The sequence below is a fragment of the Anabaena sp. EIM26 genome (genome assembly GCF_057568715.1).
In genome coordinates this window covers 1-57671 of record NZ_JBWNLG010000002.1, presented here as the reverse complement: position 1 = coordinate 57671, position 57671 = coordinate 1, and the positions used below count along the sequence as shown (strand labels likewise).

General features: G+C 39.4%; 39 protein-coding genes and 8 pseudogenes (1 of these 47 running past the window's edge). 27 read left to right on the top strand and 20 right to left on the bottom strand.

What is annotated here, in order from left to right; genetic code table 11:
• A protein-coding gene (locus tag AC012T_RS26265; protein WP_487059515.1) for an ISL3 family transposase crosses the window boundary here: on the bottom strand, window positions 1-498 show its 5' end (the start). 750 nt of this gene lie to the left of the window's left edge; the window shows 498 of its 1248 coding nt (coding positions 1-498); it begins with the start codon at window positions 496-498; its stop codon lies beyond the left edge, outside the window.
• Window positions 499-686: 188 nt separating this feature from the next.
• Here AC012T_RS26265 and AC012T_RS26260 point away from each other — a divergent pair, with 188 nt between their 5' ends.
• From AC012T_RS26260 to AC012T_RS26245, 4 genes and pseudogenes are all read left to right on the top strand, one after another.
• The gene (locus AC012T_RS26260; RefSeq protein WP_487067078.1) at window positions 687-1475 is read left to right on the top strand and encodes a GNAT family N-acetyltransferase; all 789 of its coding nucleotides are present in this window, start codon (window positions 687-689) and stop codon (window positions 1473-1475) included.
• Between the two features lie 82 nt (window positions 1476-1557).
• Window positions 1558-3093 (top strand): phytoene desaturase family protein, encoded by a 1536-nt coding sequence (locus AC012T_RS26255; protein WP_487067076.1) that lies wholly within the window; start codon window positions 1558-1560, stop codon window positions 3091-3093.
• A 264-nt stretch (window positions 3094-3357) separates the two neighbouring features.
• A complete protein-coding gene (locus tag AC012T_RS26250) occupies window positions 3358-3789 on the top strand; it encodes a tyrosine-type recombinase/integrase (protein ID WP_487067074.1) in 432 nt (143 codons plus the stop codon).
• A gap of 184 nt (window positions 3790-3973) precedes the next feature.
• Window positions 3974-4786 (top strand): annotated as a pseudogene (locus AC012T_RS26245) (ISL3 family transposase); the annotation flags it as partial.
• Window positions 4787-4898: 112 nt separating this feature from the next.
• On the opposite strand, the gene AC012T_RS26240 reads toward AC012T_RS26245, so the two are convergent.
• Both AC012T_RS26240 and AC012T_RS26235 read right to left on the bottom strand, forming a co-directional pair.
• The gene (locus tag AC012T_RS26240) at window positions 4899-5714 is read right to left on the bottom strand and encodes a TIGR02391 family protein (RefSeq protein WP_487067072.1); all 816 of its coding nucleotides are present in this window, start codon (window positions 5712-5714) and stop codon (window positions 4899-4901) included.
• A gap of 159 nt (window positions 5715-5873) precedes the next feature.
• Window positions 5874-6650 carry a sulfite exporter TauE/SafE family protein gene (locus AC012T_RS26235; protein ID WP_487067070.1) on the bottom strand — a complete coding sequence of 259 codons (777 nt, stop codon included), beginning with the start codon at window positions 6648-6650 and terminating at the stop codon, window positions 5874-5876.
• A 252-nt stretch (window positions 6651-6902) separates the two neighbouring features.
• On the opposite strand from AC012T_RS26235, the pseudogene AC012T_RS26230 reads away from it, so the two are divergent.
• A pseudogene (locus AC012T_RS26230) lies at window positions 6903-7334 on the top strand (glutathione S-transferase family protein); the annotation flags it as partial.
• Between the two features lie 79 nt (window positions 7335-7413).
• The gene (locus tag AC012T_RS26225; RefSeq protein WP_487059111.1) at window positions 7414-8439 is read left to right on the top strand and encodes an IS630 family transposase; all 1026 of its coding nucleotides are present in this window, start codon (window positions 7414-7416) and stop codon (window positions 8437-8439) included.
• 741 nt (window positions 8440-9180) lie between these two features.
• Here AC012T_RS26225 and AC012T_RS26220 read toward each other — a convergent pair.
• A complete protein-coding gene (locus AC012T_RS26220; RefSeq protein WP_487067068.1) occupies window positions 9181-9621 on the bottom strand; it encodes a helix-turn-helix domain-containing protein in 441 nt (146 codons plus the stop codon).
• A 1200-nt stretch (window positions 9622-10821) separates the two neighbouring features.
• On the opposite strand from AC012T_RS26220, the gene AC012T_RS26215 reads away from it, so the two are divergent.
• The 6 genes and pseudogenes from AC012T_RS26215 to AC012T_RS26190 all read left to right on the top strand — a co-directional run bounded on the left by AC012T_RS26215 (window position 10822) and on the right by AC012T_RS26190 (window position 19989).
• Window positions 10822-11874, top strand: a complete 1053-nt coding sequence (locus tag AC012T_RS26215) for a hypothetical protein (protein WP_487067066.1) — start codon at window positions 10822-10824, stop codon at window positions 11872-11874.
• A 175-nt stretch (window positions 11875-12049) separates the two neighbouring features.
• Window positions 12050-12772, top strand: a complete 723-nt coding sequence (locus tag AC012T_RS26210) for a hypothetical protein (protein ID WP_487067064.1) — start codon at window positions 12050-12052, stop codon at window positions 12770-12772.
• A gap of 495 nt (window positions 12773-13267) precedes the next feature.
• The gene (locus AC012T_RS26205) at window positions 13268-17371 is read left to right on the top strand and encodes a PriCT-2 domain-containing protein (RefSeq protein WP_487067062.1); all 4104 of its coding nucleotides are present in this window, start codon (window positions 13268-13270) and stop codon (window positions 17369-17371) included.
• 189 nt (window positions 17372-17560) lie between these two features.
• Window positions 17561-18010 (top strand): annotated as a pseudogene (locus AC012T_RS26200) (FGGY family carbohydrate kinase); the annotation flags it as partial.
• An 84-nt stretch (window positions 18011-18094) separates the two neighbouring features.
• Window positions 18095-19414: an IS4 family transposase gene (locus AC012T_RS26195; protein ID WP_487066462.1), complete on the top strand. Its 1320-nt coding sequence runs from the start codon at window positions 18095-18097 to the stop codon at window positions 19412-19414.
• Between the two features lie 338 nt (window positions 19415-19752).
• Window positions 19753-19989 carry a phospholipase D-like domain-containing protein gene (locus tag AC012T_RS26190; protein ID WP_487067060.1) on the top strand — a complete coding sequence of 79 codons (237 nt, stop codon included), beginning with the start codon at window positions 19753-19755 and terminating at the stop codon, window positions 19987-19989.
• 5 nt (window positions 19990-19994) lie between these two features.
• Here AC012T_RS26190 and AC012T_RS26185 read toward each other — a convergent pair whose 3' ends face one another.
• Window positions 19995-21335: a transposase gene (locus AC012T_RS26185; RefSeq protein WP_487059178.1), complete on the bottom strand. Its 1341-nt coding sequence runs from the start codon at window positions 21333-21335 to the stop codon at window positions 19995-19997.
• A gap of 396 nt (window positions 21336-21731) precedes the next feature.
• Between AC012T_RS26185 and cutA the strand changes: the two genes are divergently transcribed.
• Entirely contained in the window at window positions 21732-22067 is a 336-nt protein-coding gene (gene cutA, locus AC012T_RS26180) for a divalent-cation tolerance protein CutA (RefSeq protein ID WP_487067058.1), read from the top strand.
• A 174-nt stretch (window positions 22068-22241) separates the two neighbouring features.
• Here the strand turns inward: cutA and AC012T_RS26175 are convergent, their stop codons facing one another.
• On the bottom strand, window positions 22242-23267 hold the full coding sequence (locus AC012T_RS26175; protein ID WP_487064478.1) for an IS630 family transposase: 1026 nt from the start codon (window positions 23265-23267) through the stop codon (window positions 22242-22244).
• Window positions 23268-23686: 419 nt separating this feature from the next.
• Here AC012T_RS26175 and AC012T_RS26170 point away from each other — a divergent pair, with 419 nt between their 5' ends.
• The 8 genes and pseudogenes from AC012T_RS26170 (at window position 23687) to AC012T_RS26135 (ending at window position 32748) form a co-directional block, all read left to right on the top strand.
• A complete protein-coding gene (locus AC012T_RS26170) occupies window positions 23687-27898 on the top strand; it encodes an SNF2-related protein (RefSeq protein ID WP_487067056.1) in 4212 nt (1403 codons plus the stop codon).
• Window positions 27899-28072: 174 nt separating this feature from the next.
• Window positions 28073-29425 carry an AAA family ATPase gene (locus AC012T_RS26165; protein WP_487067054.1) on the top strand — a complete coding sequence of 451 codons (1353 nt, stop codon included), beginning with the start codon at window positions 28073-28075 and terminating at the stop codon, window positions 29423-29425.
• Window positions 29426-29525: 100 nt separating this feature from the next.
• Window positions 29526-30014 carry a hypothetical protein gene (locus AC012T_RS26160; protein ID WP_487067052.1) on the top strand — a complete coding sequence of 163 codons (489 nt, stop codon included), beginning with the start codon at window positions 29526-29528 and terminating at the stop codon, window positions 30012-30014.
• A 65-nt stretch (window positions 30015-30079) separates the two neighbouring features.
• Window positions 30080-30394 (top strand): annotated as a pseudogene (locus AC012T_RS26155) (AAA family ATPase); the annotation flags it as partial.
• Between the two features lie 67 nt (window positions 30395-30461).
• Window positions 30462-30842, top strand: a complete 381-nt coding sequence (locus AC012T_RS26150) for a helix-turn-helix domain-containing protein (RefSeq protein WP_487067050.1) — start codon at window positions 30462-30464, stop codon at window positions 30840-30842.
• A complete protein-coding gene (locus tag AC012T_RS26145; RefSeq protein WP_487067153.1) occupies window positions 30839-31384 on the top strand; it encodes an HARBI1 family protein in 546 nt (181 codons plus the stop codon). The genes AC012T_RS26150 and AC012T_RS26145 overlap by 4 nt, the downstream gene beginning before the upstream one ends.
• 154 nt (window positions 31385-31538) lie before the next feature.
• Window positions 31539-32288 (top strand): annotated as a pseudogene (locus tag AC012T_RS26140) (MoxR family ATPase); the annotation flags it as partial.
• Complete coding sequence (locus tag AC012T_RS26135) at window positions 32278-32748, top strand: hypothetical protein (RefSeq protein ID WP_487067048.1); 471 nt, start codon at window positions 32278-32280, stop codon at window positions 32746-32748. The pseudogene AC012T_RS26140 and the gene AC012T_RS26135, both read left to right, overlap by 11 nt.
• On the opposite strand, the pseudogene AC012T_RS26130 reads toward AC012T_RS26135, so the two are convergent.
• The 7 genes and pseudogenes from AC012T_RS26130 to AC012T_RS26100 form a co-directional block, all read right to left on the bottom strand.
• A pseudogene (locus tag AC012T_RS26130) lies at window positions 32682-34817 on the bottom strand (Tn3 family transposase); the annotation flags it as partial. The gene AC012T_RS26135 and the pseudogene AC012T_RS26130 sit on opposite strands and share 67 nt — an antisense overlap.
• 15 nt (window positions 34818-34832) lie before the next feature.
• Window positions 34833-36173, bottom strand: a complete 1341-nt coding sequence (locus AC012T_RS26125; protein WP_487059178.1) for a transposase — start codon at window positions 36171-36173, stop codon at window positions 34833-34835.
• A 317-nt stretch (window positions 36174-36490) separates the two neighbouring features.
• A complete protein-coding gene (locus AC012T_RS26120; protein ID WP_487067046.1) occupies window positions 36491-36934 on the bottom strand; it encodes a tyrosine-type recombinase/integrase in 444 nt (147 codons plus the stop codon).
• Window positions 36935-37070: 136 nt separating this feature from the next.
• Window positions 37071-39371: a hypothetical protein gene (locus AC012T_RS26115; protein ID WP_487067044.1), complete on the bottom strand. Its 2301-nt coding sequence runs from the start codon at window positions 39369-39371 to the stop codon at window positions 37071-37073.
• 502 nt (window positions 39372-39873) lie between these two features.
• Window positions 39874-40251 (bottom strand): hypothetical protein, encoded by a 378-nt coding sequence (locus tag AC012T_RS26110; RefSeq protein ID WP_487067042.1) that lies wholly within the window; start codon window positions 40249-40251, stop codon window positions 39874-39876.
• 508 nt (window positions 40252-40759) lie between these two features.
• Complete coding sequence (locus AC012T_RS26105) at window positions 40760-41056, bottom strand: hypothetical protein (protein ID WP_487067040.1); 297 nt, start codon at window positions 41054-41056, stop codon at window positions 40760-40762.
• A gap of 39 nt (window positions 41057-41095) precedes the next feature.
• The gene (locus tag AC012T_RS26100) at window positions 41096-41347 is read right to left on the bottom strand and encodes an HU family DNA-binding protein (RefSeq protein ID WP_487067038.1); all 252 of its coding nucleotides are present in this window, start codon (window positions 41345-41347) and stop codon (window positions 41096-41098) included.
• Window positions 41348-41454: 107 nt separating this feature from the next.
• On the opposite strand from AC012T_RS26100, the gene AC012T_RS26095 reads away from it, so the two are divergent.
• Complete coding sequence (locus AC012T_RS26095; protein ID WP_487067036.1) at window positions 41455-42369, top strand: DUF4351 domain-containing protein; 915 nt, start codon at window positions 41455-41457, stop codon at window positions 42367-42369.
• Window positions 42370-42994: 625 nt separating this feature from the next.
• Entirely contained in the window at window positions 42995-43918 is a 924-nt protein-coding gene (locus AC012T_RS26090; RefSeq protein WP_487059527.1) for a transposase, read from the top strand.
• A gap of 143 nt (window positions 43919-44061) precedes the next feature.
• On the opposite strand, the pseudogene AC012T_RS26085 reads toward AC012T_RS26090, so the two are convergent.
• Window positions 44062-45105 (bottom strand): annotated as a pseudogene (locus tag AC012T_RS26085) (IS4 family transposase); the annotation flags it as partial.
• A gap of 240 nt (window positions 45106-45345) precedes the next feature.
• Between AC012T_RS26085 and AC012T_RS26080 the strand changes: the two are divergent.
• The 3 genes from AC012T_RS26080 to AC012T_RS26070 all read left to right on the top strand — a co-directional run bounded on the left by AC012T_RS26080 (window position 45346) and on the right by AC012T_RS26070 (window position 46972).
• Window positions 45346-45885, top strand: a complete 540-nt coding sequence (locus AC012T_RS26080) for a GNAT family N-acetyltransferase (protein WP_487067034.1) — start codon at window positions 45346-45348, stop codon at window positions 45883-45885.
• Entirely contained in the window at window positions 45882-46568 is a 687-nt protein-coding gene (locus AC012T_RS26075) for a hypothetical protein (protein WP_487067032.1), read from the top strand. The genes AC012T_RS26080 and AC012T_RS26075 overlap by 4 nt, the downstream gene beginning before the upstream one ends.
• A gap of 116 nt (window positions 46569-46684) precedes the next feature.
• Window positions 46685-46972: a hypothetical protein gene (locus AC012T_RS26070; RefSeq protein WP_487067030.1), complete on the top strand. Its 288-nt coding sequence runs from the start codon at window positions 46685-46687 to the stop codon at window positions 46970-46972.
• A 230-nt stretch (window positions 46973-47202) separates the two neighbouring features.
• Here the strand turns inward: AC012T_RS26070 and AC012T_RS26065 are convergent, their stop codons facing one another.
• The 4 genes from AC012T_RS26065 to AC012T_RS26050 form a co-directional block, all read right to left on the bottom strand.
• Window positions 47203-47844 (bottom strand): hypothetical protein, encoded by a 642-nt coding sequence (locus AC012T_RS26065; RefSeq protein WP_487067028.1) that lies wholly within the window; start codon window positions 47842-47844, stop codon window positions 47203-47205.
• Window positions 47845-48162: 318 nt separating this feature from the next.
• Window positions 48163-49890, bottom strand: a complete 1728-nt coding sequence (locus AC012T_RS26060) for a relaxase/mobilization nuclease domain-containing protein (protein ID WP_487067026.1) — start codon at window positions 49888-49890, stop codon at window positions 48163-48165.
• A gap of 154 nt (window positions 49891-50044) precedes the next feature.
• Window positions 50045-50524, bottom strand: a complete 480-nt coding sequence (locus AC012T_RS26055; protein ID WP_487067024.1) for a hypothetical protein — start codon at window positions 50522-50524, stop codon at window positions 50045-50047.
• A 780-nt stretch (window positions 50525-51304) separates the two neighbouring features.
• The gene (locus AC012T_RS26050; RefSeq protein ID WP_487067022.1) at window positions 51305-54535 is read right to left on the bottom strand and encodes a DEAD/DEAH box helicase; all 3231 of its coding nucleotides are present in this window, start codon (window positions 54533-54535) and stop codon (window positions 51305-51307) included.
• A gap of 390 nt (window positions 54536-54925) precedes the next feature.
• Here AC012T_RS26050 and AC012T_RS26045 point away from each other — a divergent pair.
• Window positions 54926-55042 (top strand): annotated as a pseudogene (locus AC012T_RS26045) (helix-turn-helix domain-containing protein); the annotation flags it as partial.
• A 251-nt stretch (window positions 55043-55293) separates the two neighbouring features.
• Here AC012T_RS26045 and AC012T_RS26040 read toward each other — a convergent pair.
• Window positions 55294-56673 (bottom strand): ParB/RepB/Spo0J family partition protein, encoded by a 1380-nt coding sequence (locus AC012T_RS26040; protein ID WP_487067020.1) that lies wholly within the window; start codon window positions 56671-56673, stop codon window positions 55294-55296.
• A 224-nt stretch (window positions 56674-56897) separates the two neighbouring features.
• Window positions 56898-57671 carry a ParA family protein gene (locus tag AC012T_RS26035; protein ID WP_487067018.1) on the bottom strand — a complete coding sequence of 258 codons (774 nt, stop codon included), beginning with the start codon at window positions 57669-57671 and terminating at the stop codon, window positions 56898-56900.

Here is a 57671-nt window from a genome sequence, read left to right as displayed (position 1 = left end):
TTTAATCAGAGCTATTTCATCAAGTCCAAGTCTTTTTAAGTTCAGAGGTTTTAAATTGGGTAATGTTTCGGATGCATCTTTTAGCATCCGTTCTATTTCTTCCGTTGTCACTATACCTTTTGACGCTACACTATGAATATCATTCTCTAAAACTTCTTGTATTGTCTTATGTGCCAGTCGCTTTGTAAAAGTCCTTTTTTTTCTGACAAAATCTAGGTCTTCGCTAAACGGTTTTTTACATACAGCACATTTGAACTGTCGTCTATTAATTTCTAAAAATACTGGCTTTTCTCCAAAAGGTAAGTCTTTAATAATGTGGTGATGGTTTTGATGTAATTTATGGCTTTTTGTGCCACAGTTGGGGCAAGTACCATATGACTTTTTTGATTCGGTTTGTAAAATCATTCCAATCCCACTATGAAGACGATGTGATATGACTTTTACATCATCTAAATCAAGAAGCTCTGTGAGAATTTTAATATCTCTTTTGCCAGTCATAACTCTAACTTTATCTAAAAATACGGTTAATTGTATTTATACTTAACAATATATATTGTTCATATGTCAATACCTGTAAGACTTTTAGTCAGTTTTTAATATGTTTTTTAATAGTATTTTATGCCTACTGCTAATAATTTGGCATAATAGGTAATGAAGAGCCAAATACTGATAGCTTTAACCAACGAGTGCGCGATTTCTTACTGCGGAATGAAGCTTTACATCATGCTATGCTATCTCAGTTTTACACAATCACTCATTCGGCACAAACATTACAGCAATACCCGGAATTAATTACTATTGAATCCAATGGAGAAATTTTAGCCGTAGCAATAAATAATGCAGGAAATCGTGTTTTTATTTCCATGCTGACTCATCTCGATGCAGTGGAGTTATTAGCACAACATTTGCAGAAGTATGGTACTTTATCAATGGTGAATGCTCCACCTAATATCGCTCAACACTTTGCCCAAGTCTGGACTCAACTTACTGGGCAAGTTCATAAATTAGAAATGACACTCTGTGCCTATCGCTTGCAACAACTTCATCCTTTTACCTGGACAAAAGGCCAACTGCGACCAGCCACCACAGCAGATATCTCTCTTGTCAACCAATGGTTTGTTGCTTTTTTTGAAGAAGCTCTCGGTAGCCTTGCACATTATAGTCAGGATTGGATAAATCAGCAGATCCATGAAGGTCATGTTTTTCTGTGGGAAGATGGTGTCCCGGTATCAATGGGATGCAAAATGGGGCAAGCTGCCAATGGATATCGAGTTTCATTTATTTTTACTCCTCCAGAATATCGGCAAAAAGGCTATGGGAAAACCTGCACAGCAGCCGTGACTAAACGGTTATTAGATGATGGTCAGCGTTACTGCTTTTTGTATGCTGATAAAAATAATACTGTAACTCAACGGATGTATGAAGCGATTGGCTATGAATTAATGGGAGAAACACAAAACTACCTGTTTCAGTAAGTAGGTAGGTGTTGAGATAGGGAACAGGGAACAGAAAAATCTGTTTAGCCACTTACGCTAATAGGATAATAGAAAATAATTTATGAGTAATACAGAAGTAATTGTAATTGGTAGCGGTATTGGCGGGTTGAGTTGTGCTGCACTGTTGGCACATTATGGAATTGATGTCACAGTAGTAGAAAGCCACTCCATCGCTGGTGGTGCTGCTCATGCTTTTGAACGCAACGGTTACAAATTTGAGTCTGGACCATCTTTATATTCTGGTTTATCTTATACCCCTTCCCCTAACCCCCTACGTCAAGTTTTAGATGTCATTGGGGAAGATTTACCTTGTGTTAATTACAATACATGGGGTTGTTATTTGCCAGAGGGAAATTTTGATACTCAAGTGGGTGCTGACCAATTTTGTCAGGTGTTACAACAACTGCGGGGAGATAAAGCTGTAAGTGAATGGCGCAAACTTCAGGCAATTATGACACCTTTGGGTAAAAGTGCGATCGCCTTACCTCCTGCTGCTTTACGCTACGATTTAGGAGCAGTGTTAACAGTGGGTAAATTTGCCCCGGCTTTACTCCAACAAGCTGCTAATGTGATTAAATTAACAGGGCCATTTTCTAACATTATTGATAGTGTCATTACAGATCCATTTATTCGTAACTGGTTAGATTTACTTTGTTTTTTGTTATCAGGATTACCCGCAAATGGGACAATAGCCGCAGAAGTGGCGTTTATGTTTGCAGACTGGTATCGTCCTGGTGTGCAGTTAGATTATCCTTTAGGTGGTAGTGGTGCGATCGTTGATGCTTTAGTCAGAGGTTTAACTAAAAATGGTGGTAAGTTAATTTTAAACGCCCATGTGGAGCAGGTTTTAGCAAAAAATAACCGTGCTGTGGGTGTGCGTCTGCGGAATGGTCAAGAAATTAAAGCCAGTAAAGCAGTTGTTTCTAATGCTTCAGTGTGGGATACCCTTAAACTTATTCCCCCTGCTGCTTTACCCAAAAGGTATGTAGAAAAGCAACAAGCAACTCCTGAATGTGATAGTTTTATGCACCTACATTTAGGAATTGATGCCACAGGATTACCAGAAAATTTAGGTATTCATTATATAGTAGTTAATGATTGGGAAAAAGGCGTAAATGCACCGCAAAATGTAGTTGTAATATCTATTCCTTCGGTTTTAGATTCATCCTTAGCACCACCAGGAAAGCACGTGATTCATGTCTATACACCAGGAAATGAACCTTATAAAATTTGGCAAGGAATAGAAAGAAATAGCGAAGAATATAAATTATTAAAACAAGAACGTGCGGAAGTAATGTGGCAAGCTTTAGAAAGAATTATTCCTGATATTCGTTCTCGTTGTGAAGTTACTTTAGTGGGTACTCCCCTCACTCATGGGCGTTTTTTACGTCGTCATCATGGTAGTTATGGACCTGCGATAGTTGCAGGGAAGGGTTTATTTCCTGGTGCAACTACTCCTTTATCGGGGTTGTTGTGTTGTGGAGATTCAACTTTTCCGGGAATAGGTTTACCTGCTGTGGCCGCAAGTGGGATGATGGCTGCAAATACTATTGTTTCGGTGCAGAAACATTTACAATTACTTAATGATATTGGGTAATTGGTAATTGGTAATTGGTAATAGGGAAAAGGCAATTATTAACCAACTATTTACATCGTAAATGATTACCCTGAAACAGGGGTAAAGACAAGATACGCGCAAAATTTAGCACGACGTAAAGTTTTGTAAAGTATTCATGTATTTATGCCTTTCAAACATTGCCTAGTTTGAGTCAATTTAGGCAATGTATGATGAAGGGAGAAACAGATCATAAAGCTTTCAGCCATTCTTACCCAACTACCCCAACTTCCCTTTTCGGCAAAGATGGTTTCTCACCCTCCTCCCCCTGTAAAAGTAGCGTCAAAGCGAGAGCGGGAATATTTGCGTCCAAAAGAAGTAGAAGCAATGATCAAAGCAGCGCATTCATTTGGAAGACACGGAGTTCGAGATGCAGCCATTATTTTACTGATGTTTCGGCATGGGCTACGCACCGCAGAGTTAGTTTCTCTAAAATGGTCACAAATTGATTTGAACGACGGCTACATAGAGATAAGAAGAGTAAAACATGGGCATGATAGCACTCATCCCCTATGCGCCCCTGAATTGAGGTCATTACGTCAGATTAAACGAGATTATCCTGAAACTCAGTATGTGTTCGTCTCCGAGCGCAAAGCCCCCCTGTCCACCCGAACTATCCGTCACATTAGGCTAGACTGTGCCAAATTGGGAGTTTTGTACGCTAAGAAATCAGAGTAATCGTCCAAAGCCTTGCCATTAAAGATTTTTAACGTTCAACTCTCAAGGAATTTTTTAACGACCATTGGTCTGAAATACAAAAAATTTCATTCGGATGACACTTCCTGAAACTATTGATAGTTAAGGGTTTCAACTTTTTGAAATTTTCTTAGCGTACAAATTTCCCGAATCGGCACGGTGATGCCAAGTATCACAAATATTAAACATTAATTTAAATCAGGTGAAAAGGTTAGGCATAGATGAGATTGCTTTGGTGAAAGGTCAAGGAAGTTATTTAGCAGTATTAGTAGATTTAGATACTCGTAAACCAATTGAGTTAGTGAAGTCAAGAAGAATAGAAGAAATACGTGAAGTTATTATGAAATGGGGATCTCAGGTACTTGAACAAATAGTTGAAGTGAGTATCGATCTCTGGTCTCCTTATAAAAGTTTAGTAGAAGAATTAATGCCAAATGCAAATATAACTGCCGATAGATTTCATGTAATGAAACAAGTAAATGAGGAATTAGATGCTATGCGTAAATCTGAGAAAAAAGCCGCCATGTCTTTAGATAATAAATCGGAGCGACACCGAATATTAGCAGGATTAAATAAAAGCAAATATAGCTTCATAAAAAATGAGGATTCTTTAAATGAACAACAAAAAGAAAGATTAAATAATGCTCAAGAAGTTTCCCCTACTCTGGCGAAAATGCACGCCCTAAAAGAAGAATTTCGAGACATATTTGAATCTACTAAGTCTTGGGGTGAAAACATAATGAATTTATTGGATTGGATGCACGATGGACTTTTGTATTTTCCCAAAAGTATAGGAACAATGATTAGATGGTTTGGTGAAGTCGTAGGTTATTTTGACGGTAGAACTACCAGTGGTACTGTGGAAGGAATTAATAATAAACTCAAATTAATCAAAAGACTTGGATATGGATTCCGTAACTTTAGCAATTTCAGATTACGTAGTTTATTAAACTGGCATTTTAGTATTAATTCTCCATAAAAAAGGCGCAAGAGCCGGATGTATAAAATGAAATCCAACATGAACATCAAAAGATAAATCTGAGGTGTTGGGTTTCGTTTCTCAAGCTAACCTACAGTTATTATCAAATTTTTCAAGGATTTTCTTTATAAGTATCATCAATACGTCTACAAAATAAAGAAGCCATAGTTAAGTATTCAAAAGCTTTTTGAGGATCTTCTGGTTGTGCTGGACTATGTGCTAAAACATTTCTTACACCTTTTGTAAATCCTCTTAACATTTCTGCAAAACCTACTTGCTCATTAAGTAAAGTTTCAGTAGATAAATCACTAAATACAAGAACTCGCTTGCTTATATCTTTATCTGATGTAAAAGCTCTGTTAATTAGATCAGCACCATCAGATTTTAAGCCAGTTTTATCTCTAATGTACTGATTAATTGCTTTAATAGCTGCTTCTATTGCTTGATGATAATGACCATCTAAAAATAATTGATTAGAAGCCTCTTTAATTTTAGGATGCAAGAAATCTAAATAATGAAACATTATATCATTTGTTTTATTATCTGTAATGTTGTTATTAATTATAATTTCTTGATCTTGATCCATAGACGATAATTTACCTATAAACAAATTAATTAACGGAATTATTCTTCTTTCAAGACTAGGGTTAAAGAAATTTGATGAGTCAAAGGAAATATACTTTGATAAATTAGATATAGGAACATGACCCTGAATATCACCTAAAGTGTGTAAATAAGGTTCTATGACAGCCAGCATTCTTAATAAAGTTTTTGACTGCTCTTTAGGAGCAAGAATCTTATCTTTTTGTCCAAAAGAAAAAATATTATTTTGAGTTTGTCTACCTTCTAAATCCGATAAACTTTCGTTATACACATGAAGTGCTTTTTCAAATTGATTTAGTTGAAATAACAGGTCTTTAACTTTCATTTCCAGTCAAATGTAAAATAACAGTATAGAAATATTATACTCATATAATTATGATATTTTTTATTTTACATGATTTGTTATCATCCAGAAGCCGATATAAGAAGCCAGAATGCTTATCAGGACGATAACTTCAATCATAGCCGACAATAGTTATCAGTTTTATCCCCGAATAAAAAAGTAAGTAGTCATACTAAAACCAACAACAATTACAAATATCCGCACAAAACGAGGGTCTAATCTCCGAGCATAATGAGCGCACAAATACCCACCAAGAGAACCACCCACAGCCATTAAAATAGCCTGATGCCAAGCAATTAAACCAGCGAACATAAAAGGAAAAATAGCGATACCGTTGATACAACTACCAAGAAAAGATTTAAAAGCATTCATAGTGTGAATATTTTTAATACCTAAAAAACTTAAAGTGGCTAACATTAAAATTCCTAAACCTGCACCAAAGAAACCACCATAGATAGATATTGCTAATTGAGCAATCACGAGAATTAATAAAGGTGGAGATTCTGGTGATGATTTTTTGCTTTGAAATTGTAGCCACATTTTTAGGGGTTCGCTAAATGTAAATATCAGCGTTGCTGAAAGTAACAGATAAGGAAGTAGCTGTTTAAACATATCCGCTGATGTATACAACAAAATAACAGAGCCAATTCCCCCACCAATTAAACTGGTAATACATAGTATCAAAAGCTGTCGTCGCGGGATGTGCAAATTGTGACGATATGCTCCTGCACTGGCCATAGCTGCAATCCATAAAGCAGTATTATTTGTAGCATTGGCGGTAATTGGCGATATACCAGTAAATATTAAGGTGGGGAATGTAATAAAACTACCACCGCCCGCTACAGCATTAAGCGACCCGGCAATGAAAGCGGTACTGAACAGAAGCAAGCTATGAACCAGTGTTAAATTGTTGGGCATTTTGGCTCTATATTTCGAGAAGAATGTTTGCTAAAAGACTTGTTTTTTAGTAAAAACTATGGAATACTCCTAATATAATACGCTAATTCGACCAAGAAACCGTAGTTAAATTTAAGTTCTGGTAGTTTGCCAGTCAAAAAATGTAAATCGTAGGAGTGAAATTGATTCACTTCTATCTTTGGCTGTCATTCAACTTGCGATTTTTGCAATTAACCAAAATTTCAAACAAATCTTAATCAAGGAAAGCACTAAATGAGTACCTTACAACTTTACTTTGCTAAAGCCTCTACTTTTTCCCAAAGAACCCGTGTAGTGTTGCTGGAAAAAGGAATTGATTTTACACCAATTGAAATTGATTTACAGAACAAACCAGAAGCTTTTACCCAAGTTTCTCGCTATGGGAAAGTTCCAGCCATCAAACATGGAGATGTGGAAATATATGAATCTACAATTATCAATGAATATTTAGAAGAAGTTTTTCCCGAACCAGCTTTGTTACCTCATGATCCTGCTAAAAAAGCAGTTGCAAGAATTTGGATTGACTATGCTAATACTCGTTTAGTTCCAGCTTTTAATAAGTTCTTGCGGGGTAAAGACGCACAGGAACAAGAACAAGGACGAAGAGAGTTTTTAGAATCCCTTTTGTATATTGAAGAAGAAGGATTAGGTAAACTTTCTGGTAATATAGCAATCCGGAATCATTCATGAGAAAATACGGAGAGAGCTTAAAAGTAACGTTTGAAACCAAGGTGCAGGTGTGGTGATGTGGATACAATTATTAGAAGATTTTATCAAAAATAATAAAGAGCCACGTGAAATCAAGCGAGCTACAGCAGTAAAAATGCTGTTATGTGGATACAAGCATGAAGAGATAATGCCAATATTAGGTGTCTCATCTGGCTTCATTAGTACCTATAAAAAAGCATTTTTTAAACTGGGGCTGGAAGGGTTAAAACTAGGGCATAAAGGAAGTAAAGGTTTTCTAGATGAGCTTCAACGTGCCGAGGTAATGGAATGGTTGCAAACCAAAGACAGATGGACTTTAAATGAATTAGAGTACTATATTGCCTCAGAATATGGAGTAACATTCTCCTCAAAACAAAGTTACTACGATTTATTTGATGCTGCCAGTATTAGTTGGAAGAAAACTCAAGCAAATAATCCAAAATATAACCAAGAATTAGTAGATTCAAAAAAAAAAGAGATTTGTGAGTTGTTGGAGACGCGACGGCCTCAAATAGAGACAGGAGACCTAGTTGTGTTCATGGTAGATGAATGTCATTTACTTTGGGGGGATATAATAGGGTATGTTTGGGGGAAAACTAGTGAACGAGTAACAATACCAGTAGTAAATGCTCGTGATAAACAAACATATTTCGGTGCATTGGATTATAAAACCAAAGAATTTCTCACGTATAAAGCTGAAAAAGGTGACTCTAAAAACACAATTAATTTTTTAGAATATCTTCAAAAACAGCGACCTGGAGCCAAACTTTTAATAATTTGGGATGGTGCAAGTTATCATCGTTCACAAGAAATTCAAGATTATCTAGATTCATTAAATCGTGAACTTGAAAAAGAACAATGGTGGATTACCTGCTTGAGATTTGCCCCGAATGCACCACAACAGAATCCTGTAGAAGATATTTGGCTACAAGCAAAACGATTAATTAGAGAGTTTTATTTTTTCTGTCATTCTTTTACTGTAGTCAAGGCGTTATTTGAGTTATCCATTCATTGTCAAATTTTTGACTTTCCAAAACTTTATGAGTATGGTGTTTTCTCATGAATGATTTAGGATTGCTATAGTACCATTTTGATACCATATCGAGTTAAATCATGGTCATCGATAATTACTGTTTTGATCATTTGATTTACCTACTATGTGCGGTTTACTCTGATTCGGCAGTATTAATGATGATATTTAGAGATGGTAACGTATCTCTTAAATTAGATAGATGACAAATATCTTAATTTAATCTTTTCTTAATATTTATCCATAGAGTTTACTCTATTGGTTTCTTAGATAATTCTTGAACAAGAAAAATTTAAATAATTTAAGTAGGTTGACCGAAAGAATTCAAGTCATGTAGCAGTATGTAAAGTTGTCTCCATCAAGATTATGGTTGGGTTTCAGCCATTTTACAAAACGCAATACATTTCGTTTTTATTGTGTAAACCCGCTTACATATCAAAATAAAGGTAGAAAAACAATATCCAAAAGATTGATTTTTATTAAATTTATCTAAGTAAAAATAGATTAGCCTTCTCTATCTAAGGTGCTATTTTTTGAATGGCATTTACATAAAGATCAGAGAGAAATTACTTAACAAAAATCAATCTTTGTAGCTTTACCTCTGCTGAAGAACACAAAATCCAGCCAAGTTCTTTTAGGTATTTTTAAATACTGGACAAGCCAATATAAAACCACAACTTAGGAAATGGAACTTGACATCAAATTCTGGTTTATTAGTTTTTTATACCTTTTTTGCATCTTTTGGTAGTAGTACAATTAACAGCACAAGCTATACTACTGATAATTGGCTTCTACTCTTATAGCTGCTTTCCTACTTTCTGCTAAAAATATCACACTCGTGTTGATTATATCAGCAATGTCTACCGGATCTAAAGTATAAATTCGTGCTATAAGCTCCTTTTTGATTTGCTCAACAGGATATTTGCCAGTTGTAACATTATCTGATAAGTTTTTAACCAAATCAAAATTTTGAAGATAAGTAGATAGAGATATATAACCATCTAAGTAGTGTTGCAATGTTTCACTATCACCACCACTCAATTTTGCTAAACGCAAGAAATTTTTAGAATCAGTTTCAGGAATGGCTTTACCTTTCAACCATCTATATACAGTTGAAAAATCAACACCAATTTCTACAGATAAAGTTGTTTGAGTCCAGCCTTCTTTTAATAAATGTTCAATTAACTCAACTAATCGTTTATGACGTTTTTGCATAGTAGAAAACCTGGCTCTACCAGTTATAAAATTTACTTTTGCTTTTTCAACAAGTACAAAATTTACTTTTTATCGCATTTTTTACTTAATTAAGAGGATTGGTGAAGACAAATAATGTTCTACTAAAACAGATATCAGGTAAATCATCATAAGAACACGATCTGTTTCTTTCATTCATAACAGGTGTTGTAAGCAAATAAGCGATAAACAATATCACAAACCTAACTCTCCGGCTCCTTGAAAAGGGAGTGAAAGCCCCTTCCATGACAAGATGAAGGTTTGAAGACAGATTTTTATTAAATTGTGCCTAACTACTTAATTCTAGTTGGGCTGTTCCTAAGAAATACATTTTATCACCCTTATTCGGCAAGAGGTTGAAATTTTGTATCTGTTCAATAATTAGGAAAGGACTACCGTATCGGTAACGATCTTGCGTCTTTTGAAGTTTTTCTTGAGCCATTTACCCGTTAGCTATTCGCTCTCTTCGCCTATCTTCAACAATAAATCAAGGGGTTCGATAATTTTAGAGGGGGAATGAATAACCTATTTTGCCCTAAATTATTGAGCGATTACAAAATTTTCAATACTTTCTGTACTTACTCCCTCTTCAGCCAAAGTAGGGTATAACCTTAATTCTTCGTTGGCTAAAATAACACACTTCGTTAATTTATCCAATAGTGAAACAAGAGAGTTATAGCGGTCTAATTTTGTCTTGCATATAGACAAAACCTCTTGCAATCAAAGCTGGAAGTATATAAACACATTTTATTTAACTGCATATCGGTATACGAAAACTTGAACTCTTGAACTACATCCAGTAGGAACAGTAGTTCCATTTATTTTAGTACAAGGACTAGTGCCGCAGGGCAGAAGTCAAAAATCAAAACGAATACAGCATGAGATTTTCAAACAGTTGGAATGGACGTTCGGCGTACCTCTTCCCTTCGGGACGCTCCGCGAACGGGGAAGCAAGCTACGTGTAGCGTCCCGCAGGGATAGCTCAGTCGAGCCATTGGTTTATTTACGCCAATCTGTACTAGTACGATTTAGTCAATATCAAAATGTTAAGAAATTATAAATTTAGATGCAACTGATATTGCGTTGTGCAAGATTATTAATATTGCAGGGGGCAAGTAACAAAATCTACTTGAGAAAGCATCCGTCAATAAACAAGGTGTCATCGCTCTCAAAGCTAAAGTTATGACGTACACAACGGGCTTAAATCGAGTTTCTATTAATGGAGGAGAGAACCAAGCAAGGTCATCCTCCGACTCTACCACTTTTTTAGATACACAAAATCTTACTGTTGCCGAAGATATCGATCCAATGGGGTTAGAGACGAACTTTGAACAAAACCAGGCTAATAGTCAAAACTTATCAAACAGCGAGGATCATCTGAATGAAGGAGAAACAGTTGAACTAGGTAGATTAGAAGGCAGAATTGAACAGGGTTTAAGAGCTTTTTGGGAAATTGGACAGTCTTTGAGTCAAATTCGAGATAAACGACTTTATCGACAAAGCTACAAAACCTTTGACGAATATTGCCTGAATCGCTGGGAAATGTCCCGGCGTTCTGTTTACCAACTAATTGATGCAGCTTTGGTTTATGAAAATGTGCGCCATGGCGCACAAATTTTGCCAGCCAATGAGCGCCAAGTGAGACCTTTAGCAACCTTACCCCCAGAAAAACAGCGTGACGCTTGGAGTAAAGCAGTTTGTACAGCCCCCAATAGTAAAGTCACAGCTGCTCACGTTGCCCAGGTAGCAAGAGAGTACCACCGAGAGAACTCAGCAAATAAATCCAGGCAAAAGAACTCTTTTGAACATCAACAGCAATCAACAGATAATTCTGAGCAATCATTAAACCGTAGTTGCTGGAATTGCCGTCATTGTAATCAAGAGTTGGTAAAAGATGATCCCCAAAGTTTTTATTGCGATCGCTTAGGTAAATTAAGTTTTCTTGAGAAAGACGGCAACCAACGGGGTGCAGAATGTGAATACTGGACTTACCGCTTTGGAGAATCATCTAAAGTCAGAAATAATTTAGTCCCGTTACGAGAAACTTTTAACCTCACCTTACAACTGCCAGCACACTTACAACCATTAATACAAGATGCTGCTAAAAAGTCAGATTTAGCAGTCATGGAATGGGTAGCAAAACTTGTGGAAGAGGCAATTTCCAAAAAGAATGGTACTCAAAATAGAGATATTCACCAAAATTTTATAGAAATTACAGGTTCAGAAGTTGCCTGATATTAAAAAAAATACTCTTGTGCAGGGGGACATGAAAAAAGAGCGCAAGGTAGAAGAGTAATTTTTCCTCTTCTGTACACCCCGCCCCTCTAATTCTTCTATTCAAAATGCCGAATTAGGCATTAGGATTCGTAAAGAAAGTGCTATTTTCACACCACTAATTTTAAAAGTTGTAATGTTGACAGTGAAAGACCCACCTACCGATTTTCAACTTCCGCCGCACAACGAAGCGGCTTTAGAGGGACTTAGGGAAGCAAAAAACGTTGACTCCACTGTTGCTCTAGCAGCTAGTGGTTCAGCAATTGCCACAGGTACAATCAACCCCGCTGGCTGGTTGCTTTTTGGCTTGGCTTACAAACCATTGGTGAGGGTGGAAAAAATTGCGCGACTGGAAAAGCTAACAACCGTACTGTTAGAAGAGTTTAAAGACAAGGGAATACAAGTTTTTCCAGTGCTTCAAATTGAAGACAAGAACCCTATAGACTTGTTTATCAGGTTTCCGCGCAAAACTCACTTGTTTATCTCTATTCGTTCACGAGGAGATAGAGAGGTTGTCTACAACGAATCCAGAGAAGTTTTACAGATCAAGAGAACAGATAAGCATGGACTAAAAATATGGACACCCTGCCCATTAGTTGAATTGGCAGATTATGAAAAGTGGCTTGACAAAAATAGAGCCTTGTTTGGGATGTCCTCCCGCGAAGCTCAAAAGACACCCACAGCCAAAGTTTTGGTTTTATGGCCTCCTACTAAGGCAGACAAAGATCACAATGAGCATCTTTATACTGAGGTAGGAAATATGAAAATTTTAGCTCTTAGGAGAAAAGGCACGGCGTTTGTTATTCAGTCAGAAGAAGTAACCGAGTTTGTTACAGCTTGGTTAGCAAAGTACGAATAGATTAAAAGGCGAAAACCCCACGTCCCGGTGGGACAACGAGGTTTTCAAAATAGATTCCGTCATGGAATTGGAGCGGGGTATTGGGTTTGAACAGCCTAATTTTTATATCCCTGTTAGTAATCTTATCTCAAAAAGTTGAGATGTAAAACCAGAAGAATACTGATTTTACAAAAAAATTAGGATTTACGCAATTGCGATACCTTCGGTGTACCGCTTTAAGGAAGCAAGCTCAAGCTACGCGGAGCGACTTTTAACGCTAAATCGTTAACATAGTGTGCCGCTAACACACACCGTCTCCAATAGGAGAAGCAAAGAAAGCTTAGATATCGCCGGGAAACAATCTCAAACCCATATTGTTTGTACCTCATGCGTAAATCCTAGTAAAAAAGCAATTCAGGAATTTTATCTTCTTATCTTCCTGAGTATGTGTCTAAAAGATTACTAATACGGGATAGCTCCAATTCCTCCAACAAACTTACTGGAGGATTGGCTATCATGTCACAACAGCAATTTAACAACTCATCAGAATCACAAAACCCAAACACTCAACAACAATTTAATAACCAATCAGAACCACAGCAGCCTGAAAAAAAGAAGCAGGAGGCAAGGGAGCAGGGAGCAGGGAGCAGAGAAGACAGTACCCTGCGGGAAGCTGGCACAACAGATGGGAATTCGACACTTCGACAAAGCTCAATGACCACCCCACCTGGACAAGAACCACTTTGTAAAAGTGGGGGACTCAGACATGAGTTTCGCTCCGCTTTACCGCAGGAGGAAAGATTCATTTCTCCCGTTCGGCTGACGCTCACGGCGGAAGCCTGCCCCCTGCCTCCTGCCCCCTGCCTCTTCGTTGAACAGCCTCAATTTACACCACGGTTAGAACCAGAGCCTATCCAGAACGACAAAATCAAATTCGCGTTTAACGCCACTGGTAAAGATAAAAACTGGGATTTTCGGAAACTAGCAGCCAACTTCCAAGACAGAAAAGGCACAATTTGGGATGTAATTAGACACGTAGGAGCAGGACACGCCTTATGTGCTGGTTTACTTGGAGGTCAATGGCGGAGTAAAGCCAATATTATTGGTTCTCAATGGTTGCTACTAGATATTGACAACACACAAACATGGACAGATGAAAATGGTAATCCATTAGATGAAAATGGTAGACCAATCAAGATCAATAGAGCTTGGGTAGATATTAACGGTAATGTCATTGAAAAATCAGATGGTAGACAAGCCAAGAAAATCTATCAACATCAGCTAAATTTAGACGAAGCAATAGAACACCCATTTATTAAACAATACTGCGCGTTAATCTACACCACAGCCAGCCATCAACCAGATTGGCATAAATTCCGCTTAATCTTCGTATTACCTGAATATGTTCAGGGTGCAGATACAGTAGAAGTGCTGACGCGCTACTTAATGAAGCATTTACCCCATGACCCAGCTTGTAAAGATGCTTCACGGGTGTTTTATGGCAATACTCAAGCCACATTCCCCTTAATTCAACCTCATGTCAGATTACCCCAATCTTGGATAGATGAAGCTGTCACCACCGCTTATCAAGAAAAAATCGAATATGAGCAACGATTAGCAGAAATTACAGCCCGTCGGATACAGTTTCAAGAACGGGCAGAAGCTAACAACTGGGATATTGATCAGCTAATTCAACAAGCATTAACTTATATTCCCTCACGTAGTCCTGGTAGTAACAACTATAAAGAGTGTATAGATGTATTAATGGCGCTAAATTCTCATTATGGTGCTGTAGATGCTGAGATTATAGGAGAACAGTGGAGTCCATCAATCAAAGGAACAACTTGGAATATTAGAGCCAAAATTAAGAGTTTTCGCGGTCGTTCTGGTATTTCCATTGGCACACTATTTCACATTGCTAAACAGTATGGATTTAGATTTCCAAAAGTTGAAGGTACAACTTTCAATAGTAATTACCAGAATGAAGAGTATAACAAATACCAAATAAAGAGATTCAGTGATTACCGAAAAGAAGAATTAAACAATTATCAAAATGCTGTATTCCCAGATTACCGAGAAAAAGAATTAAACAATTACCAAAGTGAGATATTTAACGATTACCGCAGAGAATACTTTGGTAATAACCTACACCCCACCGTCATAGATCCGACAATCAGCAAAGAACAATGGCAAGCTAAATACGGTATAAAGAGAGACTTTGAAGAATTTATCCACACCTTAATCACTGTTACTAATAAAGTCCAACGGTTTATAGGTAACGTTATTTACCAACTAAAACCAACAATACTTTTACCAACCAATAACCTAGACGTTGATATCTGGTTTGAACCGAAGAATCGTACACAGACTTACCTAGATGCAACTCAATCAGGTAAAAAATTCATCTTAGATTTATCACACGCTGGTGCTGGTAAATCTCACACTGTGGGTGAATTTATGCCAGAACAGTTGGGAGTCAATACGCTGTTTTACCTCAGCAATGAACACCGTAATCCCACTGTAGCAACTATTGAACAGTGGACAGACTTACCAGTACACCACAACGGATTAGTAGCAGATGATAACAAACTCACACCACTGGGCAACCCACAAATACACTGGCCTCAACTGGGAGAAGAACCAAACATTGAGGGAACTTGTCCTCTCACAGATTTTTTTAATGCTCTTGCAACCAAAGGATACAAAAAAGAAACATCCGCAGAAGCAAACCTTAATCCTATCTGCAATGGCTGTAAACTCAGAGCTAATTGTGCGGGTAGAGATGCTGCTGGTAATGTCCTCCCGAAAGTCAATGGTGCTACCTTCCGACGTGATAGAAGGGATGCTTTAGCATCTCAGCGGATTCGTGCCAATATCAACTCTTTACCCCAAGCTACAGATATTACTGCTATGAAGTCAGGTGCTTTTGTTGATGAAGCTTCTAGACAATTACAACCAGTTGACTTTATTAAAGTTAGTTTGAGAGATTTTGACTCCTCGATGATGGAGGTACAAACCAAATTACCCACAGTGTATGACAAAATTAGAAGTTTAGTTCTACCACTGCGGGTACTGCTAACTGGTGAAATTCCCCCTGTTGAGGAAACATATCATGGGTACAATGATGAGTTAATCCGGGCTTTATTAGGGGCAATTCCCACAGATATACCGGAAATCATTGCCGAACTGGAAACTATTGCCCCAGATATTGAGAAATTGGTACAGCAGGCTGATAGTATTACATTAGATGGGGTTGATAAATGCGATCGCATTTCTTTCAGCAGAAAAACCTTAAAGTTTATCCGTAGTCACCTCAATAAACAAGCTGCTCAAGAGACTTACAGGAATATCAACGATTTACCTGTGAGATGGTTAATTCCCCTTCTAGAAGTTATCGGAGACATTCAACCAGGGGCTTTACGAGTTAAGAACAAACATTTGATTATTGCTACTAAAAATAGCCGTCAAGTTGATGTTCTCAAAGCTTTTGACTTTGTTTTCTTGATGGACGCTACTGCTAACCGTGACAATGTGGCTATGCAGTTGGGGATTAATCCAGAGGAAATACTGGTGATTTCGGAAATTCCACCTGATTACAGTAATCTGACTATTCACCAAATTACGGGCTTTGGATTACTGGGTAAAGAGCGTGGTAACAAATTAAAAGAACGAATTGCGGCATTGCGAAAGGAATTAAATCAGCGTCATGATGGCAATATTGCTTACATAGACCATTTAGCATATAAAAACAAGGGTGATGGACATTGGTTTGCTGATAATCGTGGCAGTAATGCCTATCAAGATAATCAAGCTCTTTGTAGTTTTGGTACTCCCTATCAAGATATTGGCGCGTCTGGTCAAGTTTATATAACTTTAACAGGAGATAGAAGTGTTAGTAAAGAAAATAAGGCTTTTCAAGATGTAATTAACCATTTGGTTCAGACTGAAGTTGTTCAGTGTGCAGGTAGAACTAGAGCTAATCGCAGAATGGAGGAGGTTACTTTTTATGTGGTTAGTGACAAAGATTTATCCTATTTAGCGGACTACTATCCTAATGCTAGGTTTATTAAATCTGATGCTTTTGATATCTGTCCAGAAGCAGGAACGGAAATCCAGCAAACACGCAAGGGCATATTAACAGGTTTCAAGTTGCTGGTAGCAGATGGGGTGACAGATTGGCAGAAAGTTACTCAAGAGGTGCTAGGTAAAGCTGCTGGTATTTCTCAAGAATGGTTAAGTCAGGTTGCTAAGAAGTATTTTGGGGGGTGGAATAGCTTTAGAGAATTATTACTACTCCTATATAACTCTCTATATAGGGTTAGTAATAATTCTCTGGAGGTTTTGACTAAGGAGCAACAGTGGTTTATTGATGAGTATTTACCTCTGTTGCAGCAGGATAGGGCAGCTGGTTATGAATCTGCGGATTTGGTGATTGAACATTTGATTACGTTTAGTGAACATCTTGGTTGGCAAGGGTTTTCTCAGGCTGTGAATGCAGCTACGATGGAAGTTAAAGCTTTTTTAATGGATTGTTTGATCTCTGTTTTGCCGAAGGAGGTTCATGATCACGTTAAACACAACTTGGTTTTGTACTTGGCTAAAGTAGAACCTGAATATTGAGTCTATACCTAGATTTGCTGATTTTTTCTAGTTGGAGTCAAGCAATACAATATTGCGGTGTAGCTTGCTGCTTTTTTTACGAGTAGGAGTAATTTCTTCTTGTCAACAATATTTGTCTTAGTATATGACTGGTATTCACATGGCGAAAACTTCGTGATACTAACGTGCATAGCCAAGCAACATAAACCCATGACCAAATACGTAGCTGCAATTGATCAAGGAACGACCAGCACCCGCTTCATCATCTTTGACAAGCAAGGTAAAATTGCTGGCTATGCCCAAAAAGAACATCAGCAGATTTATCCTCAACCTGGTTGGGTAGAACACGACCCCAAGGAAATTTGGTCATGTACTCAAACTGTAATTAAAGATGCTTTAGAGCAGAGTAATATTACTGTTGCCGAGATTACAGCGATTGGCATTACCAATCAGCGAGAAACAATCGTAGTTTGGGATCAGAAAACAGGTGAACCTTACTACAACGCCATTGTTTGGCAAGATACCAGAACTGACTATATCTGCAATCAACTAGCAGCAGATGGTGGGATAGACCGTTTTCGCGCCACAACAGGTTTACCACTGGCTACCTATTTCAGCGCACCGAGAATTAAGTTGTTACTGGAAAACATACCAGGATCATTGGTGTCAAGTTAAGAAAAATGGATTTGTGTCAAGAGTGGGAAATAAATGGTAAAAGTCAACACAGGGGTGTTGAAAAGAGCCATGAGTAAACCAAGGAAAAAACAAGGGAATCCAGATTTTCGCCATCAAGTCAGCGTACCTGCTCCAGCTAGTGAAGAGATAGAATCACGGTTGATTGGGCTATTAAGTCCAGGGACATTTGCCAACCTCAAAGGGGTAAAAGATAAAGAGCGAAGCTTGCGCTCAAGAGTATTAACCCTACCAGTAATGGCAGCAATAATACTGAGTCTAGTATATCGACAAGTACAACACTTAACAGATGTATTGCGCTGCCTGGAAATAGAAGGACTAATGTGGGTAGAGGCAACAAAAGTCAGCAAGCAAGCTCTGTCCCAAAGACTCAACAGTTTACCGGCGCATCTATTTGCCAAGATGTTTGAGCAAGTAGTAGAACGTCTAGCAGCAAAAAGGAATGCAAAAGAATTAGCTCCAGCCTGGGCATCAGTGGCGCAGAGATTTTCCGCCATTTGGATTTGTGATGCCTCAACACTCGAAGCCATGAAAAAGCACTTCGGACAATTGCAAGAAAAAACAGGTTCAGTGTTGGCAGGAAAAATGCTGATGGTAGTAGAAGCTTTCACTCATATTCCTGTAGCAGTTTGGTATGATGCTGATGCCAAGCGGAATGAGACTCGTTGGTGGCAAGCATTGTTAGAACTTTTACCTGATGGTGGTTTACTCATAGTAGACATGGGATTTTATGGTTTTGAGTGGTTTGATTCTCTAACTGCTGCCGGTAAGTATGTTCTCACCCGCCAAAAGGAAAAGGTCAGATATAAGGTAGTGCGTGTACTTTCTAGTAGCTCTCACTACAGGGATGAAATTATTCAAATGGGATTGCATCATACCAACCCATGTCGCTATCCCATGCGCCAAGTATCCGTATTATGGGGTAAGACTTGGTATCATTATTTGACTAATGTTCTTGACCCACAACAGCTTTCACCACAGGAGGTTTGTGATTTATACCGCCGACGTTGGCGAATTGAGGACGCATTTTTATTGACTAAGCGTTTATTGGGCTTGTCCTATTTGTGGGTTGGTGGCACTAATGGTGTACAGATGCAAATATATGCTACCTGGATTTTCTACGCTGTCCTCAATGACTTGTGTGCTGATGTGGCTATTGCTTTACAACAACCTTTAGAACGCATTTCTGTGGAAATGGTTTTTCGCAGTTTGTATTTTTTCCACCGCGCACTTTTACTTGCTCCTGATTTACAACTTATTCCTTGGCTTGTCGAACATCATCGTTCTATGGGCTTAATCAAGACCGTCCGTCAACGTCACCGACGAACGGCTGCTCGCTCTCTTGACATTTGGGCTGATGCCTTAACTTGACACCAATGGGGGGTAATACACCTAATATCAAGCATCCAAGAGAACACATAGATAGAATCTCTAAGAAACTGTTAATTGGTACAGCTTTTTACAACGTAGCCATAAGGATTTCAGGCTACAAAAACAAGAGGGGTTCAAATGGTACAGTTTTATCCATGTCAATCAGGATGTTACCAGCAGGTCATCAAGTTCTTATCGTAATTTTCGGAATGGATGCTCATTGCACCATGGGCATTCTGAGGCTGAAACTATTGATATATATAGGTTTCAGCAATGTTTGGGTAAAATTGACACTTTAGCACAAATCTTGGGTATCTATAGCTACAAATAAACCCAGTATGAGCTTTGGTCAAAAAATTGCAGAAAAAGCACGATTGTTCATTTGGCCGCAAAATAAGCGATTGACGGATGATGAAGGGCGGTATGGTTCTTTGCACGTTAATTGTGCGCTCTCAGATGCTAAACACCTATTCATTTCCAGTGCTAACCTAACTGAGTATGCCCTTACGCTCAATATGGAATTAGGATTGTTAGTTCACGGTCAAGAACTAGCTAATCAAGTAGCAATACTGTAGCCAAATTACGAGGGTTCAACGGCTGTAGAAGCATTGTGAATACGACCAAGAGAGGTAAGCTTGGCAAAAATCTGGGATAATAAAATAGGCTCAGGCTGTTGCGGAAGCATTTTTAATATTTCCCGAACATATCGAAAACCCCGACAATAAGCCTGAAGATCAACAATGCCAGCACCGGGATTATCTTCACGAAACTGAGCTAGAAGATAATGAGACAAATTGACCATAAAAAAAGAAAGATTAACAGCATTAGTCACAGCAGTTTGACCTCTGTTCATAAAATCTTCCAATCCCCAAAACTGTTTGGCATCTCGGAAATTAAATTCGATTTGGAAGCGCAACTTATAGTAGTCAATTATTTTTTCAGATGATAAAGTTAAGTCACTAGAAAACAGAATTACGTGACTGCGAGCATTAGTTTTGAGATTGGTTTTCACCAAAATAACTACATTCAGTGGTTGGCCAAATTCTTTGTGCAGTAGAGTAGCTTGATAAGTATCAGTTTTAATATCTTCTTCAAGACTACTTTGACGCAAATATGCCCCAGGAATATTACGCCAGTCCAACTTCTCTCCGTATTTACGACGGGAACGATGATTAGGGTCAGGATTGTGGTAAGGTATATATAATGCCGAATCGTGACGTAACTTGGAAATTATGTGTAACTTTACCTGCCTAGCCATCTGCAAAGCATTATTGTTCCCAAAGTGACCATCTACGACCAAGTAAGTGAGGGGAATAAAGTTAGCTATTAACTTAAATAGCTCATTAATCATCTTCTTAATTCTTAGCAATTCAGGTGTAAAAGTCACCTCCTTTTTATTTTTGTTTTTACTTCCTTTTGGTCGTCCCCGTCCACGTTTTTCTTGAGGTTTTACTTCTGGACTTGGCGAGACACTACTTTTTTCTACATCGCTTTTTATTACCTGTTCTATCTGAATCGGAAATGAGTGTCTTTGTTGAACACTTACTAATGATAATGTAAAGAAAGATAGTCCCAATATTGGTTTACTTATTAGACTGGAAAAGAACCTATCTAATCCATAGGTTTTTTTCCCGGCTTTGCTTATTACTACTTCGTCTCCTGCCAACAAATAAACATCATTTGGGCAGAACAAATGCCGCCGAAAAAACACCCAGAACACCGTTGTCCACGGTATGACTGTACGAAAAAATCTGATTACCGTCCGATAACTACCACCACTAAGCGTCCAACGCGATATTCCCAACATTGTGACTCGCCCGCTCATGGCTAACATGGCCGTGATGATCTGGCTTAACTGCCGCATCGTCGTCACTTTTATTTCTGGTAGTAGGCATTGCAACAGTGCTAGTATGTCAAACATGGGCTGTATGTGGCTTTCGAGTTGTCGTTGTGGAAGACTATAACTCTACTACATCAGCCCTCTTTTTATACTCTTTTTTTGGCTACAGTATTGCAAGTAGTGGAGCATATTGAATGTTTAATTCAGAAAGGAATTTTCATACCTTGGCACTAATACGAATTCTCAAAGATACACTAAATTAAAACAGCAATGGAATAATTGATTATTACCTGTCATCGTCCGTCAGAGTTTACTAATCGTGTTGAATCAACCAAATTTAATCCATATAATAAATCCCTCTCCCTATTCTTGAGGGAAACCGAGTGATATAATGTTTGGCTAATTACTTATAATATATCTAGGTTCACCGCTAATTTATTTTACCAATTACCAGCCAAAACTGTTAACAGTCAAAACATGGAATTTATTTTTGTTTACGTCACTTGTAAAGACCGTGCTGAAGCCCTTAATGTAGGTAAAGCCATAGTAGAAGTCCGTCTTGCTGCCTGTGCCAACATAATTGAGGGTATGGACAGTATTTATTGGTGGAAGGGTGAATTACAAGTAGAAAAAGAAGTTATTTTAATTATGAAATCGCGCCGTGATTTATTTGAGGAACTAACGGAAAAGGTGAAATCAAAACATTCTTATGAAGTACCTTGTGTGGTGGCTTTACCAATTGAACAAGGAAATCAGGATTACCTGAATTGGCTAATGGCAGAAACCAAGGCTACAGATATCAACTTGAATTAACTAGATTGATTCCCATAATTTCGCTCTTGATGTATCAACCCACATTCCGCAGATATTAAAGTAAATTTAGGAATTAAAAATTTAGAAAAAGTAAAGCCTGAAAAGATTGCCTAGCAAAGATTTCAGGCTTTTTTGGTAAAATAATAAGCGTCAAATATAGCAATCCTAAATCATTCATGAGAAAACACCATACTCATAAAGTTTTGGAAAGTCAAAAATTTGACAATGAATGGATAACTCAAATAACGCCTTGACTACAGTAAAAGAATGACAGAAAAAATAAAACTCTCTAATTAATCGTTTTGCTTGTAGCCAAATATCTTCTACAGGATTCTGTTGTGGTGCATTCGGGGCAAATCTCAAGCAGGTAATCCACCATTGTTCTTTTTCAAGTTCACGATTTAATGAATCTAGATAATCTTGAATTTCTTGTGAACGATGATAACTTGCACCATTCCAAATTATTAAAAGTTTGGCTCCAGGTCGCTGTTTTTGAAGATATTCTAAAAAATTAATTGTGTTTTTAGAGTCACCTTTTTCAGCTTTATACGTGAGAAATTCTTTGGTTTTATAATCCAATGCACCGAAATATGTTTGTTTATCACGAGCATTTACTACTGGTATTGTTACTCGTTCACTAGTTTTCCCCCAAACATACCCTATTATATCCCCCCAAAGTAAATGACATTCATCTACCATGAACACAACTAGGTCTCCTGTCTCTATTTGAGGCCGTCGCGTCTCCAACAACTCACAAATCTCTTTTTTTTTTGAATCTACTAATTCTTGGTTATATTTTGGATTATTTGCTTGAGTTTTCTTCCAACTAATACTGGCAGCATCAAATAAATCGTAGTAACTTTGTTTTGAGGAGAATGTTACTCCATATTCTGAGGCAATATAGTACTCTAATTCATTTAAAGTCCATCTGTCTTTGGTTTGCAACCATTCCATTACCTCGGCACGTTGAAGCTCATCTAGAAAACCTTTACTTCCTTTATGCCCTAGTTTTAACCCTTCCAGCCCCAGTTTAAAAAATGCTTTTTTATAGGTACTAATGAAGCCAGATGAGACACCTAATATTGGCATTATCTCTTCATGCTTGTATCCACATAACAGCATTTTTACTGCTGTAGCTCGCTTGATTTCACGTGGCTCTTTATTATTTTTGATAAAATCTTCTAATAATTGTATCCACATCACCACACCTGCACCTTGGTTTCAAACGTTACTTTTAAGCTCTCTCCGTATTTTCTCATGAATGATTCCGGATTGCTATATGTATTGTTAAAAATAATAAAAAATTAAGGAAATATTCGCATATTACAAAATGAAGTGCGGAATATGGGGTTGAAACCTCCGATAAAAATAACCAACTAATACTGTTACAATAGGTCTTAAATGCCTGGTAGATTACGGATATAGCTGCGCTAGAGCAAAACTTAACGCACTATTCCAGGTAAAATCAGAGTTGCAGGTTATTAAATGTTTAATAATCCAAAGTTTGAGAAAATCTAGCAATGTATCTGATAACCTAAAAGGTAATATTCCAGCTAAAAGCTCTACAGCTTTAACACATCTACACCAGATACCTAACAACGGTGTCAATTATTAGTACCATGTCTGATTTTAACCCTAATTCCACCCAACTACAAACACAACTCGCCCAAAAATACTTCAATTTATCCCCTGCTATCCAAAAGATTATCCAATTGTTTTCGGTAATTTATGCACCCATAGACAGGAATTCATTCCTCAGTTGTCTTTCTCAAACTGCTGCCTTAGACGAAAAAAATCAACCTTGGACTACTAAAACTCTCAATTACCAAATTGAGAAATGGGTAATAGCAGGTTTGCTAGTTAAAGAAAGCAAATCAGGTATTGAATGTCATCCATTACTCACAGAAATTGCTACTCGTCATGCTGTAGAAACTGGAAAGTTTGAGATATTAGTTAAAGCAGTAGAGGAAACACTCCCAGTAAGTAATCACTGGCAAAAAGGATATCGGATGTTCCGCAGTCTCCGCCAGTGTATCAGAGAAATCCGCATTGGACTTTACCGCCAAGACCCAGTTTTTATTAAAAAGCAAATTGAAGATTACCGTAACTATAGTTATAACGAAGAAAAAATAGTCATAGAAAATATCTTCGACCAGATATGTAATAACCCATTTGATGAAAATTGGTTCAACACCCTACCAGAAGAATTATATCAAAGTTGTATATCAAGTGTCCTCTTCAATTCAGCATTAAAATTATCTGACTCCGAAGATGCGTTTATGATGCTGGACGAAGAATGTTGTGAATCTAGAAAATATGCTTCAGATTATCTAAATCTGATTTTGACAGAACAATTTTTGTTACAAGGTGATACCGAAGAAGCAAAAGATTGTTTGGAACGGATATCAGAGGAATCTCAAAATAACGCCGCTATTTATTGGGGTTGGTTGAGTTTTGTGCAGGGTGAAAATGACCAAGCCATTAAATATTATACAGATGCCCTCAAAGCTATAAAAAAGTCCACAGGCAAACGCTCAATATATTTTAATACAATGGGCGGCTTATTTTTTATCTTAGCATTGTTAAAAGATGGTTCAGCACAACGTCTTAAAGAAGCGGAAGACTACACTAATATAATGTCCCGTGAATCAGATCATTGGCTCACATTTGTTTATGCCAGACTGAAAATGGTATTGCAAGTCCAGCAAGGTGATATTACTCAAAAAGAATTGATAGTTAATGCCCATATTTCCTCTTTAGAAGAAGAAAATAGTTTACAAACATTGTTTTGTTCTCTGTGCCTTTACTGGATGGATGTTGAGATTGCCAAAAAACGCTTACCTGATTTATTAGAACCATTATATCGGCGATCGCTTACATCCGGTCATCACTGGCTGACAATGGAAACCGCAGAACTCCTATCCCGACTCAAACCCAGTAGTAACTACAAGCAACAAGCAGAGGCATTAAGAGAAGATAGCGGCATCCAAACCATAGTAGACCTCATCCAACCCCAAGAAGCTTGGGAAATGTGCCTCAATGCCCTAGCAAATCTCCAGAAACAACCACAAACTTCGGGCAAACCAGAGTCAGAACTGCGGTTAGCATGGTTCATTACCTTCCATTTCGTTCAATGTAGTTTACAGCCCAAGGAACAAAAAATTAATGCCAAAGGAGAATGGAGTAAAGGTCGTCCCATAGCCCTTAAACGTCTTAGCAGTGGATTAGCTGATTTTGATTACGTCACACCCCAAGATATGCGAGTCTGTGGTTGTATTCAGACATATAGTGAGGGCTATTATGGCAAAGTTGACTATATGTTCAACGAAAAAGCCATCTTGGCGTTAATTGGACACCCAGTAGTTTTTTGGGAAGATACACCTAATATCCGGGTAGAAATCGTCAAAGGAGAACCAGAATTACTGGTGAAAAAAGAAAAACAAGGTCGTCTCACCTTGGAATTTTCGCCCAAATTACCAGACTCACAGAATATTCTGCATATCAAAGAAACTCCAACTCGCATCAAAGTTATTGAAATTAAAGCTGAACATAGGCGCATTGCCGAGATTATTGGTAAAGATAACAAATTAAACGTCCCGGCGATCGCAGAAAAGCAAGTTTTAGCAGCCATTAATGCCGTCTCCGGTATCGTTACCGTCCATTCTGACATCGGTGGTGGACTAGAAAATGCCGAAGAAGTCCCCGCCCAAACGCTACCCCACATTCACCTCTTACCTGCCAATTCGGGCTTGAAAATCACCCTGTTATCCCGTCCCTTTACCCAAGGTGGCCCTTACTTCCGTCCCGGTGCAGGTGGTGAAACAGTCATTGCTGAGATTGAAGGTAAACGTCTGCAAACTAAACGTAACCTCACTGAAGAGAAAGAACTTGCTAAAAATGCGATCGCAGCCTGTCCCACCTTAACGCGAATTGAAGAACAAGATGGTGAATGGGTAATAGAAGACCCAGAGGAATGTTTAGAACTGCTGCTAGAACTGCAAACACTGGGAAACAGCGTTGTTATGGCTTGGCCAGAAGGCGAAAAACTGCGGGTTAGTCACAATGCAGACTTGAAAGACTTTAATTTATCAATTCAACGTCAACAAGATTGGTTTGCGGCCACTGGTGAATTAAAATTAAGTGACGACCTAGTGCTGGATATGCAACAACTTCTCGCACTTTTGGAAAAAACCCCCAGCCGCTTTATTCCCCTGGGTGATGGTCAATTTCTGGCTTTAACCCAAGCATTTCGTAAACGCCTCGACGAATTACGGATGTTTTCGGAAAAACATGGAAAAGGGATGCGTTTTCACCCCTTAGCTACATTGGGGTTAGAAGATTTTGTAGATGAGGTAGGTAAACTAAAAGCAGATAAACACTGGAAGGAACATATCCAGAAACTCAAGGAAGTGCAAGACCTGCAACCAGAACTCCCGTCTACCTTTCAAGCCGAATTACGGGACTATCAAATGGATGGTTTCTGCTGGTTAGCACGTTTAGCACATTGGGGTGTGGGTGCTTGTTTAGCCGACCAAATGGGACTGGGTAAAACCGTGCAAGCATTAGCAGTCATTCTTAGAAATGCCCATAATGGACCAAATTTAATTATTGCCCCCACTTCTGTGTGCATGAATTGGGTAAGTGAAGCGCAGAAATTCGCCCCAACTCTAAATATTCTGCAATTTTCTGGTGCGAACCGCCAAAAATTATTAGATGGTTTACAACCGTTGGATATGTTGGTATGTAGTTATGGTTTATTACAGCAGGAAGAAGTATCTCAAATGCTTGCTCAGGTACAGTGGCAAACGATTGTATTGGATGAAGCCCAATCAATTAAAAATATGGCTACTAAACGTTCCCAAGCAGCTATGAACCTGAAAGCTAATTTCAAACTGTTGACAACAGGAACTCCCATTGAAAATCATTTGGGTGAATTGTGGAATTTGTTCCGGTTTATTAATCCTGGTTTATTGGGTTCCTTTGAAAGCTTTAATCAACGCTTTGCAAATCCCATTGAGAGATATCAAGATAAACAAGCACGTAATAAACTGAAAAAACTAATTCAACCATTTTTATTACGACGCACAAAAAATCAGGTGTTAGAAGAATTACCTTCTCGGACTGAAATTCTGCTTCATGTGGAATTGAGTAAAGAGGAAAAGGCATTTTATGAAGCTTTGCGTCGTCAAGCTATATCTAAATTAACTGAAAGTAATGCAGATGCAGGACAAAAGCATTTGCAAGTGTTAGCGGAGATTATGAAACTGCGTCGCGCTTGCTGTAATCCTAGTTTGGTGATGCCTGATACTGAATTATCTAGTTCTAAGTTACAGCTTTTTGGCGAGGTGCTGGGTGAACTTCTAGAAAATCGCCATAAAGCTTTGGTGTTTAGTCAGTTTGTAGATCATTTACATATCATCCGCGATTATCTGGATAAACAAAGTATTAAATATCAATATTTAGATGGTAGTACCCCAATGGCGGAACGTAAAAGAAGCGTGGATGCTTTTCAAGCTGGGGATGGGGATGTTTTTCTCATTAGTCTCAAAGCCGGGGGTACAGGACTCAATATCACCGCTGCTGATTACGTTATCCATACAGACCCTTGGTGGAATCCGGCTGTGGAAGATCAAGCATCTGACCGCGCTCACCGCATTGGGCAACAACGCCCGGTAACAATTTATCGCTTGGTCGCTAAGGATACTATAGAAGATAAGATTGTGGAATTACATCACCACAAGCGAGATTTGGCGGATAGTTTATTGGAAGGTACGGATATGAGTGGCAAGATATCAACGGAGGCTTTGCTGCAATTGATTCATGAGGGTTGACTCTTATGTTACTAATCCATCAATTTTAGCAACTCCCCTAGAACCTCAATATACGATTATTCGTATTAATAGAATTTACACATTTAACGTCAAAGATTTTATTTGGTGTACAGATATAGAGGTTATTGAACCCAAATAAAATCACTCCCTCTACTCCCCTACATCCCCCACCTCATGTTAAAACAACTAACTATTCATAACTTTAAATCTTGGCAAAATACAGGGCAAATGCCATTAACATCCTTAACAGGATTATTTGGTACTAATAGTTCAGGTAAAACTGGCATTATTCAACTGTTATTAATGCTCAAACAAACTGTAGAATCTCCTGATAGACAACGAGTATTACATACAGGGGATGATAAAACTTATATTGATTTAGGAACAATTATTGATGTCATATATCAGCATCAAATCCCTGGAGAAATTGAATTTTCTTTAACTTGGGATTTACCAGAAACTCTCAATATCATTAATCCAGAGGGTGAATTAGACGATATTATATTTTCGATTTCATCTTTATCATTTAATGCCAAGATTGAAGTTACAGCAGAAAATCTGACCGTACAAAATATGTTCTATAGTTTTGATTATGACAATAAAAAGTATTTATTTGGCATGGAGCGACAAGATAATCAAAATAATAAAGATAAAAGTGAATATAAATTATTATCTCCAAATTACAATGTAAGACGCGTTAAAGGTAGAGTATGGCCACTTCCACAACCAATCAAAAGTTATGGTTTTCCAGATCAGATCAACTCATATTATCAAAATGCCGCTTTTTTAGCAGATTTTGTACTAGCCTTTGAAGGAGTTTTTCAAAATATCTATTATCTTGGTCCCTTGCGAGATTATCCACGTCGTAGCTACACTTATGCTGGATATCAACCCCAGGGTGTAGGCAAAAAAGGAGAACAAGCTGTTGCTGCTTTATTAGCTTCTAGAACTCAAAATCATGAGGAAAACATAGAACAACGGATAGCAGAATGGTTACGGGAATTAGGACTGATACATGATTTTCAGTTAAAACCAATTGCTGAAAATCGTCAAGAATATGAACTGCGTGTACGACGTACTCCTAATTCTTCTGAAGTATTAATTACAGATGTAGGTTTTGGAGTTTCTCAAATCTTACCAGTTTTAGTGCTTTGTTATTATGCCCCTAAAGGTTCAACATTGATTTTTGAACAGCCAGAAATTCATTTACATCCATCAGTACAAGCTGGTTTAGCAGACGTATTTATTGATGTGATTAAAAATAGAAATATGCAAATCATCCTTGAGAGTCATAGCGAGCATTTACTGCGTCGCTTACAAAGACGTATTGCTGAGGAACAACTCCAAGAAAATGATACTGCATTGTATTTTTGTCAATTAAATGAGCAAGGAAACTCAGAATTAATTCCTTTAGAATTAGATGCTTATGGCAACATTAATAATTGGCCTGTAGGATTCTTTGGTGATGAAATGGGAGAATTATTAGCAATGACAGAAGCAGCCATGAAACGTCAAGAAAGGGAGTAGGGGAAGTGTGGGGTGAAATGATTGTTTTCTTGTTGCGTTCAGATAAATACTTTCAATTAAATAGTTTCAATAATATGAGTAGGGAGAATCAATCAGAATAATGTCCTATTTTGTAGTAGATACCAATGTTCCCATAGTAGCTAACGGAAAATCAAATCAAGCCTCACCTGCTTGTGTTTTAAACTGTGCCAAAAAATTGAAAGAAATTCAAGAACAACATATAATCGTATTGGATGATACATGGTTAATTATTAATGAATATAAAAATAAATTATCCCCTACAGGACAACCAGGAGTAGGAGATGCCTTTTTCAAATGGGTATTAACTAATCAAGGAAATCCGCAACGCTGTCAACAAGTAAAAATTACACGCAATGCTGAAAATAGTTTTCAAGAATTCCCAGAAAACGAAAATCTTATAGATTTTGATAAATCAGATCGAAAATTTGTGGCAGTTGCTTTAACTCATCCTGAAAAACCACTAATTTTAAATGCAGTTGATTCTGATTGGAAAAATTTTGAAATAGCCTTAAATAATATTGGTATCACAATTATATTTCTTTGTCCTGAATTAACAACTCGTCCATAGCGCAACACAATTTTAATCAAAACATACCAACTGTTTAGCTTAACCTCCCCTTTCGTGAGTGAAGAATGAACCCAGCAATCACAGTCACCCAAAAACAACTCTCAGAATTTCTGCTGAATGTAGCAGTAGTAAGACCCGTATTTATTTGGGGAGCGCCAGGAATCGGTAAATCATCCTTAGTAGAAGCATTTGCTGCTGAAGTGGGAATACCTTGCGTTTCACTCCTGGGTAGTCAACTAGCACCAGAAGACTTAATTGGAGTACCGCAGATTATAGATGGAACAAGTCGCTTCTGCCCACCCAGAATGATTGCCCGAGAAGAACCCTATTGTCTGTTTTTGGATGAACTTAACGCTTGTTCTCATGAAGTACAGAAAGCATTAGACATCTCCAAAATAGTAATATTCTGTGGTAAAAGAGAGGATAAGAGATTTTTGATACACAAATATGAGTAGTCTACTGAATTATATTGAAGAGAATCAAAAAGAAACACAGAGGTTGATTGGACTGGAGTATGTGGAGCTACAACAGTTAATCGAAAATGCAGAAAACTTACACAATGAGAAACAAGGTTTATTAGAAGCAAGAAAAATTAGAATTATTGCAGGTGGAGGTGGACGTAAACCCAAATTATCTATCCGTGAACAAATAATTTTAACCTTGGTGTATCTGAGGCACATGACAACATTTCAACTGCTGGGGATTCAATTTGGAGTCAGCGAATCTACAGCCAATAGTACATTTAATTACTGGTTGCCACTCCTAAGAGAATTACTGCCATCTAGTTTACTTGAACAAGTAAAAAAAACGCATCTGACTATGAAATAGTTAAAGAGATACTGACAGACTATGAATTAATTGTAGATAGCTATGAGCAAGTCAGGGAAAGACCTGGAGACAATCAAGAACAAGAAAAATATTACTCTGGCAAGAAGTGTCATCATACATTTAAAACTCAGATGGTTATCTTGCCAGATGCCAGTGACATAGTTGATGTAGTGGCTGGGGAAAAAGGTCCCAAAAGTGATATTACTTTATTCCGAGAACATCGCTCAAAGTTTGACCAAAACCAAAGATTTAAGGGAGATTTAGCCTATCAAGGAGAAGATTTAATTTCTACTCCCATTAAGAAACCAAAAAAGCGAGAATTAACCATTGAACAGAAAGAAGAAAACCAGAAATTCTCAGCCAAACGGGTGTTTGTTGAACACCGTATTCGTTCCGTCAAAATATTTCGAGTTGTCCAGGAACGATTCCGGTTAAATCCTCACAAATATGAACAAGTAATTTTGACAATTTGTGGCTTAGTCAGATTACGAATTGGCTCCCTCATATTACCAACAGAAATAAATCCCTTAACCCCTGGCTAAAATTGACGCATATAACTTCGTATTTTTATCTTGTTACTATCAGTAAATATCTCAAACACCTATTCTATCGTCTACATTAGCTAGTTTGCAATCCTGGCTTTTGCAGTTTGTCAGCTAGTCACAAAGCGGCTTTGATAGTTTTCGGAGATGTCTATTTTACAGCCTGATTCATGAACGCAGAATTGGTGAATATCATCTCCCTAAAGATTCAATAGTCATTGGTGCAGGTAATCGCGCTCAAGATAGTGCGATCGTGAAACCCATGTCTTCACCTTTACTCAACCGTATGGTTCATGTGCATTTAAAAGTTTCCCATCGAGACTGGTTAGATTGGGCAAAAAATCATGATATTCATCCTTGGATAATTGAATATATTCAGACTCGTCCAGATCATCTATGGAGTCAACCACCTAAACATGAAGAACCTTTTTCCACTCCCCGTTCTTGGCATATGTTAAGTGATACCCTACATGAATATGGAGATCGCCTCACAGATCACTGGCTAGAAGTTCTCGCTATGGGGTGTCTTTCTCCTCATCATGGGACACAGTTCAAAGGCTTTATTAAACAAATTAAAAGTAAATATCAACTCACAGCTATTCTTAAAGGTGAAATTAGCTGGCCACCTCTCCCAGAAGATAGAGATGTCCTCTATTTTTTAGCTCAATCATTCCGCGCTCAACTCATCAAAGAATTACCCCAAGAACGTCAAGCAATTACAGGTAGTCACAAAGACTTAGCTCATCGCGCCAAAGGACTACTCAAAGATTTAGCCGCTATCAGCTTTGAAATTGCCCAAATGGTTGTTTCGGAACCCAAAAAAGGAGATGCTTTACCTAGTTGGTTAATGGTAGAAATAGTGAGAGACTTGCCACGTTTAGTCAAAAAAGAAAATGGCACGTAAAAAGAAGCAAACAGATATTGCCACATTACAATTTGGGCAGGGATATGACATCCTCAGAGAGCATCCCATTTTTGCACCGTTACTTTACCACGCTAACATTAATCGTCGCTCAGGAAACCATTGTCCACCACAGGGTTGGGCTGTAGTCACTAGCAATGGCGCTATTCACGTACATCCGACGCGACGCGGTTCTCCAGAAGAATGGGTTTATGTACTGGCTCATTGTCTCTTGCATCTGGGTTTTGGTCATTTCCAAAAACGCACACATCCTCGTGAATGGAACGCCGCTTGTAATTATTGGCTAGACTGTGCCAAAACGGGAGAATCGTACGCTAAGGAATTAAACCAAGTGCTGAAAGCAATGTATAACAATACTTTCAGCCATCGTATCCATCATTTTTTGATTCTTAGAGGGTGCAAATTATCAACACTGCTCACCGACTTCAAATTCCAAATATAATCACCAGTCAAATTGATATGCTCCCACCCCATAGGTGATAAATGTTGCAAATATTCGTCCGGGATAACCATCCCCTCGGATTTCAACCAATTTACCGCATTCTCCAAATACACAGTATTCCATAATACAATCGCCGCAATAGTCAAATTTAACCCACTCGCACGCAAAGACTGATCTTCAAAAGAACGGTCACGCACTTCTCCCAAACGGTGAAAGAAAACCGCCCTAGAAAGAGAATTTTTGAGTTCCCCCTTATTAAGTTCATTAGTAGCCTTACGGCGCAAAATTGGACTTTGTAACCAATCGAGAGTAAACAAAGTTCTTTCAACCCTCCCCAATTCCCGTAACGCAGTCGCCAATTTATTTTGACGGGGATAGGAAGCTAACTTACGAACCAAAAGACTCGCCGTAACAGTCCCTTTCGAGATAGAAGTAACCAAGCGTAAAATATCATCCCAACAATCCTCAATCAACTTAACATTAATTTTCTCACCCAATAACACAGACAAAGGAGAATCAGTATCGACACCTGCGAATATATGCAACTTTTTAGAAGCTAAATCCCGCATCCGAGGAGAAAACTGAAACCCTAATAAATGGCAAATAGCAAACACCTGTTCAGTAAAACCATTAGTGTCCGTAAAATGCTCCTCTATTTGTAAATCACTTTCGTGATAGAGCAACCCATCTAAAGCATGAGTAGCATCTCGAATAGTTGCATTAATTACCTTAGTATGAAAAGGCGCATATTGGTCAGAAATATGAGTGTAAAAAGTAACGCTTCTATCATTTCCATATTTAGCATTAATCTCTTCATTAAACGAGTGAGGACCAGCCGCCTTAAATCTTTGTCCATCACTAGAAGAAGTTTTTCCATCACCCCAGTAGGCAGAAAAAGGGACTTTGGTATGGAAATTAATCACATTTGCTAATCCCTTTGAGTAACTTTCATCACGGATATACCAGTCAGAAACCCAAGCCAAACGCTCAAAAGTCAGACCAGGAGACGCTTCTGCCATCTTCACTAAACCCAAATTAATCGCGTCAGCCAGAATAACACTAAATAAAGTAGTTTTATCTGATACCAATTCTCCTGTTTGTTGGTGTGTAAAATATTGAGTAAAGTCAGTCCAAGCATCAACCTCAACAAGTAAATCAGTCAGCTTGATTCTTGGTAACAAACCATAAACACGGTCGCGAAATTGAATAGCACCATTTGGGACATTACTAGTAACAGGACTAATAACTAATTTTTCTTTTTCAATCACAACACCTGGTAATTTATTTTCAGTAATTAGCTGAGAAACATGAGCAAATTTCTCAATTAACAGAGTTGAACGTTGTTGAAAATATGTAGTATAATCAGTGGGAATAGCTACTGGGATTTGATGATGATCACGGATTTCTTGCCATTGTTTAGGTGGTAGTAGATAATCCTCAAAATCCTTGTATTGACGGGAACCACTCACCGAAATATCCCCAGAACGTAAACCATCCCGTAATTCACTCAAAGCGCACATTTCATAATAATGACGGTCAATCTTCCCATCATTAAAAACATATTTTGACCATTTGGGTTTGATAAAATCAATAGGTGCATCATCAGGTACATGACGACGATTAGTATCATTTAGTTCTTTAATAATCTTCAAAGCTTCCACAACAGATGAAGTGGGATTACTAGCCTTAAAATCGAAAAATGAGAGTAATTTAGGTGTATATCTACGTAGTTGGGAATAACGTTTATCAAGTAAATCAAAATAATCAAAATTCGCAGGACGTGCCAACTCTTCGGCTTCTTCCACACTATTGACAAAATTATCCCAACTTAACACTGATTCAATTGCAGTGTAGGCATCTCCTTGACCCTCCCTAGCATCAATCAAAGCCGTGCCAATTTGGGCATAAAGACGCACCTTTTCATTAATCGCTTTTCCATCCTGTTGAAATTTTTGGTTGCGTTGGTTTTCGCTCCGACGAAACAATTTACCCATCATTTTATCATGCATGGTAATTGCCGTATCAATTAACAATGATGCTGTTTCTAATAAAAAAGCGATGATAATTGCAATACTGTAGCCAAATTACGAGGGTTCAACGGCTGTAGAAGCATTGTGAATACGACCAAGAGAGGTAAGCTTGGCAAAAATCTGGGATAATAAAATAGGCTCAGGCTGTTGCGGAAGCATTTTTAATATTTCCCGAACATATCGAAAACCCCGACAATAAGCCTGAAGATCAACAATGCCAGCACCGGGATTATCTTCACGAAACTGAGCTAGAAGATAATGAGACAAATTGACCATAAAAAAAGAAAGATTAACAGCATTAGTCACAGCAGTTTGACCTCTGTTCATAAAATCTTCCAATCCCCAAAACTGTTTGGCATCTCGGAAATTAAATTCGATTTGGAAGCGCAACTTATAGTAGTCAATTATTTTTTCAGATGATAAAGTTAAGTCACTAGAAAACAGAATTACGTGACTGCGAGCATTAGTTTTGAGATTGGTTTTCACCAAAATAACTACATTCAGTGGTTGGCCAAATTCTTTGTGCAGTAGAGTAGCTTGATAAGTATCAGTTTTAATATCTTCTTCAAGACTACTTTGACGCAAATATGCCCCAGGAATATTACGCCAGTCCAACTTCTCTCCGTATTTACGACGGGAACGATGATTAGGGTCAGGATTGTGGTAAGGTATATATAATGCCGAATCGTGACGTAACTTGGAAATTATGTGTAACTTTACCTGCCTAGCCATCTGCAAAGCATTATTGTTCCCAAAGTGACCATCTACGACCAAGTAAGTGAGGGGAATAAAGTTAGCTATTAACTTAAATAGCTCATTAATCATCTTCTTAATTCTTAGCAATTCAGGTGTAAAAGTCACCTCCTTTTTATTTTTGTTTTTACTTCCTTTTGGTCGTCCCCGTCCACGTTTTTCTTGAGGTTTTACTTCTGGACTTGGCGAGACACTACTTTTTTCTACATCGCTTTTTATTACCTGTTCTATCTGAATCGGAAATGAGTGTCTTTGTTGAACACTTACTAATGATAATGTAAAGAAAGATAGTCCCAATATTGGTTTACTTATTAGACTGGAAAAGAACCTATCTAATCCATAGGTTTTTTTCCCGGCTTTGCTTATTACTACTTCGTCTCCTGCCAACAAATAAACATCATTTGGGCAGAACAAATGCCGCCGAAAAAACACCCAGAACACCGTTGTCCACGGTATGACTGTACGAAAAAATCTGATTACCGTCCGATAACTACCACCACTAAGCGTCCAACGCGATATTCCCAACATTGTGACTCGCCCGCTCATGGCTAACATGGCCGTGATGATCTGGCTTAACTGCCGCATCGTCGTCACTTTTATTTCTGGTAGTAGGCATTGCAACAGTGCTAGTATGTCAAACATGGGCTGTATGTGGCTTTCGAGTTGTCGTTGTGGAAGACTATAACTCTACTACATCAGCCCTCTTTTTATACTCTTTTTTTGGCTACAGTATTGTGATAGCCATTAAGTAAATTAGTGTGACCAACTAAAAGTGTCAGATTCTGAATAGATCAAAAGTATGAGTATTACTCTTGATCTGTAAACTGAATCATCCAAACTCCATATTCATCAGATTTTTGGAAAAATTGATTTTTGGCAATGGCTGAAAGCTAACTATCGCAATACTTTCAGCACTTGACTCAATTCCTTAGCGTACGATTCTCCCGTTTTGGCACAGTCTAGCCCAGTGGATGAGGATGAACAGATTCGTTAAGTCCGGCTAATTCTCCGGCTCTGGCTATAATGTGACGGATAGTTCGGGTGGACAGGGGGGCTTTGCGCTCGGAGACGAACACATACTGAGTTTCAGGATAATCTCGTTTAATCTGACGTAATGACCTCAATTCAGGGGCGCGTAGGGGATGAGTGCTATCATGCCCATGTTTTACTCTTCTTATCTCTATGTAGCCGTCGTTCAAATCAATTTGTGACCATTTTAGAGAAACTAACTCTGCGGTGCGTAGCCCATGCCGAAACATCAGTAAAATAATGGCTGCATCTCGAACTCCGTGTCTTCCGAATGAATGCGCTGCTTTGATCATCGCTTCTACTTCTTTTGGACGCAAATATTCCCGCTCTCGCTTTGACGATACTTTGACAGGGGGAGGAGGGTGAGAAACCATCTTTGCCGAAAAGGAAAGTTGGGGTGGTTGGGGTTTGAATGGCTGAAAGCTTTATGATCTGTTTCTCCCTTCATTATACATTGCCTAAATTGAATCAAACTAGGCAATGTTTAAAAGGCATAAATGCATGACTACTTTACAAAACTTTACGTCGTGCTAAATTTTGCGCGTATCTTGTCTTTACCCCGTGTAGGCGCTCTTGACCACAAATGAGCCGCCTGGAAATCACTCCGTATTCCCGCACCTTTTTCTGGGCATGAACTACTGCCATTAGCCGCAGTTTTGTCACCCGCTTGAGTTCCTCAATCCTTGAGTCATCATCAGCACTCAAATCACCAATCAAGCCACTTTCCTGCCCATTATTGGCGCTGTAGAGTGAATCTTCTGCCGTTTCTTCTACCCCCGGCTTCTTCAGTTCAACTACACCCAGTCCGTCATTCCCCACCATTGATAAGTTTTGATTATCGCTTTTTGGCGAGTCGCCGCCAAGGAAAGAAGATAATAAATCCTGATGAGAAGAAGCTTGATTTGATTGAAACCCAATCGTTTGAACTGTTGGCTCTAATTGATTGTTGGATTGAATTAAATCAGTTTCAAGATTATTAGCAAAATTTATGAATTCCTGATTTCCTGACAGCTGAATTAGAAATAATTCGTTGTCACTCCTCTGAGAATCGAGATCACAATCCTGAATTTCCTCCCTTTGTTCATTTACCTGTCCAGCTTCCAGCCCCTGAGGGTCTGTCGCCGCAGGCGGTAAACATAAAACCTTCATATAAGGAAAGTGTGTGTAATCGCTTTCTGGGTAAGGGTTTGCGCTATTTTTTAGCTCTTGGCTGTTTCCTGGGTTGATGTTTCTATTCAGGATGTTATCTGATGGGTTAATGCTGTTTAATTGAATTCGATTTTGTTGGTTATTATTTGCTTTGACGCTTTTATATGCGATGCTGTTTTCTATCCACGGGTCTGGTATGTACCATTGGGGATGCCATAAATGCTTATGTTTGTATAGTGTGTTTTGACTCAGGGTTTTGTTATATTGACGTTTATATTCTGCACTTATCTGTTGGCTTCTTTCGGTTACTCCTTCACTTAATCCTGTTTCTGTTAGTTCTGTTTCTACTTCTGTGTTTAATTCTGTTGGTACTTGTAAGGTTTTCTGAACTAAGGTTTTCTGAACTTCTGTATCTCTGTTTTTCTGTATTCTTTGTTGTATTTCTAATGTTTGTACTATAGATTTAATACGCTTTTGCGTTTGTTCGCTGCGTTGCTGGTTTTGGCTTTTGGGTTTTTCAAAGGGAAGTAGGTTGTTTTGGTTTTGTTGTTTTTTTATTTCCCTAATGTCTGCTATGGCTAGGGCAAATGTGTTGATGTATGTTCCTAATGGGCGTTGGGGATAGCTGGCGTAGGGGGTATACCATTGGTGTCTGATTGTGCATTTTACCCAGTCTCTGACTCTGGTTTCGATTCGTTTTTGGTGTTGACAATACTCTGTGTATCCTGGGGCGTTTCTGGCGGTTTCTGTGGCATATTTAATCAGGTTTTCGTCTTGTAGGTCTAAGAAGACGATGCCGTAGCCGACGATTATTTGCAGGAGGGTGTTTGTTTGTCCAAAGCCTGTCCATCCTGTGGCGATGATTTCTTCCCAGTTGGCTTGCCATTCTTCGATTTTGATGCTGGCTTTTTGGCGATACTGTTCTTTTGTATGCCGCTTTCTGGCTTTTTTACAGGCGTATCTGAGTTTGCTTAGGTCTTGACGACTGGCTGCATGATCGCAATGGTCTAGGAAGGTGGCTACTGAGTGGCTGATTGGTTGCAGGTCTTCATCTAGGAGGTATGCGCCGCTACCTGGCTGCATGGGACAGCGGATGGCGTTGTAGTTGGTGATGCTGTCTTTTCCCCAGGGTTTGGGGTTGGGGAATATTTCTATTTGTCCTGCACGGATGTTGCAGCCTGTATCTTTTAGTGTTTGTTCTAGGGCGCAGGCTAGGTTAAAGGTGGGTATTTTGGCTGTGAAGGGGATGATTAGGTGGTAGCCGCCGCTATAACTTGATTGGATGGGGACTATTTCGACTATGCCGATGTCTTCTAGGGCGGCTTTGATTTCTTTATAAGCTTCTAGGTTATGGTATTCGCTGCCTGTGTCTATGTCTATTGTGGCGTAACGGGTATATGAACTAAAGCGGATGCCTATGAGATGGTCTTTGTCTTGATGATATGCCCACAGTTGGGAGGGCTGGAGGTAATAGTCTTCTGTTCTCCAGGCTGGTTTGCTGAGGAAGTTGTTGGCTGGTGCGATTATCGGACTCCAAGGATGCCAAAAATATTTGACGTACCTTTTCCCTATTTCTGAGGCTGGTTGGTGGGGTTGGCTTTTTGGGCTGGAATGACGACGGGCTGGAGGAGTGAATTTTTCTGCGTTTTCTGGTAGATACATGACTGGCTTTCCTCGATGTTTTCTGTTTTTTCATCGGGTAGCCGCTAGTTGGCATTTAACCTCTGTGGATGTAAAAAGCTGCTGTTGGGCTTGAAAGGGCTGATTTTTCGCTGCTGTTGGCGTTTATTTCCGAAAAAAGCTTTCTTATTAACACTTTGTCGCACTACATAAAATAGTGTTGAATTGTGTTTAGCTTTGTCCAAGTGTTGTACAGCGATTTCAGAACCTATTCGCAGATTTTTACTATCTCGGTTTGATGCCTAAATGCCTAATTGTTGGTAAACAGGAAACTCATGGACTAGAATGAAGATCAAATTTAAAGATAAATTTTTAGTTAGGGTTGATAGCCCTACTAGCGCGGCTGAGACGACTGATAATCGTTTCGCGGTTTTCTTGATTCATTCCTAGATTCCTAGCTGGCTTTCTTTCTGGCTTTAAGGCTGGATTTAAAGCTTTCTGTTAGTTGTCCATGAGGTCCATGAGTCTCTTGTTAACCAAGCACCTAGCGGCTATCCAACTTTTTTTTGTCAGTGGGGATACTCCACTCTCCTGCTGTGACAGTCTTCAGAGGTGGTGATAAGGATTTATCTTCTATTAAAAATTTAGCAGCGGACAAATGCTGCTCTCGGTACTGGGGATTGGGTACTGGGAGTTGAGTATTGGGAGTTGAGTATTGGGGAGAATTTGCAAATTTTGGTGAGGATTTGCACTGCTGCCAAATATTTATTGCTATTTCCCAATAACTAGTCCTGGAGAGATGACTTGCTAGTTCATCCGTACTCCAGTGAATTTGACTGTTGCTAGTTCTGGAGAGATGACTTGTTAGTTCATCTGTACTCCAGTGAGATTTAATTCTGTATTTATCTTGAATTCTGTACATAATTTCCTCCAATTTTGACTATTTTTGAGGCGATTGGAGGAGGATTTCGCATTTTAAAAGGGATATTTAGGTTTATTTACGTCAATCTCGTTAAAAGTCTGATTTTTTGCGATTTTTGAGAATTTCAGAAAATTTGACAAAAATATCTCCACACTGCACACAATTTATAATAAGATTGTGTACAGTAACAAATGCGGATTGTGTCTAACTTCAACTCCAACAGCGAGATCGGTCGGCAAAACTTCACTAGCTGTTAAGGGTAGTTAAACGCAACTCCTCCTTAGAATCTAAAACCGGACAAAATGTACTTCTATCTTCCATTTTGTCCTCCCCATTTCCATAACTTCATAACCTCCATCAACTCCACAAGACTGAAAGTATTTACTTAAGTGTTAATTGTACTCCAAGACGCTGCGATTAGACTCACAGTGCAAAAAGTTCTGGATAAACAAAACCGATGCAACTATCATATATCGCTTACGGGACAAAAAGAAGTTTTAGGTTATCTTTATGAAGTTTTGCAACACAAAACAGCACGGGTAAAGTGCTGGCGCATTTCTAAGAGCGATGCCTGCGGATGTCGCATTTTTATACCAGCTAGGCTCAGTTTCTTGACTCCACGCTCATGGGCTGCGTACATTTCTACCCTTTGTTTGAGCGCCAGTTGGCGTAATCGGGTAAACAGGTAGATATCTGCGTCGATGTTGGTGTCGGCTGCTTGCGGTTGATACCCAGGCTTGATGGTAGTTGTTGTGTTGCTTTTAGGTATTGGTTGGATATCTGCCAATTTTTGTTCTGCTCTCATGTGAGCTATTTCATCCCGTTTGTATCAATCCTCGCTACATTAATCCTTGTAAGTAGATGACCAGCCAAATATTTTACGTAACCGTTGGGAGGGATTGAATTTAAAAACCCAAGTTTTTGGCTCTACTCTAACGTAAAAAGTCCCAAAGTTCCGTAGGGAAACACTTTCTCCTTGTTTTAGTGCTTCATAAATTTCCTCGATGGTGGCATCTATAATTTCTTCCACTGTGCCAGTTTCTTTATTTATCCGTTGGACAACGCGGCGTACCAATTCTTTTTTGTCAATAGACATTTTTAAGTTAATTTTATATTTTTATTGAAACAATTATAATTATTTTTATAGCTAAAAGACGATAAAATATTAGTAATAAATTAAATTTTTGGGATCAACTAAATTGAATGACTCGATTTATTCATGACCAATTTGCCAAGGACTATCTAGAAGAATTACTAAAACCTTATGGAGAAGTACAAGCACCTAGTCGTGTAGCGGGAGAAGTGAGAGAAATTGATGTTTTCTTTTCTCCTTTTACTGCACAAACTGCAAATTTAGAAACATTAGGTTTATTAGGTCAATTTGCAGCCACACCCGCTATCTTTGAGCCTTTTCGCAATGCGGCATCGAAGGAAGAAATTTGTGATTGTCTGTTGAAGTTATTAGAAGTGAGGGGTGCATTACAACGGGAAGCAAAACGCAATAAAACCACGATTCAAGAAGTGGTAATTCCTAAATTATGGATTCTCACACCTACAGCATCATCAACACTGGTATCAGGATTTAATGCTACTCCCAAGGCTGATTCCTTAACGGGGATATACTATTTAGGGGATTATTTGCGGACGGCTATTGTTGCTATTCATCAGTTACCATGTACTCAAGAAACGCTGTGGTTAAGAATGTTGGGACGGGGGACGGTTCAAAAACTGGCAATTGATGAGTTGGAAGCACTAGCAACAAATCATCCATTTCGGAGAGTGACGCTAGAATTGTTGTATAACCTGCGGCAGAACTTGAGAATAAATCAGAGTTCAGAGGAAGATGATAGGGAGTTGATTATGAGATTAGCACCACTTTACCAACAAGACCGGGAACAAGCTATACAGGAAGGAGAACAACGCGGACGACAACAAGGAGAACAACAAGGAGAACAACGGCTAATTATACGTCAACTAAATCGTCGTTTTGGTGAGATTGAGCCATCATTAATTGAGCGAGTTCAAAGATTATCAATTGAACAGTTGGAAGCGTTGGCTGAGGCATTATTAGATTTTTCAGCAGTTGCTGATTTAGAAGCTTGGTTAACCCGACAATAAGAATCAAAAAATCAATCAATTCAAACTTAACTAAGGAACGTTGATTTATTAACTTACTATTCTTTGTAGGTTGGGTGAAGTGACAGCGTAACCCAACATTAGATTACATACATCAGGAGTTGTACTTTATTTAATTCACATTCCTAAGTCAGAGATACATCACCGACATTTTTAATGCATTTTCACCCATTTACCCTCAACTAGTCAAAACTGCGCTCCGCTATAGTAATCTTACTCAGCCGAATTGAGTAGATATTTTATGTCGGTTCGCAGACTAATTGAAAAAATTTCAACGGAATAATCAGGGTTCTAACTTACCTTGTCGCAGACAAAGTGAAAATCTGTCACGGAGTAGATGAAAAATTCCTACCAAAATCGCGGACTAATTGAAATTTTCCGCCAAATAAGGATAAAAGTTCGCAACTCATTACAGTATAGGCTTTGGAGAAACACTTCTATAATTAGCGATAGCGAAGCGCTCCGTAGGAATCGCTCTTAGGGTACGAAAGAATAAGGGTTACACAAGCATATTTTCAATTAGTCCGCAACAAAATTTCATTAGACATCTCCAAAATAGTAATATTCTGTGGTAAAAGAGAGGATAAGAGATTTTTGATACACAAATATGAGTAGTCTACTGAATTATATTGAAGAGAATCAAAAAGAAACACAGAGGTTGATTGGACTGGAGTATGTGGAGCTACAACAGTTAATCGAAAATGCAGAAAACTTACACAATGAGAAACAAGGTTTATTAGAAGCAAGAAAAATTAGAATTATTGCAGGTGGAGGTGGACGTAAACCCAAATTATCTATCCGTGAACAAATAATTTTAACCTTGGTGTATCTGAGGCACATGACAACATTTCAACTGCTGGGGATTCAATTTGGAGTCAGCGAATCTACAGCCAATAGTACATTTAATTACTGGTTGCCACTCCTAAGAGAATTACTGCCATCTAGTTTACTTGAACAAGTAAAAAAAAACGCATCTGACTATGAAATAGTTAAAGAGATACTGACAGACTATGAATTAATTGTAGATAGCTATGAGCAAGTCAGGGAAAGACCTGGAGACAATCAAGAACAAGAAAAATATTACTCTGGCAAGAAGTGTCATCATACATTTAAAACTCAGATGGTTATCTTGCCAGATGCCAGTGACATAGTTGATGTAGTGGCTGGGGAAAAAGGTCCCAAAAGTGATATTACTTTATTCCGAGAACATCGCTCAAAGTTTGACCAAAACCAAAGATTTAAGGGAGATTTAGCCTATCAAGGAGAAGATTTAATTTCTACTCCCATTAAGAAACCAAAAAAGCGAGAATTAACCATTGAACAGAAAGAAGAAAACCAGAAATTCTCAGCCAAACGGGTGTTTGTTGAACACCGTATTCGTTCCGTCAAAATATTTCGAGTTGTCCAGGAACGATTCCGGTTAAATCCTCACAAATATGAACAAGTAATTTTGACAATTTGTGGCTTAGTCAGATTACGAATTGGCTCCCTCATATTACCAACAGAAATAAATCCCTTAACCCCTGGCTAAAATTGACGCATATAACTTCGTATTTTTATCTTGTTACTATCAGTAAATATCTCAAACACCTATTCTATCGTCTACATTAGCTAGTTTGCAATCCTGGCTTTTGCAGTTTGTCAGCTAGTCACAAAGCGGCTTTGATAGTTTTCGGAGATGTCTAATAAACGCTTAGTCAATAAAAATGCGTCCTCAATTCGCCAACGTCGGCGGTATAAATCACAAACCTCCTGTGGTGAAAGCTGTTGTGGGTCAAGAACATTAGTCAAATAATGATACCAAGTCTTACCCCATAATACGGATACTTGGCGCATGGGATAGCGACATGGGTTGGTATGATGCAATCCCATTTGAATAATTTCATCCCTGTAGTGAGAGCCGCTAGAAAGTACACGCACTACCTTATATCTAACCTTTTCCTTTTGGCGCGTGAGAACATACTTGCCGGCAGCAGTTAGAGAATCAAACCACTCAAAACCATAAAATCCCATGTCTACTATGAGTAAACCACCATCAGGTAAAAGTTCTAACAATGCTTGCCACCAACGAGTCTCATTCCGCTTGGCATCAGCATCATACCAAACTGCTACAGGAATATGAGTGAAAGCTTCTACTACCATCAGCATTTTTCCTGCCAACACTGAACCTGTTTTTTCTTGCAATTGTCCGAAGTGCTTTTTCATGGCTTCGAGTGTTGAGGCATCACAAATCCAAATGGCGGAAAATCTCTGCGCCACTGATGCCCAGGCTGGAGCTAATTCTTTTGCATTCCTTTTTGCTGCTAGACGTTCTACTACTTGCTCAAACATCTTGGCAAATAGATGCGCCGGTAAACTGTTGAGTCTTTGGGACAGAGCTTGCTTGCTGACTTTTGTTGCCTCTACCCACATTAATCCTTCTACTTCTAGGCAGCGCAATACATCTGTTAAGTGTTGTACTTGTCGATATACTAGACTCAGTATTATTGCTGCCATTACTGGTAGGGTTAATACTCTTGAGCGCAAGCTTCGCTCTTTGTCTTTTACCCCTTTGAGGTTGGCAAATGTCCCTGGACTTAATAGCCCAATCAACCGTGATTCTATTTCTTCACTAGCTGGAGCAGGTACGCTGACTTGATGGCGAAAATCTGGATTCCCTTGTTTTTTCCTTGGTTTACTCATGGCTCTTTTCAACACCCCTGTGTTGACTTTTACCATTTATTTCCCACTCTTGACACAAATCCATTTTTCTTAACTTGACACCAATGATTAATTGCTCTGCCATTGAAAGAGCTTGCACCTATTATTGGGTAAACAGAAGTTTTAATAACTTACGATCCATTCTACTCCCACACAGCATCCCCAGCACGCCAATTTCATGACATCAGCACGTACAGAAGCCTTATTATTAGAAGTTGTAGAGTAATCATTTCCCAGTTGAACCGCCCTATCCAGCTTTTGAGAGTTCAAGACTCTCTAGTAGTTGATGCCATTATTACTGAGGTGACAGAGAAACATCTAGCAGATACCAAAACACTATGGGAGCCGCTACTAGGTGGTACTAGGCAAGAAGACGAATATTGGGATTGGGTGGCAAAAAGTCGAGGGTCTAAGTTGTTACCTGGTGACGAACTTTACGCGATTGAGTGTGATGGTATCACCCAAGGTTTAATCATGCTCGATGTGTTGAAGAAACGCTGCCAAATTCAGTCTCAACTCAGACGGAGATTGGTTTACATCAGAGCTTTGGCTACTGCTCCCTGGAATAGACTTGCTATTACTAATCCTCCTATATACAAAGGTGTGGGTGGAAATCTCATTGACTTTGCGATTTCTCGCAGTTATGAATTAGGTTATCAAGGCAGAATAGGGTTACACGCCCTAGAAGGTGCGTTAGGATTTTACAGAAAGCTGCGAGTGGGACTGCTAGATTGTGGTCCCGATCCAGAAGAACCTGATCATCTTGTGTATTTTGAAACAATAAGGAGAGAGCCATGACCCAATCAATTCCTTTCTCTGTCGGAGATACTGCACTAACACAATCTGAATCTTCTACAAATGGTGTAATTCAGCACAAACGGTTGATGGAGTTGATAGAGGCAGAGGATGCTGCTAACGGGGAAGTTGGTTGTGGTCGGGATTGGGGAGAGCGGTTTTCAGTTGATCTCAATACGTCTGGTATCAATATCTCGGATGACAATTTCCGAACTTTGCTGAGGGAACACTTAGGGCATTTATTGATGGAGCGGGACTTTGATTCCATTACGACCCAGGTAAGTCGCTTTATTGAGTCAAAGTTGGTACGGACAACCGTTCAGGATCTAGAATATCGAAGAGTGGCAAGAGAGCAAGTTGTCGAATATATCTCTGATGAAGAACTGAGAGGATTTTTCCAAGCAGAGTTGGGTGAGTTGTGTAATGATGCGATACTTGAGCAGATAATCCAGTTTACTCATGACTGTGTTCATAAAGCTGTGCTTCAGCCTCGACATACTTGGTCTAAACCTCTTTGGGTGCTGACAACTGGTGAAAAAATTTACATTGCTCAAGCATCTGATTTGGATGATGCTATAACAAAAGTTAAGGCACAGTATCCTCAAGAAACTGGAACGTTGTCAGTTTTGACTGTTGGTGGGGTGCTAGGACCCTCTCCGGTGATTTGTTTAGAAAGGGCAATCTAGTGGAACTAAGCTATCGTGCGCTGACTAGGGAAATTCTCTGCGGCGAGTGGCTGAAATTCTAGGTATCAGTGATCTTGAATTAGAAGATAGGCTCTACGGAGAAGAGGAAATCAAAGATGAAAGTTAGAGGCATCAAACGTGGTCAAAATATTGAAATTTTAGAAACACTTAATAACATTCCCGATGGGACAGAAATAATAATAGACTTAGGATTTATTGAAAATCAAATTACAAAACCACAACAAGCATTAACAGAAGCAGAGAAACTAGCAAAACTCAATCAATTATTCGGGGCTTGGAAAAACCAACCTGAATTAACCGAAATATTTGCAGAAATCGATCAAGAACGCCATACTTATCAAGGTAGAATCATAGACTCAATTGATAATCAGGATAACGGCTAATGTATCTACCGCTATTTGTTTAGAAAGGGCTAATTTGCAAGTCCCTTAGTATTGTAAAACTTTGCTGATTTTGTAGACAGATGTAGACAAGAATACTCAAGAGTCCTGATTGTAGTTAACCCAGTACGGGTAAAAGCTTTGCATTGCTGGTTGAGTGGATATTTATTTGTCCACGAAATTAGTAACTATGATAGACCTACCGTGTACACACAAGATAGAGGGATGGGGAATTACGGTGTTTTAGTTAATTTGGGAAACTTCTCTGACAGGTTTTGTCCAAAATAATACTGACACCAAAACTCAGCAATTTCTAGCAGCTTTGGGGCAGATTCAGGAATCAAACCTGAGCCATACCGAGGCTCATAAGATTCTGTATACTCTCTAGCTAATTTATAAGCATAGTAGGGGAAATCCTGTTCAACAAAACAGCGAATGGCATAATCTAGTTTGAGCAAATAACCACTACGGACAAAATGTACAGTAGACCAATGAACTTTGCGAAAATCGTCTCCCTGTAATTCATTAATTCGCCTCAATAACTTCCACAAACACTGTTTCCCTTCATGAGTGGAAGTTGCAAGGTAGCGTTCCATCTCAGCAATGGCATCGCTAATTAAAGTTTTGTGAGTCTCCCATTCAGAGGAAATGAGATTACTGGGACAGGAAGCATCTTCAGTTTGTAGTAGAACCTGTTTTGAGAGATAGAGAGCAAAATGTTCGGCTGCCACTTCATTTTGACAAAGGCTTTTGATGCTAGTCAATCGGGTGATAGGTAGGGCAAATACGATATTATCAGTGCTAAGTTGTTTAGCCGTTTCTAGCCACTTTTTAATTTTGGAGGCTATTGCTATTTGAGTATTTTTATGTTGCATGGGCATATATAAATCTACATAGTTTATTGGTGGGTAAAGCTTCCATTATTTTAATAGGAGTTATCATCATGATATAGGACTCCCATTTGATTTCTGATAGCGTAGCGTGGCGTTAGCCATACAAGCTCTAAACCGTAAGCCCCATCTAATCAACGATTGAGTCTCAGTATATTGAGCAAGAATCAAACCGGATTCCTATATTATCATTTTAACAACCGAATTACTATAGGTTTTTCGTGGTAATTCAATCCTTTTTAATTACAAAAATATCCGACTTATTGGTAGTAAAATCATAAATTATTGCAACAGATAAACAAGCTACAATTCCAATTGTTTTTGTTCACTTCTTTGTTTCTTGATACTGGCTTCGTGTTGTTGCAGTGCTGACTTGACATAGGGTAAAACTTGTTTGACAAAATAATTAGTTGTTCCTTGGGAGAGGCAGGAACTTCTCACATCCCAGGATTTAATTTCTCTATTCCAAGCTGCTTCCATGATGGGAAAATCATCTCCAGTTCTGCCCAAAGTTAAACACTCTCCATCCCACTCCGCAATGTAGTTTTCCCAGGTAAAGCGAGTTGTTTTCTTAAGATTTAAAAGAGCAGCCACTATGGGTGCAACAGTTTCTGCTTGTTGTTGTTGTTGTTGATGGCGATTTTCTGATTGTTTGATTAAATCTTCTTTGAGGGCAAGCATAGCATGAACTTCCGAGGGGGTCATTTCGCTTTCGGTGGGTAATGCTTCCCAGTCATCACTATTACGTCTAGCCCGCAGAATTTCGCTTTGGTCTTGTGTGCGACGCAAGGAAATTTCAGTGGCAGATATTCGCTCGGCGGTAAAGTCTTTGTCAAGGCAGCAATTTGTATTTGCTAAGAGTAACTTGTCAATATCTGCTGCAAACATCGCTGTGCATTTAATCTGCTTGGCACTGATGGAAAGAGATTGGGTATTGCTAGATACAGATTGTTTAGAAACAGATGCAGATTTATTATGATTAGAAAGATGTTGGGTACTAGCAGATACAGACTGGGTATGATTCTCCAAGTCTTCTGGTAATAGTTGCATTTGTTCCCCAGCAGCAATCGCTGCTGGTACTGCGGAGCCGATAGCGATACCTGTGGCGGGCGTAGCCATCGCTTTCTGGTGGGTCGGCTCCGCCAATGCGGAGCCTGTCCGCAGGACATACAGTGGGCGTTTCGCCATCGCTCTTAAAAAAGGTAAATCACGGGTGGGGTTATAATCAACTCCCCGGATTGTTTGCAGTTTTTTCCAGCTACAGTTTTTTAACTGCGACCCCCGACACCGAAATCCTTCATACTCAAAGGTTAATCCTTTCATTTCATCACCAATGATGGTAGGGTAAACATCAACTAAGAGGTGCTGAAGTCTACCGATGAAGATTTGGATGTGAGGTTGATTTTCAGCAGCGGCAATGACCATACGTTCCAATCGTTGCTTAGTTGGTTCTGCTGGTGGTGTATTCCGCAATCCGGTGTCATATTCTTCTTGTTCTCGCAACATCCGACGCTTTTGTCCGGTGGTGGGGGCAGAATAATCAATCTCTGCACTCTTAGTCAGTTGATATAGATGCCACCGTTGCTCGATTTCTCGTGTCAGTTCTTCGGCACGGGTTTTGTCTTGCCAGTCGTTGATGCGGGTAAAGTTTTCACATTCAAAGGTGTGAATCATGATATGAACGTGAGGCGGTGCATATGGGTTGTGCTGTAGTTGACTTTCTGTGGGTTTATGCTTAATCATCAGCCACAGGTTGTTGGTGTAGCCTAGTCCGTTGATCATGAAGTTGCCAATTTCTAGCCAGTCGTCAGGAGTGAGGCGGTCTGTGTGGTGGGGACTCATGGTGATATGCTTGGTATCTTTGTCGGTACGAGGATTTTGCCCTGATATGGCACGCCATTCTTGGATGATTTGGGCGTAAGTCTGTCCTGCTATGTTGCCACCATACAACTCGAATTCTTTGTGTTGATCCATGAGATAACGCAGCAGACCACCAGGGTTATTGCCAGTAGGAACAACTTTGGTCAGCATTTACCATTCTCCACTTCAAGGTCTAACGATATCTGCAATAGGAAAGAAGGACAGCAAACTTGTGCATCTAATCCAATCCTAATCCTCCAAAAACTTACTTGCTGCGTTTCCCCTGACCTCCCAGAAGTTTGGAAGCCCATGATGACTTCTACATCTAATTCCAGTCTTCATCGTCAAAGTCATCTGTTGAACTTGCTTCATTTTCGCTGTTGTCATCGACACCGGATAATTGCAGTCTCACTTCGCGCAATTCTGAGCGCACTTCCTCTAACAAATCATCCAAGTTCCTAATCGTGCTAAGTAACTGCTGGTGAGTCACTTTTGATGCAGGTGGATTTTGTTTTAGGAGTGCGATCGCCTCCGGCACTGCGCTCCGCGCAATCGCTGTTTGTAAATCTTTTTCTAAATGTCTTAGTCTCAGGTCAAATTGTCCCATTTGTACACTCGTTTTCACATTGATAGCTGGTACTTTTGGTGGACTAATGGGACGACCTTCTACTCGTCGTCTAATAAATTCAGCTAAGGGTAAAGCATAAAACTCAGCCATTTTATGCCAGCGACTCTTTTCTGCCGGAGTTAAGCGCAGTAAAAATGATGAAGTTTTTTCCTGTTTACGCTCTGGTGGTGAGGTCATAGCAATGAGCTTGGTAGCGACAATTGAGAACGTTTTAGAACAAATAGCAATATGTGATACTAGAGAAGATGTGAGACAATCTGAAAATAATTAGCTGAAGGTTAATGCGGATAGCGATCGCACTCTAAGATTTAGGTTGTTCTCAATTTTTGTATATACGTCCTCCCTGCTTGCTTCCCTAGTAATGGTGCTGTAACTGTGTGTTTCGTGCAAGATGTGAGATAATGCTGATAATGTGTATGTTGTGATTGAATTCCACATTATGGGTGTGGTCATGCAATCAGCATCCATCAAGAGAAGTATTTTCAATCAATTGAATATTTTTATGTAGAAAATACCGTGTTCATAGAGGGTAATGTTTGCAATAGACTTGTCGTGAAAAGAGGGGCTAGGTACTGGTAATTGGGGATGGGACAAATAAGATATTTATGAGTTTTTGGTGTAATTTCATCGCATGGAGTCTCTTGCATGAATCATTTCAAAATAGGTCGATTACCTTGAAGAATTTGGCATATTAAATCCCCTGACAATCAAGGATAATTGTTTCAACAAATTGGACTGTTCGTAGAAAACCTGGCTCTACCGCTACTTTTATGCTACGGCATTAAAATCAAAAGTTTATAGGGAAATATGAAAACATTAAAGCAACGCATCCGATCAATAATTGGGGGTGGACTACCATATTGGCAACGATTTTGCGACATTTGAGGGTTGTCACTGAGCTATTTACCGGATTATTGAGCGATTACAAAGCAACAATTGTCAAAGCAACAATTGTAATTATCGTATTTCTCCAAATTGCTGGATATATTCTACTAATTGTTTGGTATAACCACCTTCAGAAAGTCTGTCTAAATTCCCCACGAGGATAAACAGTTCTCTGGCTCGGCTGACAGCAACATTGAGTAAATTCGGTTTGCGATTAATAAACCAAAGGCTATCAGCGGGTTCTGATTGGCGAGTTGAGAAGATTATCGCAGATTTTTGACCACCTTGGAAGGTGTGAACTGTGCCAATACTATTGACTGAAAAGTCGGAAGAGCGTGATTGTAAACGTTCTTGCAAGGCATTTGCTTGGCGACGATAAGGTGAAATTACGCCTATTGTGTTGTGATTGCTAGTATTTTGATTGTTGGGAGAATTGAAGCTGTAACCTGCCTCTAGCAATTGGGCAATTAACGTTTCTACTACATCAACTTCTGCCCAATTTATATGGTTTTCTGGCTTTCCTTCAATATGGCAAGCAATTAGGTTAGCACCTAAAAGAGAAGGTTTGGGTTCTGTTTTGATGATCATGCCATAATTGCATAGGCGATCGCTAATATCGGCAATCACTGGCACACACCGATAATGATATTTGAGGATAATGCCGTTACCAATGTCTTCTGGTTGTGCTGATGCTCCTGCCGCTCGGTGATAAGCTGTGGTAGCGGTAGGACTGTAGCAGTCATAATCTGCATCTGTAAGTCCCCTTTCCAGGAAGGATTTACCGCGATATTCTTCTTTCTTCTGGTCGCTTAAATTAATGACTGGTTCTAGTTGCAAGGGGTCGCCGACAATCAAGGCATGACGACACCGCACTAAGACTGGAAATACCTGATGCGGGGGAATTTGACCGGCTTCATCTACAATTACTTGGTTGATACAACCGCAATCAGGATAAGGGAACAGACGGCGAATAGAATGCAAGGTACTCAAGAAAACGGGAAACAACAGGCTGATATCACGATAAATATTTCGCCAATGCAAGGACATTTGACGAAAAGCGTCCCATTCGTTATTTAACACCCCAATGTAAGTTTTAATAGCAGCCATGACTTCATCTTTTCTGCGTTGTGCTTCCTGTTGTTGAAATTGCCAAGCACTCTCAAATAACTGTACTTGCAGTGTGTGTAATTCGGTGTAGAAACGACTGGAGAAATCTTGGTTAGGATAAGTGGCAAGTCGATTTTGGATTTGTTGTTGCTGGTGTTTTCGGTCAGCTATTTGACGTTGTAAGTCGGTAAATTGGCGTTGTAATAATTCTAGCTGTTGGTGTCTGTGGTTAAGTTGATTTTGTTGCTGTTGCCAATCAGATACTTCTTTCAGTAGCAGGGAAACACTTTGGTGGGCTGCTAATAAAGATTCAATTGTCAGGGGAATTTGAAAGGGAAAGGGTGTAGCTAAGGTTGCCAATACGGGCATTTCTATTTGTTTGTGCAAGCGTTTGAGAATATGGCGTGGACTGCTTCTGGTGATCTGTTGCCAGAATCGTTTAATCATTTGCCATAGTTTAATTCTCTGCAATAGTTTGATTGTTTGTAATAGTTTAATTGTTTGCAATAATCGAATCAAGCAGTTGTGGTTTTGACCTAAAAATTGCCTGTTACTTTCACGCGGGAAGGAATGATTTGCTGTATTCAGGTGCTGCTCTATCTGCTGGTACGCTTCAAGGGGAAATTTGGAGTAGTCGCGTGATGAGTTTAACGGTGAGGGGGGCTGGGAGTCTGAGTAATGCCGTAATGGAGTTCGTGATGACGATGATGGGAATCCAATATCTAAGTTAGGAGAAACGTTTCTCCTAGATTCTGAAGTAACATCTACAGGGTCTATTAGTGAGCCAGACTGAGAGTAGTTTTGTAATGTGTTAAATGGTGATAGCGAGTGATATTCTGAGTAGTCAAGTGAGGCGTTGGCTGATAATGGGGGTTGTAACTCAAAATCCGAGTTAGGAGAAACGTTTCTCCTAAATTCAGGATTCACTTCTAGAAAGCTATTTATCGCCTCTTGCAGCCGTTGTACATCTCTATCTAGCTGCTCTAATAACTGTTCATCAGCAATCTTCTGTTGTTGGTAATATTCATCTTGCTTGATGTGAAATTGTAGTTGCTGCACAAGAGCTAACAATTGTTGCTTGGCTGACTCCCATGCTGTTGGGTTAAAGGTTTCTCTTGTTAGTGAGTCGAGTGCAGCTTGCAAAGAGGGCAAAACTTGGGTGTCAACTAATTCTTTGGAGCCGCCTGATAAGTAGAAGCAATTTTGCGGAAAGTGGCTCTCTAGCAGTTCTTCAACGTTGTTGACTGCATGGTTATTGGTACTGGTGACTAAAGTTAGGTTACTTTCGTCTTCACCTTTTGTCGCTAATTGTACGGCGCGGTGGACTATTTGTTGTGCTATTTTGTGTAACAGCAATGTGGTTTTACCATTCCCCGGTGGTCCAATTACGGCGGTGAGGGGTTGAGATTGGCAATGTTTGAGAGCCTGGGCTTGATAGTCATCAGGGGGTAAAATCGGGAAAGCACCGAGAAATAGTAGGTTGTGTTGGGGTGCTATTGGTTGTCCAAACAGATATTCGTAAGCGGGATGCCCAGGTACGGCCCAATTCCATTGTCGCTGTTCGCTGATTTTCTGGAAGTCTTTGTTGAGGTTATGGTTGAAGGCTACGTAGCCAAAGTTCAGCAGGTAGGGAAGCAGTTTTGAGCGCACGGGAAAGGGTGGTAATTCAATCAGTACAATCCAGTCTTGTAGGGTTTTAAAGGGACGATTGAAGGTGGTTTCCAGAAAAACTTTGAGTCCTTCTTTGGTGACTAGAGATTCAGCGGTTTCTTCTTCTAGTCCGTACCACTGCATTAAGTTGGGGATGACTGGTTGAAACTCGAAGGTGGTTAAGTCCCAGCCGCTTTGACGATAATTGCTATCAAAGATAGGAGAAATGTCGATGGTAAAGAGGGGGCGAAATTGACGGCGATTTCCTTCGATGAGATAAAGCTGGGGGAAGGCTACGGCGATTGATGGTGGGTTGGCTTGAGGTTTGGCTTGAGGTTTGGTTTTTGAGGTTTTGAAGGGTTGTTTGAGTTGTTTGAATAAGGATTCGTCTAGGAGTAATTTATCGCCTACTAAATTTACACCAGAGTCCCAGATATGGGGTTGATCTTCGTCACCAGCTTCGACTTTGGCATTAGTCAAGTTCTCAATGTGGATGTAATGCAGCCAGGTTTGGAGCAAGTCGCGAATCTGTGACTCTTGTGCCATTGTTCGTCTCCTCCTAGAGTTGCCACTGAAGCACAAACTACGAGAATTTACGAACTATGTCATCTAACAAATGGCTGAATTTTGTCAGGGCTTATACATAAAGGTTGAATAGCGAGTATATTTTCCCATCTAAGCATTGAGCCGAGATAAGAACTAGAATAGATGCAATCTTCGTTACCCGCTCCCTATCCCCACCATATCAGTACATTGAGGGTGGGGAGTGCGATTCGTTAACAGGTAGTCAAACTAGAATAGAGGGTTTGGCTCTGTTGCCTAATCACTAAAATCGCATTTTTGCGATAAAATTAATAGTATGCGTAACCTTGTCCCAGACAATGCCAGAAACGATGAAGTATAATTAGTGTAGGCAAAATAAATAACGCTCATGCCATGAGAACTGCTTACCAATACCGATTACGATTGACCACAGCACAGCAAGCCACGATTGATCAGTGGCTTGAACTTGCGCGTTGCCAATACAACTATCGGTTAGCGGAACGGTTCAATCTGTATGCGTAAGCATCAGAGTCGGGAGTATGTCACTCTAGCTGAATTACTTCAGCTAAAGGTTTTTTCTTTGCCATTGATGATACCTTTTGATGTTTGATGTTTACCTAACTGTGTGAGAATGCCCCCACCAAGCTGGCGCGGTGTAGCGGCAAGAGGATGTCAATTGTTTTTATAGTCTAATAAATTATCACCACCTCGCTCCCTCGTTCAAAAGTGGTGAGCATTGGTTGGGGGTTTCCAGGTAAGTCCTATGATTCATCACCTAGTAAAGCTTCGAGTTTACTCAAGAGGGTTTCTAGTTTCTTTTGCTTGGCAGGTTGTTCCCAGAGTTTACGCTTGCTAATGCTCTGGGTGACGTTTTTGAGACGCTCTGGTATTTGGTTGGGTGATTTTGCGGATGGGGGTTGAGCCGGTTGGGTATTAGCAGCGATTTGTGCTTTGATTTCACTTAAAGACCAGTTGTGTGCGATCGCTTGGTCTAAGAGTTGTGTATAGAGAGCATTATCTTTAACCCGTGCCAAGGCTTGTGCTTTGGTGTATTCCAGTTTGCCCTCTCGCAATGCTGTTAAAATCTCCAGAGGCAGATTGAGTAAGGGTAGGCGCTTGGTGGTGAAGGACAGCCAATTCATCATTCCCAAGCTTTCAAATACCTCTTGTACTTTTTTTACTTTCTCTTCATCTGGGTTAGGAGAAACGTTTCTCCTAGATTCTTTTTCCTCAGTGATGCCGGAGTCAGAAGAAACATTTTGCCTAGCTTCATCCTTTGGTTCTGACTTCTCAGTTAAGGAAACGGAAGTATCCGCATCTTGTGAAACATTGCTCCTAGATTTTTTTTCCTCAGTGATGCTAGAGTCAGGAGCAATATTTTCCCTAGATTCATCCTTTAATTCTGACTCCTCAGTTGAGGAAACGGAAGTATCCGCATCTTGTGAAACATCTTTCCTAGATTTCTTAAGTGTGGTTGTTCCTGAGTTGGGAGAAATGTTTTTCCCAGATGCGGTAGCATCTATTATTTCCGAGTTAGAAGAAACATCGCTATTAGATTCTGTCTCGTTATTTAGAAGAGATTTAGGAGAAACGTTTCTCCTAGATTGCTCCTCAGAGTATTTTAACTGCTTATCACCTTTGCTACTGGCATTTTTCATCCGATACAGCAGGGATTTGACTGCTTCCACATCCGACTCTAACCGAATAGCCAAAAGATGCAAAATGCCTTCTGTTTCTTCAACTGGGTTGAGGTCTTGTCGTTGCAGGTTTTCAATCAAGGCTAACTGAAACGCTTGGTCATCGGATAACTCACGCACAACCACTGGCGCTTCTTCCAGTCCTGCTTCTGTGGCTGCGCGATAACGGCGTTCTCCTGCTACTAATTCGTATTTCCCTCCTGTGAGTGGACGCACCAAGAGGGGTTGGAGGATGCCGTGCTGTTTAACTGATGCAATTAATTCTATTAATGCTTGGGGGTCAAAGTAGCGTCTGGGTTGCTGTGGAGCCAGGTGAATGTCTTGGAGTTTGACTTTGCTTTCAGCAGCGGGTGGAGTGTCAGCTTCCACTGGGGATAACCAAGGGGCTGGGGGTGGGGTGGTAATTTGACCTGCAAAGGGTTTTTCGGTGCGTTTTCGTACCATTATAGGGAATGTGGTTAGATTGGGGACAGAAATTGGAATGCTGCACTAAATTTAGAGAAATATAGGCATCCTATAATAATTGATGAAAATCTTTCGCCGCTCTCTAAAGCCCTCTGCTGTAGTTTAGGCGGAGAAATAACTTGCCTGTTTGAGAAACTATAAGCCTTGATTATTTGGGCTTTCCTTGATTACCAAGGCTTTCAGCGATGAAAACAGGTTTAGGTTTATATAGCGGACTCCAGAGCAGAAGCAATTTCTTTAAGGATAGCAACAGCAGGATGTTTGGGGTCAAATACTGCTAGGGGCGCACGTTCTTCTGTGGCATCGACAAAAGCGGTAGCTCTGGGGATGGGTGGGAAAATCCGACCCCATGCTGAAAGTTGTGATTGGATGGCTGCTAATGCTCGTTTATCGGCTGAGTTTTGTTGAGCATAGCGGGTGGGAACAAAGCCTGCGATTTGTAATTTGCGGTTGGGTTTGTTTTTTACTTGGGTGATGGTTTGCAAAAGTTCGTCTGTTCCCTCGAAGGCTTTGAGATGGGTTTCGATGGGAACGAGGACGTGAGTGGCGGCGACTAGGGAGATATAAGAAAGTAATCCTAAGCTGGGGGGACAGTCAATAAGGATGAAGTCGTAGGCATCTATAACTGGTTCTAGGGATTCTTTGAGGCGCAAGTCGCGCATGGCGGCACTGACTAGCTGCATTTCGGCTCCGCTCAGGAGTCGGTTAGCTGGTGCTATGTCCATGCCATGAATGCCAGTATGAATGGGTAAGGGCTGTTCGTCAATAATGGCATCAGCTACGGTTTTTTGTAATTGAGATGGGACTAAACCCATGAATTTGGTTAAGGAGGCTTGGGGGTCGATGTCGATGAGAAGGACACGATGTTTTTGTTGGGCTAGATGGTAGCCCAGGTTTTGGGTGAGTGTTGATTTGGCAACACCACCTGCTTGGTTAAAGAGGGCTATGATGCGACACTGTTCTTGAGAATTTGACAC

Excerpts from the sequence above, each read along its gene's own strand:
- AC012T_RS26255 (WP_487067076.1), top strand. The coding sequence starts at position 1,558 with ATGAGTAATACAGAAGTAATTGTAATTGGTAGCGGTATTGGCGGGTTG.
- AC012T_RS26250 (WP_487067074.1), top strand. The coding sequence starts at position 3,358 with ATGGTTTCTCACCCTCCTCCCCCTGTAAAAGTAGCGTCAAAGCGAGAG.
- AC012T_RS26240 (WP_487067072.1), bottom strand. The coding sequence starts at position 5,714 with ATGAAAGTTAAAGACCTGTTATTTCAACTAAATCAATTTGAAAAAGCA.
- AC012T_RS26235 (WP_487067070.1), bottom strand. The coding sequence starts at position 6,650 with ATGCCCAACAATTTAACACTGGTTCATAGCTTGCTTCTGTTCAGTACC.
- AC012T_RS26225 (WP_487059111.1), top strand. The coding sequence starts at position 7,414 with ATGTGGATACAATTATTAGAAGATTTTATCAAAAATAATAAAGAGCCA.
- AC012T_RS26220 (WP_487067068.1), bottom strand. The coding sequence starts at position 9,621 with ATGCAAAAACGTCATAAACGATTAGTTGAGTTAATTGAACATTTATTA.
- AC012T_RS26215 (WP_487067066.1), top strand. The coding sequence starts at position 10,822 with ATGACGTACACAACGGGCTTAAATCGAGTTTCTATTAATGGAGGAGAG.
- AC012T_RS26210 (WP_487067064.1), top strand. The coding sequence starts at position 12,050 with ATGTTGACAGTGAAAGACCCACCTACCGATTTTCAACTTCCGCCGCAC.
- AC012T_RS26205 (WP_487067062.1), top strand. The coding sequence starts at position 13,268 with ATGTCACAACAGCAATTTAACAACTCATCAGAATCACAAAACCCAAAC.
- AC012T_RS26195 (WP_487066462.1), top strand. The coding sequence starts at position 18,095 with ATGAGTAAACCAAGGAAAAAACAAGGGAATCCAGATTTTCGCCATCAA.
- AC012T_RS26190 (WP_487067060.1), top strand. The coding sequence starts at position 19,753 with ATGAGCTTTGGTCAAAAAATTGCAGAAAAAGCACGATTGTTCATTTGG.
- AC012T_RS26185 (WP_487059178.1), bottom strand. The coding sequence starts at position 21,335 with ATGTTTGACATACTAGCACTGTTGCAATGCCTACTACCAGAAATAAAA.
- cutA (WP_487067058.1), top strand. The coding sequence starts at position 21,732 with ATGGAATTTATTTTTGTTTACGTCACTTGTAAAGACCGTGCTGAAGCC.
- AC012T_RS26175 (WP_487064478.1), bottom strand. The coding sequence starts at position 23,267 with ATGTGGATACAATTATTAGAAGATTTTATCAAAAATAATAAAGAGCCA.
- AC012T_RS26170 (WP_487067056.1), top strand. The coding sequence starts at position 23,687 with ATGTCTGATTTTAACCCTAATTCCACCCAACTACAAACACAACTCGCC.
- AC012T_RS26165 (WP_487067054.1), top strand. The coding sequence starts at position 28,073 with ATGTTAAAACAACTAACTATTCATAACTTTAAATCTTGGCAAAATACA.
- AC012T_RS26160 (WP_487067052.1), top strand. The coding sequence starts at position 29,526 with ATGTCCTATTTTGTAGTAGATACCAATGTTCCCATAGTAGCTAACGGA.
- AC012T_RS26150 (WP_487067050.1), top strand. The coding sequence starts at position 30,462 with ATGAGTAGTCTACTGAATTATATTGAAGAGAATCAAAAAGAAACACAG.
- AC012T_RS26135 (WP_487067048.1), top strand. The coding sequence starts at position 32,278 with ATGGCACGTAAAAAGAAGCAAACAGATATTGCCACATTACAATTTGGG.
- AC012T_RS26125 (WP_487059178.1), bottom strand. The coding sequence starts at position 36,173 with ATGTTTGACATACTAGCACTGTTGCAATGCCTACTACCAGAAATAAAA.
- AC012T_RS26120 (WP_487067046.1), bottom strand. The coding sequence starts at position 36,934 with ATGGTTTCTCACCCTCCTCCCCCTGTCAAAGTATCGTCAAAGCGAGAG.
- AC012T_RS26115 (WP_487067044.1), bottom strand. The coding sequence starts at position 39,371 with ATGTATCTACCAGAAAACGCAGAAAAATTCACTCCTCCAGCCCGTCGT.
- AC012T_RS26110 (WP_487067042.1), bottom strand. The coding sequence starts at position 40,251 with ATGTACAGAATTCAAGATAAATACAGAATTAAATCTCACTGGAGTACA.
- AC012T_RS26105 (WP_487067040.1), bottom strand. The coding sequence starts at position 41,056 with ATGAGAGCAGAACAAAAATTGGCAGATATCCAACCAATACCTAAAAGC.
- AC012T_RS26100 (WP_487067038.1), bottom strand. The coding sequence starts at position 41,347 with ATGTCTATTGACAAAAAAGAATTGGTACGCCGCGTTGTCCAACGGATA.
- AC012T_RS26095 (WP_487067036.1), top strand. The coding sequence starts at position 41,455 with ATGACTCGATTTATTCATGACCAATTTGCCAAGGACTATCTAGAAGAA.
- AC012T_RS26090 (WP_487059527.1), top strand. The coding sequence starts at position 42,995 with ATGAGTAGTCTACTGAATTATATTGAAGAGAATCAAAAAGAAACACAG.
- AC012T_RS26075 (WP_487067032.1), top strand. The coding sequence starts at position 45,882 with ATGACCCAATCAATTCCTTTCTCTGTCGGAGATACTGCACTAACACAA.
- AC012T_RS26070 (WP_487067030.1), top strand. The coding sequence starts at position 46,685 with ATGAAAGTTAGAGGCATCAAACGTGGTCAAAATATTGAAATTTTAGAA.
- AC012T_RS26065 (WP_487067028.1), bottom strand. The coding sequence starts at position 47,844 with ATGCAACATAAAAATACTCAAATAGCAATAGCCTCCAAAATTAAAAAG.
- AC012T_RS26060 (WP_487067026.1), bottom strand. The coding sequence starts at position 49,890 with ATGCTGACCAAAGTTGTTCCTACTGGCAATAACCCTGGTGGTCTGCTG.
- AC012T_RS26055 (WP_487067024.1), bottom strand. The coding sequence starts at position 50,524 with ATGACCTCACCACCAGAGCGTAAACAGGAAAAAACTTCATCATTTTTA.
- AC012T_RS26050 (WP_487067022.1), bottom strand. The coding sequence starts at position 54,535 with ATGGCACAAGAGTCACAGATTCGCGACTTGCTCCAAACCTGGCTGCAT.
- AC012T_RS26040 (WP_487067020.1), bottom strand. The coding sequence starts at position 56,673 with ATGGTACGAAAACGCACCGAAAAACCCTTTGCAGGTCAAATTACCACC.